Source organism: Pseudomonas sp. G.S.17, assembly GCF_038096165.1.
Lineage (GTDB): Bacteria > Pseudomonadota > Gammaproteobacteria > Pseudomonadales > Pseudomonadaceae > Aquipseudomonas.
In genome coordinates this window covers 1602850-1658672 of the sequence record NZ_CP151076.1, presented here as the reverse complement: position 1 = coordinate 1658672, position 55823 = coordinate 1602850, and the positions used below count along the sequence as shown (strand labels likewise).

56 protein-coding genes, 4 tRNA genes and 3 pseudogenes (2 of these 63 only partly in view) are annotated in these 55823 nt (G+C 57.6%); 24 read left to right on the top strand and 39 right to left on the bottom strand.

Going from position 1 to position 55823, the window contains the following annotated elements:
• Positions 1–105 carry the 3' end of a cyclic nucleotide-binding domain-containing protein gene (locus tag AABC73_RS07670; protein ID WP_341523079.1) on the top strand. 363 nt of this gene lie to the left of the window's left edge, so 105 of the gene's 468 nt are visible here — the last part of the coding sequence; the start codon falls outside the window, past its left edge; its stop codon occupies positions 103–105.
• Positions 106–119: 14 nt separating this feature from the next.
• Here the strand turns inward: AABC73_RS07670 and AABC73_RS07665 are convergent, their stop codons facing one another.
• A complete protein-coding gene (locus AABC73_RS07665) occupies positions 120–404 on the bottom strand; it encodes a hypothetical protein (protein WP_080482226.1) in 285 nt (94 codons plus the stop codon).
• Positions 405–508: 104 nt separating this feature from the next.
• Between AABC73_RS07665 and AABC73_RS07660 the strand changes: the two genes are divergently transcribed.
• The 4 genes from AABC73_RS07660 to AABC73_RS07645 all read left to right on the top strand — a co-directional run bounded on the left by AABC73_RS07660 (position 509) and on the right by AABC73_RS07645 (position 2645).
• Positions 509–1195 (top strand): MnmC family methyltransferase, encoded by a 687-nt coding sequence (locus AABC73_RS07660; protein ID WP_341523078.1) that lies wholly within the window; start codon positions 509–511, stop codon positions 1193–1195.
• 68 nt (positions 1196–1263) lie between these two features.
• Positions 1264–1638, top strand: coding sequence for a YajD family HNH nuclease (locus AABC73_RS07655; RefSeq protein WP_065834886.1), 375 nt, complete (start codon positions 1264–1266; stop codon positions 1636–1638).
• A gap of 53 nt (positions 1639–1691) precedes the next feature.
• On the top strand, positions 1692–2177 hold the full coding sequence (locus AABC73_RS07650) for an RNA methyltransferase (RefSeq protein WP_341523077.1): 486 nt from the start codon (positions 1692–1694) through the stop codon (positions 2175–2177).
• A gap of 90 nt (positions 2178–2267) precedes the next feature.
• A complete protein-coding gene (locus AABC73_RS07645; protein WP_065834884.1) occupies positions 2268–2645 on the top strand; it encodes a DUF2892 domain-containing protein in 378 nt (125 codons plus the stop codon).
• A 203-nt stretch (positions 2646–2848) separates the two neighbouring features.
• Here AABC73_RS07645 and AABC73_RS07640 read toward each other — a convergent pair whose 3' ends face one another.
• Positions 2849–3298 carry a YcgN family cysteine cluster protein gene (locus AABC73_RS07640; protein ID WP_065834883.1) on the bottom strand — a complete coding sequence of 150 codons (450 nt, stop codon included), beginning with the start codon at positions 3296–3298 and terminating at the stop codon, positions 2849–2851.
• Positions 3299–3509: 211 nt separating this feature from the next.
• Here AABC73_RS07640 and AABC73_RS07635 point away from each other — a divergent pair, with 211 nt between their 5' ends.
• Entirely contained in the window at positions 3510–4103 is a 594-nt protein-coding gene (locus tag AABC73_RS07635; RefSeq protein ID WP_341523076.1) for a nitroreductase family protein, read from the top strand.
• Positions 4104–4181: 78 nt separating this feature from the next.
• Here AABC73_RS07635 and AABC73_RS07630 read toward each other — a convergent pair whose 3' ends face one another.
• The 7 genes and pseudogenes from AABC73_RS07630 to AABC73_RS07600 form a co-directional block, all read right to left on the bottom strand.
• A complete protein-coding gene (locus AABC73_RS07630) occupies positions 4182–5114 on the bottom strand; it encodes a D-2-hydroxyacid dehydrogenase (protein WP_341523075.1) in 933 nt (310 codons plus the stop codon).
• Positions 5115–5236: 122 nt separating this feature from the next.
• On the bottom strand, positions 5237–5530 hold the full coding sequence (locus AABC73_RS07625) for a YcgL domain-containing protein (protein WP_020289385.1): 294 nt from the start codon (positions 5528–5530) through the stop codon (positions 5237–5239).
• The gene (gene rnd / locus AABC73_RS07620) at positions 5527–6660 is read right to left on the bottom strand and encodes a ribonuclease D (RefSeq protein WP_341523074.1); all 1134 of its coding nucleotides are present in this window, start codon (positions 6658–6660) and stop codon (positions 5527–5529) included. The genes AABC73_RS07625 and rnd overlap by 4 nt, the downstream gene beginning before the upstream one ends.
• A gap of 133 nt (positions 6661–6793) precedes the next feature.
• Positions 6794–7429: a class I SAM-dependent methyltransferase gene (locus tag AABC73_RS07615; protein ID WP_341523073.1), complete on the bottom strand. Its 636-nt coding sequence runs from the start codon at positions 7427–7429 to the stop codon at positions 6794–6796.
• Positions 7422–9071: a phosphoethanolamine--lipid A transferase gene (locus AABC73_RS07610; RefSeq protein WP_341523072.1), complete on the bottom strand. Its 1650-nt coding sequence runs from the start codon at positions 9069–9071 to the stop codon at positions 7422–7424. The genes AABC73_RS07615 and AABC73_RS07610 overlap by 8 nt, the downstream gene beginning before the upstream one ends.
• 188 nt (positions 9072–9259) lie before the next feature.
• Positions 9260–9796 (bottom strand): annotated as a pseudogene (locus tag AABC73_RS07605) (methylated-DNA--[protein]-cysteine S-methyltransferase); the annotation flags it as partial.
• Between the two features lie 261 nt (positions 9797–10057).
• Positions 10058–11746 carry an NAD-dependent malic enzyme gene (locus AABC73_RS07600; RefSeq protein WP_341523071.1) on the bottom strand — a complete coding sequence of 563 codons (1689 nt, stop codon included), beginning with the start codon at positions 11744–11746 and terminating at the stop codon, positions 10058–10060.
• Positions 11747–12077: 331 nt separating this feature from the next.
• On the opposite strand from AABC73_RS07600, the pseudogene AABC73_RS07595 reads away from it, so the two are divergent.
• From AABC73_RS07595 to AABC73_RS07585, 3 genes and pseudogenes are all read left to right on the top strand, one after another.
• Positions 12078–12415: pseudogene (locus AABC73_RS07595) on the top strand (type II toxin-antitoxin system RelE/ParE family toxin).
• Positions 12412–12693, top strand: a complete 282-nt coding sequence (locus AABC73_RS07590; protein ID WP_341523070.1) for an addiction module antidote protein — start codon at positions 12412–12414, stop codon at positions 12691–12693. Before AABC73_RS07595 ends, AABC73_RS07590 begins: the two are co-directional and overlap by 4 nt.
• 37 nt (positions 12694–12730) lie before the next feature.
• Positions 12731–13381 (top strand): HAD-IA family hydrolase, encoded by a 651-nt coding sequence (locus AABC73_RS07585; protein ID WP_341523069.1) that lies wholly within the window; start codon positions 12731–12733, stop codon positions 13379–13381.
• A 29-nt stretch (positions 13382–13410) separates the two neighbouring features.
• Here the strand turns inward: AABC73_RS07585 and AABC73_RS07580 are convergent, their stop codons facing one another.
• Positions 13411–13638: a hypothetical protein gene (locus tag AABC73_RS07580; protein ID WP_341524188.1), complete on the bottom strand. Its 228-nt coding sequence runs from the start codon at positions 13636–13638 to the stop codon at positions 13411–13413.
• Between the two features lie 301 nt (positions 13639–13939).
• Between AABC73_RS07580 and AABC73_RS07575 the strand changes: the two are divergent.
• A pseudogene (locus tag AABC73_RS07575) lies at positions 13940–14240 on the top strand (type II toxin-antitoxin system RelE/ParE family toxin).
• A 2-nt stretch (positions 14241–14242) separates the two neighbouring features.
• Complete coding sequence (locus AABC73_RS07570) at positions 14243–14536, top strand: addiction module antidote protein (RefSeq protein ID WP_341523068.1); 294 nt, start codon at positions 14243–14245, stop codon at positions 14534–14536.
• 111 nt (positions 14537–14647) lie between these two features.
• On the opposite strand, the gene AABC73_RS07565 is transcribed toward AABC73_RS07570, so the two are convergent.
• The 5 genes from AABC73_RS07565 to dapA form a co-directional block, all read right to left on the bottom strand.
• A tRNA-Ser gene (locus tag AABC73_RS07565) sits at positions 14648–14737 on the bottom strand.
• A gap of 91 nt (positions 14738–14828) precedes the next feature.
• Entirely contained in the window at positions 14829–15539 is a 711-nt protein-coding gene (gene purC, locus AABC73_RS07560; RefSeq protein WP_341523067.1) for a phosphoribosylaminoimidazolesuccinocarboxamide synthase, read from the bottom strand.
• A 28-nt stretch (positions 15540–15567) separates the two neighbouring features.
• Entirely contained in the window at positions 15568–16326 is a 759-nt protein-coding gene (locus AABC73_RS07555; protein WP_341523066.1) for an MBL fold metallo-hydrolase, read from the bottom strand.
• Positions 16327–17442, bottom strand: coding sequence for an outer membrane protein assembly factor BamC (gene bamC, locus AABC73_RS07550; protein WP_341523065.1), 1116 nt, complete (start codon positions 17440–17442; stop codon positions 16327–16329).
• A 17-nt stretch (positions 17443–17459) separates the two neighbouring features.
• Positions 17460–18338 carry a 4-hydroxy-tetrahydrodipicolinate synthase gene (dapA, locus tag AABC73_RS07545; RefSeq protein ID WP_020289401.1) on the bottom strand — a complete coding sequence of 293 codons (879 nt, stop codon included), beginning with the start codon at positions 18336–18338 and terminating at the stop codon, positions 17460–17462.
• A 324-nt stretch (positions 18339–18662) separates the two neighbouring features.
• On the opposite strand from dapA, the gene AABC73_RS07540 reads away from it, so the two are divergent.
• Positions 18663–19226 (top strand): glycine cleavage system protein R, encoded by a 564-nt coding sequence (locus AABC73_RS07540; RefSeq protein ID WP_020289402.1) that lies wholly within the window; start codon positions 18663–18665, stop codon positions 19224–19226.
• A gap of 9 nt (positions 19227–19235) precedes the next feature.
• Positions 19236–19709 carry a peroxiredoxin gene (locus AABC73_RS07535; protein ID WP_341523064.1) on the top strand — a complete coding sequence of 158 codons (474 nt, stop codon included), beginning with the start codon at positions 19236–19238 and terminating at the stop codon, positions 19707–19709.
• Between the two features lie 60 nt (positions 19710–19769).
• Here the strand turns inward: AABC73_RS07535 and AABC73_RS07530 are convergent, their stop codons facing one another.
• Positions 19770–20840: an AI-2E family transporter gene (locus tag AABC73_RS07530; protein WP_331150462.1), complete on the bottom strand. Its 1071-nt coding sequence runs from the start codon at positions 20838–20840 to the stop codon at positions 19770–19772.
• Positions 20841–20875: 35 nt separating this feature from the next.
• On the bottom strand, positions 20876–21127 hold the full coding sequence (locus tag AABC73_RS07525) for a sulfurtransferase TusA family protein (protein WP_341523063.1): 252 nt from the start codon (positions 21125–21127) through the stop codon (positions 20876–20878).
• A 148-nt stretch (positions 21128–21275) separates the two neighbouring features.
• Between AABC73_RS07525 and AABC73_RS07520 the strand changes: the two genes are divergently transcribed.
• Positions 21276–22709 carry a M48 family metalloprotease gene (locus tag AABC73_RS07520; RefSeq protein ID WP_341523062.1) on the top strand — a complete coding sequence of 478 codons (1434 nt, stop codon included), beginning with the start codon at positions 21276–21278 and terminating at the stop codon, positions 22707–22709.
• Between the two features lie 121 nt (positions 22710–22830).
• On the opposite strand, the gene nadA is transcribed toward AABC73_RS07520, so the two are convergent.
• Positions 22831–23889 (bottom strand): quinolinate synthase NadA, encoded by a 1059-nt coding sequence (gene nadA / locus AABC73_RS07515; RefSeq protein WP_341523061.1) that lies wholly within the window; start codon positions 23887–23889, stop codon positions 22831–22833.
• Between the two features lie 718 nt (positions 23890–24607).
• Here nadA and mqo point away from each other — a divergent pair.
• Complete coding sequence (gene mqo, locus AABC73_RS07510) at positions 24608–26257, top strand: malate dehydrogenase (quinone) (RefSeq protein ID WP_341523060.1); 1650 nt, start codon at positions 24608–24610, stop codon at positions 26255–26257.
• Positions 26258–26671: 414 nt separating this feature from the next.
• Here the strand turns inward: mqo and AABC73_RS07505 are convergent.
• The 17 genes from AABC73_RS07505 to AABC73_RS07425 all read right to left on the bottom strand — a co-directional run bounded on the left by AABC73_RS07505 (position 26672) and on the right by AABC73_RS07425 (position 40434).
• Positions 26672–26747: transfer RNA gene (locus AABC73_RS07505), tRNA-Lys, on the bottom strand.
• Positions 26748–26810: 63 nt separating this feature from the next.
• Entirely contained in the window at positions 26811–27485 is a 675-nt protein-coding gene (queC, locus tag AABC73_RS07500; RefSeq protein WP_341523059.1) for a 7-cyano-7-deazaguanine synthase QueC, read from the bottom strand.
• A 16-nt stretch (positions 27486–27501) separates the two neighbouring features.
• A complete protein-coding gene (queE, locus tag AABC73_RS07495; RefSeq protein WP_341523058.1) occupies positions 27502–28149 on the bottom strand; it encodes a 7-carboxy-7-deazaguanine synthase QueE in 648 nt (215 codons plus the stop codon).
• Positions 28150–28320: 171 nt separating this feature from the next.
• Positions 28321–29142, bottom strand: a complete 822-nt coding sequence (ybgF, locus tag AABC73_RS07490; RefSeq protein ID WP_341523057.1) for a tol-pal system protein YbgF — start codon at positions 29140–29142, stop codon at positions 28321–28323.
• Positions 29143–29148: 6 nt separating this feature from the next.
• Positions 29149–29649, bottom strand: coding sequence for a peptidoglycan-associated lipoprotein Pal (gene pal, locus AABC73_RS07485; protein WP_020289412.1), 501 nt, complete (start codon positions 29647–29649; stop codon positions 29149–29151).
• 52 nt (positions 29650–29701) lie between these two features.
• Positions 29702–31006 carry a Tol-Pal system beta propeller repeat protein TolB gene (gene tolB, locus AABC73_RS07480; protein WP_044901143.1) on the bottom strand — a complete coding sequence of 435 codons (1305 nt, stop codon included), beginning with the start codon at positions 31004–31006 and terminating at the stop codon, positions 29702–29704.
• Positions 31003–32115: a cell envelope integrity protein TolA gene (tolA, locus tag AABC73_RS07475; protein WP_331151776.1), complete on the bottom strand. Its 1113-nt coding sequence runs from the start codon at positions 32113–32115 to the stop codon at positions 31003–31005. Before tolA ends, tolB begins: the two co-directional genes overlap by 4 nt.
• Positions 32115–32570 (bottom strand): protein TolR, encoded by a 456-nt coding sequence (gene tolR, locus AABC73_RS07470; protein WP_177325393.1) that lies wholly within the window; start codon positions 32568–32570, stop codon positions 32115–32117. Before tolR ends, tolA begins: the two co-directional genes overlap by 1 nt.
• Before the next feature lie 23 nt (positions 32571–32593).
• Positions 32594–33289 (bottom strand): protein TolQ, encoded by a 696-nt coding sequence (gene tolQ, locus AABC73_RS07465; protein WP_020289416.1) that lies wholly within the window; start codon positions 33287–33289, stop codon positions 32594–32596.
• Positions 33279–33746 (bottom strand): tol-pal system-associated acyl-CoA thioesterase, encoded by a 468-nt coding sequence (gene ybgC / locus AABC73_RS07460; protein ID WP_020289417.1) that lies wholly within the window; start codon positions 33744–33746, stop codon positions 33279–33281. The genes tolQ and ybgC overlap by 11 nt, the downstream gene beginning before the upstream one ends.
• A gap of 137 nt (positions 33747–33883) precedes the next feature.
• Entirely contained in the window at positions 33884–34942 is a 1059-nt protein-coding gene (gene ruvB, locus AABC73_RS07455; RefSeq protein ID WP_341523056.1) for a Holliday junction branch migration DNA helicase RuvB, read from the bottom strand.
• The gene (gene ruvA, locus AABC73_RS07450; RefSeq protein ID WP_341523055.1) at positions 34943–35551 is read right to left on the bottom strand and encodes a Holliday junction branch migration protein RuvA; all 609 of its coding nucleotides are present in this window, start codon (positions 35549–35551) and stop codon (positions 34943–34945) included. It abuts the gene before it with no gap.
• A 119-nt stretch (positions 35552–35670) separates the two neighbouring features.
• Positions 35671–36195 carry a crossover junction endodeoxyribonuclease RuvC gene (gene ruvC, locus AABC73_RS07445; RefSeq protein WP_020289420.1) on the bottom strand — a complete coding sequence of 175 codons (525 nt, stop codon included), beginning with the start codon at positions 36193–36195 and terminating at the stop codon, positions 35671–35673.
• Between the two features lie 128 nt (positions 36196–36323).
• Positions 36324–37070 carry a YebC/PmpR family DNA-binding transcriptional regulator gene (locus tag AABC73_RS07440; protein ID WP_341523054.1) on the bottom strand — a complete coding sequence of 249 codons (747 nt, stop codon included), beginning with the start codon at positions 37068–37070 and terminating at the stop codon, positions 36324–36326.
• Positions 37071–37195: 125 nt separating this feature from the next.
• Positions 37196–38971 (bottom strand): aspartate--tRNA ligase, encoded by a 1776-nt coding sequence (gene aspS / locus AABC73_RS07435; RefSeq protein WP_341523053.1) that lies wholly within the window; start codon positions 38969–38971, stop codon positions 37196–37198.
• Positions 38972–39285: 314 nt separating this feature from the next.
• Positions 39286–39633 carry a ribbon-helix-helix domain-containing protein gene (locus tag AABC73_RS07430; protein ID WP_044901144.1) on the bottom strand — a complete coding sequence of 116 codons (348 nt, stop codon included), beginning with the start codon at positions 39631–39633 and terminating at the stop codon, positions 39286–39288.
• 327 nt (positions 39634–39960) lie between these two features.
• The gene (locus tag AABC73_RS07425; RefSeq protein ID WP_065834853.1) at positions 39961–40434 is read right to left on the bottom strand and encodes a Dps family protein; all 474 of its coding nucleotides are present in this window, start codon (positions 40432–40434) and stop codon (positions 39961–39963) included.
• Between the two features lie 366 nt (positions 40435–40800).
• Here AABC73_RS07425 and AABC73_RS07420 point away from each other — a divergent pair, with 366 nt between their 5' ends.
• The gene (locus AABC73_RS07420; RefSeq protein ID WP_020289425.1) at positions 40801–41406 is read left to right on the top strand and encodes a cold-shock protein; all 606 of its coding nucleotides are present in this window, start codon (positions 40801–40803) and stop codon (positions 41404–41406) included.
• Positions 41407–41474: 68 nt separating this feature from the next.
• Here AABC73_RS07420 and AABC73_RS07415 read toward each other — a convergent pair whose 3' ends face one another.
• On the bottom strand, positions 41475–41681 hold the full coding sequence (locus AABC73_RS07415; protein WP_065834851.1) for a SlyX family protein: 207 nt from the start codon (positions 41679–41681) through the stop codon (positions 41475–41477).
• Positions 41678–42109, bottom strand: a complete 432-nt coding sequence (locus tag AABC73_RS07410) for an HIT domain-containing protein (protein ID WP_341523052.1) — start codon at positions 42107–42109, stop codon at positions 41678–41680. Before AABC73_RS07410 ends, AABC73_RS07415 begins: the two co-directional genes overlap by 4 nt.
• 1015 nt (positions 42110–43124) lie before the next feature.
• Between AABC73_RS07410 and AABC73_RS07405 the strand changes: the two genes are divergently transcribed.
• The 3 genes from AABC73_RS07405 (at position 43125) to AABC73_RS07395 (ending at position 47362) form a co-directional block, all read left to right on the top strand.
• Positions 43125–44447 carry an OprD family porin gene (locus AABC73_RS07405; RefSeq protein WP_341523051.1) on the top strand — a complete coding sequence of 441 codons (1323 nt, stop codon included), beginning with the start codon at positions 43125–43127 and terminating at the stop codon, positions 44445–44447.
• A gap of 171 nt (positions 44448–44618) precedes the next feature.
• Positions 44619–46334, top strand: a complete 1716-nt coding sequence (locus AABC73_RS07400; protein WP_341523050.1) for a proline--tRNA ligase — start codon at positions 44619–44621, stop codon at positions 46332–46334.
• A gap of 71 nt (positions 46335–46405) precedes the next feature.
• Positions 46406–47362 carry a hypothetical protein gene (locus AABC73_RS07395; RefSeq protein ID WP_341523049.1) on the top strand — a complete coding sequence of 319 codons (957 nt, stop codon included), beginning with the start codon at positions 46406–46408 and terminating at the stop codon, positions 47360–47362.
• Positions 47363–47379: 17 nt separating this feature from the next.
• On the opposite strand, the gene dinB is transcribed toward AABC73_RS07395, so the two are convergent.
• Positions 47380–48441, bottom strand: a complete 1062-nt coding sequence (gene dinB, locus AABC73_RS07390; RefSeq protein WP_341523048.1) for a DNA polymerase IV — start codon at positions 48439–48441, stop codon at positions 47380–47382.
• Positions 48442–48689: 248 nt separating this feature from the next.
• Here dinB and AABC73_RS07385 point away from each other — a divergent pair.
• The 4 genes from AABC73_RS07385 (at position 48690) to AABC73_RS07370 (ending at position 53383) form a co-directional block, all read left to right on the top strand.
• Positions 48690–48766, top strand: a tRNA-Met gene (locus AABC73_RS07385).
• 229 nt (positions 48767–48995) lie between these two features.
• Positions 48996–49072 (top strand) — tRNA-Met (locus AABC73_RS07380).
• 337 nt (positions 49073–49409) lie between these two features.
• Positions 49410–52052, top strand: coding sequence for a bifunctional lysylphosphatidylglycerol flippase/synthetase MprF (mprF, locus tag AABC73_RS07375; protein ID WP_341523047.1), 2643 nt, complete (start codon positions 49410–49412; stop codon positions 52050–52052).
• Positions 52052–53383: an AcvB/VirJ family lysyl-phosphatidylglycerol hydrolase gene (locus tag AABC73_RS07370; protein WP_341523046.1), complete on the top strand. Its 1332-nt coding sequence runs from the start codon at positions 52052–52054 to the stop codon at positions 53381–53383. The genes mprF and AABC73_RS07370 overlap by 1 nt, the downstream gene beginning before the upstream one ends.
• A gap of 166 nt (positions 53384–53549) precedes the next feature.
• On the opposite strand, the gene AABC73_RS07365 is transcribed toward AABC73_RS07370, so the two are convergent.
• The gene (locus tag AABC73_RS07365) at positions 53550–55448 is read right to left on the bottom strand and encodes a potassium transporter Kup (RefSeq protein WP_341523045.1); all 1899 of its coding nucleotides are present in this window, start codon (positions 55446–55448) and stop codon (positions 53550–53552) included.
• 274 nt (positions 55449–55722) lie between these two features.
• Between AABC73_RS07365 and rimO the strand changes: the two genes are divergently transcribed.
• Positions 55723–55823, top strand: partial view of a 30S ribosomal protein S12 methylthiotransferase RimO gene (rimO, locus tag AABC73_RS07360; RefSeq protein WP_341523044.1) — the 5' end (the start) only. 1243 nt of this gene lie beyond the right edge of the window; 101 of the gene's 1344 nt are visible here — the first part of the coding sequence; its start codon is at positions 55723–55725; the stop codon falls past the right edge of the window.

Genomic DNA, 55823 nt, shown 5'->3' with positions numbered 1-55823 from the left:
AAGATGCTCGACGAAACGCCAAAGATCGCCGCAAAGATCATTCGCGCCCTGGCCACCTCGCTGTCCAAACGCTTGCGCATGGTCGATGGCCAGTTGCTGAGCTGACAGACGCAGCGCCTTTATTTAGGGACGTTGTCCTTGTCCGCCGGGCCGCTTTCGACCGTCGGCAATGGCTGATCCTTGGGCGGTCGGGGCATTTCAATCTTGGGTAGCAAAGGCGAGTTGCCTTGCGTTCCGCCAGCCTTGGGGATGCTCGGCGGCACGACCTGCGGGTACGGCGTGGGTGTCGCGGTGCCCGGTGAACCGGGTTCTGGCGCCGGCGAAATCGGTTGCAGATTGTCCGCCTGCACGACACTTAACGAGAGCGTCGTCAGGACAATCGCCGTTAGAATAGAACCTTTCATCAATGGCCTCACATGCCAGCCCGTCACATTGTGCGGCTCAGGCTACTCCTTGCCTTGAGACCGTGTTCAACTTTTTGCCACCGCCTTCTTCCGATGAGTGCTCAATGAAACGTTTCGTCCTGCTCGACACCACCGCCATTCCCGATAACGGCGGTGCCCTGTGCCTGTTCGAATACGGCGAAGATTTCGTGATCAAGATCCAGGGCGGCGATGGCGGCCAACTGATGAACACCCGTATGCACGGCTCCGAAGACGCGCTGGCGGAAATCCCTTGCAAGAAGGTCGCACCGCGCCTGCAACCGAGGGTCTTGATCGGCGGTCTGGGCATGGGATTCACCCTCGCCTCGGCCTTGAAGCATCTGGGCAAGAACGCCGAAGTGTTGGTCGCCGAACTGGTGCCGGGCGTTGTGGAATGGAATCGCGGCCCGCTGGGCGAGAAGTCCGGCAATCCGCTGCTCGACCCACGCGCCAAGGTGGTGATCGGTGACGTCGCCCAAGTGTTGAAGAGCGAACCCCACGGTTTCGACGCGATCATGCTCGACGTCGATAACGGCCCCGAAGGCCTGACCCAGAAGTCCAACAGCTGGCTGTATTCGTCTGGCGGCCTCGCCGCTTGCGCCCAGGCCTTGCGTCCGAAAGGGATTCTGGCGGTGTGGTCCGCCAGCGCGGATCAGAAGTTTTCCGACAAGCTGCGCAAGGCCGGCTTCAAGGCCGAAGAGGTGCAAGTCTTCGCCCACGGCAACAAGGGCACGCGCCACACCATCTGGATTGCGGAAAAACTCAAGGGCTGAACGCTTCGCGAAGCGCTAGACTTGGGCCATTACCGTTTTCAACGAATGAACATGACACAGGTGACCCCATGAGCACGGCCAACCCTCCATCCCACACCGCCAAGCTGGATCGCATCCTGGCCGACGCCCAGCGCGACCGCGAAATGGGTTATCGCGACAAGGCGTTGCGCATGTATCCGCACGTGTGCGGTCGCTGCGCCCGTGAGTTCGCCGGTAAACGCCTGAGCGAGCTGACCGTCCACCACCGCGACCACAATCACGACAACAACCCGCAGGACGGCTCCAACTGGGAGCTGCTGTGCCTGTACTGTCACGATAACGAGCACTCGCGCTACACCGACCAGCAGTATTTCTCGGAAAGCTCCACCAGCAGCCCGAAAATCGCCAAGGCGACCCACAACCCGTTCGCGGCGTTGGCGGGGCTGATGAAGAAAGACGAATAACGCGCGGTTGGTCGCCGTATAATCGCCCGCTTTTCCCAGCGAGCATTTCCCCCGTGGCCAACAAACGTTACGCCTGCATCGGCTTGTACAACCCCAAGTCTCCGGAAAACGTCGGCTCCGTGATGCGTGCTGCGGGTTGTTATGGCGTGGCGTCGGTGTTCTACACCGGCAAACGCTACGAGCGCGCCCGGGATTTCGTCACCGATACCAAGAAGATCCATCAGGACATTCCCCTGATCGGCATTGATGACCTGAAAAACATCCTGCCGCTGGGCTGTATTCCGGTGGCCGTGGAACTGGTCGAAGGCGCACGGCCGTTGCCCGAATATACCCATCCTGATCGCGCCCTTTATATCTTCGGCCCGGAAGATGGCTCGCTGGACCAGGAAATCCGCGATTGGTGTGAAGACGTCGTCTACATCCCCACCACCGGCTGCATGAACCTCGCCGCGACCGTCAATGTCGTGCTTTACGATCGCATGGCCAAAGGCATCAATACGCGCTCCGGGCCGCAGTTCGGTAGAGAAAAAGCCGACTAGTGGCACGATTGCTGACAAATGCATTGAACAGTTCCGAACGGCGGCAGTCAGTTTTACTGAACCGAATTCATCTCTTCATGGAGAACGATCATGAGCGACACCCCGATCATTGAACGCATCGACAGCACCCCATTCCAAAGCCATACCCCACAGAACGTTCATGGCTGGGAGCGAGTCGGCTCTCTGGCAGGCGGCGTATTGATGATGGGCAAAGGCCTGCGTCGTGGCGGAATCTTCGGTTTGATCCAGCTGGCCATTGGTGGCGCTGTATTGGCACGTGGCATTACCGGACATTGCTCGGCCAAGAGCCTGATCGAGAAAAGCCGCAGCGATCTGGACACAGCCAAAGCGCGCATCAAGCGCGCGGGTGATGAACTGAGCTTGCTGAAAACCAAGGCGGAAGTGACTGCTGAAAACGTCGTTGCCGATGGCGTTGATGCACTGACCAAGCCTAAAGCTGAGGTTTGATGCTCGCGTAGGAGCCAACTTGTTGGCGAACGGGTGCGTCAGTTACCAAGCAAATCCGTAGGACCGGCTTTAGCCGGGAGCGCGCAAGGTCTGACGCAGCAACTGCTACGAATGTACCGGCCGCCTCCCGGCTAAAGCCGGTCCTACGAGATTGACGTCAACGGTGTGATGAAGACCCAGACGGTACCTACAGACTACCAATCCTACCCCGCGCGAAAGATCAGATAGTCTTCCCAATCATCCTCGGCCACGCTGTTTTCACTGAGCATGCGGCCGGACTGAGAGATGCGCTCCCGATGCACGGCATCGCGATCGCCGCACACCAGGTGATGCCACAGCGGCAAGTCCTTGCCTTCGCTGACCAGCCGATAACCACAGGTTGGCGGCAACCATTTGAACTCGTCCGCCTGACCCGGCGTGAGCTGAATGCAATCGGGCACCGACGCCCGGCGATTGCTGTAATCGGTGCATTGACAGGTTTTCAGATCGAGCAACTTGCAGGCGATACGCGTGTAATAAACGCTGTTGTCGTCCTCGTCCTCAAGCTTTTGCAGACAGCACAGGCCGCAGCCGTCGCACAGCGATTCCCACTCGGTTGAATCGAGCTGATCGAGGGTCTTGCGTATCCAGAAGGGTTCGACTTTAGCGGCCATGGTTCGGGCAATCAGCATCAACAATGAAAAGGTCGCCAGTCTAGTGGCACAAAGGGCGCGGGCCAAGCGCTTACGACTGCCGGTAGCCAGGACTTGTCAGATTGCCAGCAGCGCAGTAGTTTTAGGCCGCTACCTCCCGGACTTCCGCGATGCCTGCCGTCCACGGCCCATCTGCTTGAGCGTCTGCAATTCCCTTCTATTCAGGATTCTCATGAGCACAAATCCACGCATCGCCGATCACCCTATCGATCCACAATTCACTGAACGCTGGTCGCCCCGCGCCTTTACCGGCGAAAGCATCCCCCAGGAAACCCTGTTGAGCTTCTTCGAAGCGGCTCGCTGGGCGCCGTCGGCCTACAACTCGCAACCCTGGCGTTTTCTGTACGCCCGTCGCGATACGCCAAACTGGGCGCGTTACCTGAGCCTGCTGGTCGAATTCAACCAGTCCTGGGCACAACATGCTTCGGCGCTGGTCATCGTGATCTCGAAAACCACGTTCATTGCACCCGGCGCAACTGAAGAGTCGCCAGCGCTGTGGCATACCTTCGACACCGGCTCCGCCTGGGGCCATCTGGCGTTGCAAGCGAGCCTGAGCGGTTGGTACACCCACGGCATGGCCGGCTTCGACAAGGAGCGCACGCGTCAGGAGTTGAATATTCCGGAAGGCTACGAAATCCACGCAGCAGTGGCAATCGGCAAGCTGGGCGATAAATCAACCCTGCCTGAATTCCTGCAAGGTCGAGAAGTCCCAAGCCCACGCCTACCAGTGGCCCAGCTGGCGGCTGAGGGTGATTTCACCCTCTGAACCCTTAGCGAACTTGTTCGCGAGGCTTCGGTATTGGTCCACCGCCTATACCGCCTCGCCAACAAGTTGGCTCCTACATTAATACCCCCGCGAGAAATCCACTTCCCCACGCAACGCTTCACCCGCTTCGAAAGCCTTCAGGTTGGCGACGAACAACTCGACCATGGCCGTCGGCGAGGTCGGCGCGGCGCTGTGTCCGGTCAGCAGCAAACCCCAGGCAGTCCAGAACGGATGGCGCTGGGGCAGTGGCTCCTGACGGCAGACGTCGATGACCGCGCCAGCCAGATGCCCTTCCTTCAATGCCTCGACCAGATCAGCGTCAACCACGGCAACGCCGCGTCCGACATTGATGAACAAACCGGTCGGCTTGAATTTGGCGAACAGCTTGGCATCGAACAGGTCGTGGGTCTCTGGCGTGTTCGGCAGCAGATTGATCACGTAATCCACCTCGCCCACCAGACGGTCCAGATCCGCCATGGCTGCCACTTCGACGAATGGCGCCTGGGTGCGGGCCTGGGACGCAATGCCATAGACCTGCACGCCAAAGGGTGTAAGGAATTGCGCAACGCTCAGGCCGATGTCGCCAGCGCCAACGATCAACACCTTGCGACCTGCCAGGCTCTGACTGGCGCGGTTGTCCCACTTGCGTTCGACCTGACTCATCAGGCGCGCCAACACTTCGCGTTCATGGCCGAGCATGTAGGTCAGGACGAATTCAGCCATCACCTGACCGAAAATGCCCACGGCACGGGTCAGACGATAATCGCGGCTCAGGCTGTCGACCAGCAGCGGCGTGACGCCCGCCCAGGTCGATTGCAGCCATTGCGGGGTATGGCCTTGACGGAGCAGGTTGGCCAGCAGATCAGGCTGACCCAGCCAGACCGGACAATCGGCCGCCAATCGCGACAATTCAGCCGAGTCGCCGGTACTCATGACTTCAAGTTCCGGAGCAGCCTGGCGCAGCAATTGGGTGTAAATAGGGTAATCGTGTTCAGCAATCAGAACGCGCATGGCTCAAAACCTTTAGAAACAAAACAGGCGACTGAAGGCAGATCGGGCCTGATCAAATCCTGGTCGCGTATGCAAAAAGCAGATTTAACACCCTGGCCCGCAGGCGCAGGGGACTTGAGTGCTCACATCGGATCGTTGCGACGCAGCAGCTCTTCCGGCAAGTGCTCGATGTATTCGTCTTCAGCCGGCGGCATCTGCAGGTGATAACCCTGCTTGTCGAGGTTCTCCAGAACCTTGTGGATGTCTTCCCGGGAGAGTTGCCGCTCCGGGCTGAGCACCAGATCGAACGCGTGATGCGGCGTACCGAAGGCGACCATCAGCTCAACCGGAACACGCTTGAGTACGTCGCTTTTCAGCACGTACAGGTACATTTCGTTTTTCTTGGTGCTGCGATAGATCGAACAAATACGCTTCAAGACTGTTCTCCGGTACCGGCCAGGTGGTCGAGCAGCGCCTGGCCCATCAGGTCGCGACGCCAGCCGCGCAACGACTCTGGCAATTGATAAGGCCCGTCGGGATAACCGCTCTTGAGCAGTGCTTCTAGGGTTTTCTTGCGCAGCATCAGTTCTGGCGCCATGTCCAGTTGCTCGGCGTAGCGTTGACCCAACGCACGAAGGCTTTTGAGCAGGGTCGCGGCGTCGATCGGCAAAGGTTCGGGCAACGCCTGAGGCCATTGCTCAGGCGGCACGCTGCCGGACCGTTTGATCAGATCTAGCAGAAACTCGCCGTCCTGGCGCACGGTTTTCGGGTGCATGTCGTCGATCTTTGCCAGCGCGCCGAGATTGTCCGGCTGCGTCTTGGCCAGCGGCCACAGCGAGTGTTCACGCACGATGCGGTTGCGCGGCAGGTTACGGGCGCGGGCCTCGTGTTCACGCCAGGCACAGAGTTCACGCAACACAGCCAATTGAGCGCGGGACAGCTTCCAGGCCAGTTTGGCCTCGCGGTACACCTCGTAAGGGTCGACTTCACGGCGCAGGTTGGCGACCAGCTCGGCGCCATCGTCCAGCACCCAGGCGTACTTGTCGTCCGAAAGGCGCGGCCGCAGGATGTTGTAGACCTCAGCCAGATGCACGGCGTCTTCTGCGGCATAGCTGATCTGGGTTTCCGACAGCGGACGCTGCAACCAGTCAGAACGGGTTTCGCCCTTGGGCAGGTCGATGTTCAACACCTCCTGCACCAGTCGCGAATAACCCATGGAAAAACCCAGGTTCAGATAGGCCGCCGCCAGCTGGGTGTCAAACAATGGCGCTGGCAGACTGCCAGTCAGCCGCAGCAGGACTTCCAGATCCTCGCTGCACGCGTGGACCACTTTGATGACATCCGGGTTTTCCAGTAACGCAGACAGCGGGCGCCAATCATTGATCAACAGCGGATCAATCAGCCAGGCGCAGGAACCGTCACCGATCTGCAGCAGCGCAGCGATGGGATAAAAGGTGTCGACCCGCATGAATTCAGTGTCGAGGGCAACAAAAGGCAATGCCTGCCATTGAGCGCAATGTCGGGCGAGGCTGGCGTCGTCGCGAATCCAGTGAATATCGATGGCCACACGGCTCTCCCATGAAGAATGGCGCGCAGTATATATCGCCATGGGTGCTTACCGCGCATCTGTCCTACAAGTGTTGAACATCTTCATCTTGGGTTTTTGGCCGAAATCCGTACCAAACCGACCACTGACCGGATTACTGGTTGATCTTGCGCAGCACGTACACCCGCCACATGGCGTACCCGGGAAGAAAGTCGTAATAGCGGAGGATCCTGAAGCCGGACGCCTCGAATTCGCCCTTGATTGCGGTCCTGCCTACGACGAACCGGCTGCGTCTCGCGGCTGGCAGTCCGCAACTATCGCGTTGGGTCTGCATGCGCTTGCGACGCCACGACCTGATGTTGCCATCGACCCACAACGCAACAATCACGGTGTCGCGGCTGACGCGGTAGAACTCGCGCAAGATCTCCGAACGTTCTTCGCTGTCGGCAATATGGTGGAACAGCCGCATGCAGAAAATGCAATCCACCGCGTTGTCATTGAGGTCGATGGAGAACGCTGAGGTCTGAAATGTCTTGATGCGCTTTAGCACAGCTGTTGGGCAGTGATTCTCGGCCAGGGCCAGCTTGTCCGCGGATTGATCCCCGGCGAGGATCACGCGATTGGAGTGTTCGGCCAGCACCGACCAGAACTTTCCCGTGCCGCTTGGCAGATCGAGGACCAGGCCCGGCTCCCCCGCCGCCTTCAATGCATGGCGCGCCAGTTGCTCGTCACGCCACAGGCTGAATCGCCGAACGAACCCCGGTCGGGGTTTCTCGCCCATGTTATTCATTTGCCAGGACGCCATTGCTGGGTAACCCACGGCAGCCGGCAAACATATCCAGGCTCGGGTTGTAGACCTTGGTATTGACCTCCAGTAAACCGAGCATGGAGTGAAACAGATTGTCCTGACTCAGCGGTGCATTACGCTCTTTTTGCAGGCAACCGGTGTCAACCGAAAAAGACGCTTTATAGGCATCGGAAAACCAGGCAAACATTGGAACATGCTTCTGCTGATCCGGCGCCAACATATAAGGCGTGCCATGCAGGAACAGATTGTACTCACCCAGCGACTCACCATGGTCCGACAGATACAGCATCGCTGTATCGACCTTGGCCTGATTACTACGCAAGATATCAATAAGGCTCGACAGCACGTGATCGGTATACAGCAAGGTATTGTCATAGCCATTGACGATACTTTCGCGAGTGCAATTATTCAGCGCGTTACTTTCACACACCGGGGTAAACTTCTCGAATTCCTTGGGATAGCGCTTGAAGTATTCCGGGCCATGACTGCCCATCTGGTGCAATACCAGAACGGTGTCCTTATCCAGGTTATCGATGAAGCTTTGCAGGCCCTGAAGCAGGATTTCGTCCCGGCATTCGTTACTCGCGCACAACACCGGGTCCTTGAGGTTGCTGACATCCTGCAAGGTCACCCGATCACAGGTACCCTTGCAGCCGGACTGGTTATCACGCCAGACCACATTCAGACCCGCACGCTTGATGACGTCCAGCAGCCCCTCCTCGTTTTTCGCCTTGACCGCGCTGTAATCCTTGCGGCCCATGTTGGAAAACATGCACGGGACGGAAACCGCAGTCTCGGTGCCGCAAGAATGCACGTCGGTAAAAGCGATCAGGCCTTGTTCCTTGCTCAGGTTGGGCGTGGTGTCACGGCCATAGCCAAGGATGCCGAAGTTCTCGGCACGCGCGCTTTCACCCACAACTAACACGGTCAATGATTTGCGTTTGCGCTCCGCCCACTGCGGCGCGAGCCTGGCATCTTCGCCAACGGCCAGGAATGGTCGCTGGGCCGAAACCGCCTGTTCTTTAAGATAGCCGAACGATGCGCCGATATAATTACTCGGCACTACCATCAAGCGCAGCTCATGGTGGTTACGAAACAATGACGACAACCCTTGGTAATTGGCCAGAGCGACACCGCCAATCACCGCCACACACGCCACACTCACCAATACCTTGCTGATCAGTTCCCGGTACCAGCGGCGATAATTAACTGGGGTCTTGAGCAATAACAACGATGGCAGCAAGCCGAGAAATACAATATAGAGGCCTAACTTTACAGATAACAGGCCTTGTACTTCAGTGGCATTCGTTTCCGCAAAATTACGAAACATCCCGGCGTCAATCATGACGCCGTACTCACCCATAAAGTAAGCAACGCCAGCACTGATAAAGAACAACAGGATCAGAACAGGCTTCAATATTCGCTTGAATGCAAAAAGGGTCAGAAAAATATTGAACACACAGAAAATCATCACACCGAAGGCGGCGCGCATGGCGATTCCCGTCCAGTCGGAAGCGGTGATCGCAAACAAGTGTTTCCATAGCGTCACGTTAAACGCTAACAATAAAAAACTGCTGGCGAGCAAGGTGACTAGCTCGGGGCGCATGGCTTTAACTTTCAACATAACAGTCTGCTTTTATGAGTTTAAATACGTCGGAGCGGCACACATCCGGCAACTCCTCCGACGTAGCAAACTTTAGTCAGGCAGCCATCAATTTTTTGTGAAAAGGATGAGAACAAATAGTCTTGTTCAGCTTCTTTTCAGGTAGGAAAATTCCACGAGAACTCAAAACCTTAGCGCGAGAAACCGGCTTAGAACGCCCACTGCTGTTGATCCGCCATCTGGATCGCCACTCGCTCCAGGCGCAGGAGGAACTCCTTGCGTGGCTTGCCGCCGCCATAGCCGGTCAGCGATCCATCGGCGCCGATCACCCGGTGACAAGGCAAGACAATGGACATGCGATTACTCCCATTCGCCAGCCCTACCGCACGACTGGCACCCGGTTTACCCAATAAAACGGCGATCTGCCCATAGGTACAGGTCGTGCCATACGGCACCTGGCGCAACGCACTCCAGACCTGATTCTGGAAAACACTGCCGGGCGTATGCAGCGCGACGTCGAAACGGGTCAAGGTGCCAGCGAAATAACGCGCCAGCTCGTCGTCGATCTGCTCCAGATGCGGGTTGTCCCCTTGCGTCATCGCGTAGCCGAATCGAGCGCGCAGCTCTTCGAGTTCACGCATCAGGATCGGCCGATCAAGAAACTCAAGCATCACCAGCCCGCGTTGTTCTGCCATGGCAAGCATGGGCCCCAGCGGCGTGGACAGGCGCATGAAGTGCAACGGTTCGCGGGGCTTGGTCTGGGCGGATATCTTGCGGCCAGTGGCTGGCGCCGAACTGAAAAGCTCGCCGTCGTAGCGACTGTCGCCATCCAGCATGGCTTTGAGCTTATCGGCGTAGGACAACGGCGCAGGTTCGATGGGTAGATTCATGGACCGAGTTTATGCCGCTTGCCGACGGCGCTCTAGTGCAGAATCGTCAGCCCGTTTCTGGCCAAAAAAAGGCCGCCGCAAGTTTCCTTGCGGCGGCCTCAGGTCCTGCGTCGAGCTTTAAACAGCGCTGCGACGATACGACCGATAGTTCGGCATCCAGAAGTTACGCTGGATCGCCTCGACCAACATCTCTTCGGTAGTATCCAGCGCCACGCCATCGGCCTGAGCCTGCTTGGCAACCGCCAGAGCGATCTTGCGGCTGACTTCCTGGATCTCTTTGAGCGGCGGCAATACCGCATCACCCTTGCCAGTGACCATTGGCGAGCATTCAGCCAGCGCGTTGGACGCAGCCATCAGCATCTTGTCGGTGATACGCGTGGCTTTGCACGCAATCACACCCAGGCCAATGCCGGGGAAGATGTAGGAGTTGTTGCACTGCGCGATATGGAACGTGCGATCGCCTACAGTCACCGGAGCAAACGGACTACCGGTTGCCACCAATGCATCGCCATTGGTCCAGGTCAGGACTTCCTGCGGGGTCACTTCCACTTTTGACGTCGGGTTGGACAGCGGCATGACCAAAGGCTTGGCGCAGTGCTTGTGCATTTCACGAATGATTTGCTCGGTGAACAGGCCACGCTGGCCGGATACACCGATCAGCACAGTCGGCTTGCCATTGCTGACCACGTCCAGCAATTCCGGATAGCCATCGCCACTTGACCAGCCAGCGATGTCGCCGGCCTTTTGGGCCAGGTTCTTCTGGAAGTCCAGCAGGTTATCCATGCTGTCGGTCAACAAGCCGAAACGGTCGACCATCATCACGCGTTTGCGGGCCTCGGCCTCGCTCAAGCCTTCGATCACCATCGCGGCAATGATGTGTTCGGCGATCCCGCAACCGGCAGAACCCGCACCGAGGAACACCACGCGTTGCTGGCCCAGGGTTTCATTCTTGGCCTTGCTGGCGGCGAGCAGCGTGCCCACGGCAACCGAAGCGGTGCCCTGGATGTCGTCGTTGAAGCAGCACAGCTCGTCGCGATACTTTTCCAGCAACGGCATGGCGTTGGTCTGGGCGAAGTCTTCGAACTGCAGCAAGACGTCCGGCCAGCGACGCTGCACAGCTTCGATGAACAGCGCGACGAAGTCTTCGTATTCCTTGCCCGTCACCCGCTTGTGGCGCCAACCCATGTACATCGGGTCGTCGAGCAGTTCCTGATTATTGGTGCCGACATCCAGCACGATAGGCAAGGTGTACGCCGGGCTGATCCCGCCGCATGCGGTGTACAGCGACAATTTACCGATTGGAATGCCCATGCCGCCGATGCCCTGGTCGCCCAGACCCAGAATGCGCTCGCTGTCGGTGACCACGATGATCTTGATGCGGTCTTTGGTGGCGCTGCGCAGGATGTCGTCGATACGGTCGCGTTCCGGGTAGGAAATGAACAGGCCCCGGTGCGTGCGGTAAATCTTCGAGAATTCCTGACACGCCTGGCCAACCGTCGGCGTGTAGATGATCGGCAGCATTTCATCCAGGTGCGAATCCAGCAGGCGGAAGAACAACGTCTCGTTGTTGTCCTGGATCGAACGCAGGTAGATGTGCTTGTCCAGATCGCTCGCGCACTGGTTGTACTGGCTGAATACCCGTGCGACTTGCTCTTCGATGGTCTCGACGTTCTGCGGCAGCAGCCCGATCAGATTGAACTCGACCCGCTCTTGCGGGGTAAAAGCACTGCCCTTATTCAGCAGGGGCATTTCCAGCAGCGAAGGGCCAGCATAGGAAATATATAAAGGTCGCGAAGTCTTGGTCATTTTCAGTTATCGCCTTTTCTCGTCTACTCGTGTTCGGTTCGTACCACCGTGGCTGGCCGCTGGAATCTCTTCAGGAGCGCATCAGGGCCAGCCGCGAAAAATCGGGGCAGTGAAATCAAGGTGCATATCTTACTCGCGCCAAATCGTGTTGCGACATTTCGCCGCTACTACATGGCTAAAGGGTGGCAAAGAAATGCGAAGTATCTTCGCCGAGCAGCACGCGACCGCCAGCCGCAGCCCTGAATTATTTTGCAAATACGCAAAATTGGCGAAGCCCGCCGTTTGAAGCTGGAATGATCAGGACCTTTCAGACCAGAAGACATTGTCGATTATGTATCCGAAGGAATACACTTCTCAGCCCCAATATTTTCTCCTTGTGACGGCAGAATTCAACTCATGGATGAGCAATCTGAAGGACCCTAAAGCAAAGCGTGAATTGCGGCGCGACTGGTAGCTGCCAAAATGGGGAATTTCGGTGACACGCAGATGGTGGGTGATCGCGTCAATGAAATGAGGATCCATACCGGACCAGGTTATCGAGTGTACTACTCACGCCGGGACGCAACGGTTTATCTGCTGCTGTGCGGCGGGGACAAATCCTCACAATGGCGCGACATAAAACACGCCAGACAGATTTTGAACACAATCGAGGGAGAGCTAGAGCAATGAGCCAACTAACCCCATTCCAAGCGTCTGCCTACCTGAGTGATGAAGAAACCATTCACGAGTTTCTGACTGCGGCACTTGAGGACGAAAACCCCGATGTATTCCTGCAGGCCTTGACCGAAGCGGCTAAAGCACATGGAATGAGCCGCTTGGCGCGCGAAACCGGCCTGGGTCGGGAGAGCTTGTACAAAGCCCTGGCCCCCGGTGCCAAACCCCGCTATGACACAGTGCTAAAGGTGCTCAACGCGCTGGGGATCAAGTTGATCGCTCAACGGCCTTAGACGCCCTCGCACAACCACTATCAACCTGAGGTAGTACATGCTCGATCAAAAACGCTTTTCAGCTTTCCTGTTCGACATGGACGGCACCCTCCTCAACTCGATCATCGCAGCCGAGCGGGTCTGGACGATTTGGGCGCAGCGGCACGATCTGGACGTTGCGGCGTTCTTGCCGACCATTCATGGCGTGCGCAGCGTCGACACCATTCGCCGCCTGAACCTGCCGGGACTCGATCCGATCGCTGAGGCCGAGGGCATTTCCCAAGCCGAAATCGAGGACGTGGACGGTGTCGTCTCCGTTGCTGGCGCGGCTTGCTTCCTCGCTTCGCTGCCTGCGCAACGCTGGGCCATCGTCACCTCTGCTCCACGCGCCCTGGCCCAAGCACGCCTGAAAGCCGCAGGCCTGGAATTACCCGTCAACCTGATCACCGCCGAAGACGTCAGCCAAGGCAAACCCGCACCGGATTGCTTCCTGCTCGCCGCCAAACGGCTGGGCGTAGATATCAAGGATTGTCTGGTCTTCGAAGACGCGCCAGCCGGGATTGCGGCAGCAGAAGCGGCAGGCGCAAGTGTGGTGGTGATTACCGCGACGCATGAACATGGGATCACGACGGCACATGCGACGCTGGCGAGTTATGAAGGGCTCAAGGCAGTGGTTAACGCGCAGGGTCTAGGATTGTTGCGGGGCTGAAACGGGAAAACTGCGGGGTTAACGGGTGTTTAGTTAAGCAATTTGATGACCAGTGTGGTCACGGCGACCACTGCGCCAATCATGCCGCTGGCGATTGCCACGGGATACCAGAATGTTTCGAGAGTCATCTTTCCGGCCTCTGCATAGAGCTTGCCTGACTCGGCGCCAAGCTTGCCAGCCTCGGCAACCAGCTTGCGGGTTTCGGCTGCCAGTTTGGTGATCTCGATTTGAATTTTTTCGAGCTCGGCGTTTGTCATTGTGAATCCTGCCTTGGTTCCTGGATGGGCGGCGGCCTTTGTGCCATTACCCCAAATGCGAGCCCCGCAATCGATAGCGGGGTCGAAATCATTCTCAGCCAATTCCATTTGGCGTCTGCGGTAGATATTCACCTCATACGCTGTCAGGCGTCAATTAAGCTATCCCGAAGCCTCTCGTCATTCACGGCGCAATTTGTCGCGTAAACGGCGGTTGTGACTGAATGATCATGATTCAACTTTCTTGGGCAATCAGACAAACCGCCGCACACAAACTGTCTTCATTTGGATACACTACCCTTATATGTACACGATTCGGCAAACAAGCATTTTTGCTCAATGGCTTGCGACATTGCGAGACATTGCGAGACATCCAGGCAAAAATCGCCATTGCACGCCGAATCGAACGCGCGTCTGCAGGCAATCTAGGCGATGTGAAGTCTGTAGGTGAAGGAGTATCCGAGATGCGGGTAGCTGTTGGCGCTGGCTACAGGATCTATTTCACCACCAGGGACAGGACTATTATCGTTCTACTGGTCGGCGGCGATAAATCAACTCAGCCTGCTGACATCAAGCAGGCGAAAACAGTGGCGAAGGAGGTTTGATCATGACCACCACTCTGGTGCCGTTTGATATGACGGCAATCCTCGATAGCGACGAGGCAATCAACGAGTACCTTACCCAAGTCCTTGCTGACGGCGACACCGACGAACTGATCCGAGCTGTTGGGCATGTAGCCAAAGCCCGTGGGATGGCACAAATTGCCAAGGACTCGGGCTTGGGTCGAGCTAGCCTGTACAAGGCACTGGCTCCGGGTGCGAAGCCACGCTTTGACACCATAATCAAAGTGATGCGTGCGATGGGCGTAGAGTTGCACGCCAGGACAACCCGTCATTCGTAACCGGAGCCCGGTTGCGAATACTGCAGGAAGGTTGAGAAGCCAATCACCATCCCCAAATTTTCCCAAATGCAAAAAGCCCCAGAAGCAAAACTTCTGGGGCTTTCATTTGTATGGCGGAGAGATAGGGATTTGAACCCTAGGTACTGTCGCCAGTACAACGGATTTCGAATCCGTCCCATTCGGCCACTCTGGCATCTCTCCAACGGCGCGCATCATAACAGCTCAAACGCAGAAGGCGAATCTTTTTGCTAATTTATTTTGTGCTATCAAGCGCTTGCACGTTTTTTCCGGGTTAAAGCGGAACGCCCAGACGGTTGGCGACTTCTTCATAGGCTTCGATAACGTCACCGAGGCCCTGGCGGAAGCGGTCCTTGTCCATCTTTTTGCGGGTTTCCTTGTCCCACAGGCGGCAGCCGTCAGGGCTGAATTCGTCGCCCAGGACGATTTCGCCGTGGAATACACCGAATTCGAGCTTGAAGTCCACCAGCAACAGGCCAGCGTCGTCGAACAGCTTGTTGAGCACTTCGTTGACCTTGAGCGACAGTTCTTTCATGCGAACCAGTTGCTCGGCGGTGCCCCAGCCGAACGCCACAACGTGGGATTCGTTGATGAACGGGTCGCCCATGGCGTCGTTCTTCAGGAACAGTTCGAAGGTGTGGGGATTGAGCTTGGTGCCCTCTTCGATACCCAGACGCTTGACCAGGCTGCCGGCGGCGTAGTTACGCACGACGCATTCGACCGGGATCATGTCGAGTTTCTTGACCAGGCATTCATTGTCGCCCAGCAGCTTGTCGAACTGGGTCGGAACGCCCGCTTCTTCGAGCTTCTGCATGATGAAGGCGTTGAACTTGTTGTTCACCATGCCTTTACGGTCCAGCTGTTCGATGCGCTTGCCGTCGAACGCCGAAGTGTCGTTGCGAAACAGCAGGATCAAGCGGTCAGCGTCGTCGGTGGTGTACACCGATTTGGCTTTGCCGCGGTAGAGTTCTTCACGTTTTTCCATGATGGGCTCCGCTTGCTAAGTAGATGGGCTAGGCGATATGTCGCCAGTCGAGCCCTGAATCTTGATCGGCCAATTGTAACCAGTCCGGATCGCACCCGAGGGTGTCGACGAAACATTGCCGGGCCAGATGCGGCAGATTGTTCTTGCTGCTCAGATGGGCCAGGACCAGATGCTGCAGGTCCTGCCATCCCAGTTCATTCACCAGGTTTGCGGCCTGATGGTTGTTCAAATGTCCTTCGTCGCCACCGACCCGCTGCTTCAGGAAGTACGGGTAGTGACCACGGGCAAGCATGTCCCGGCAGTGGTTGGCCTCGATCATCAACGCGTCCAGGCCCTGGTAGCTTTGCAGCACCGAAGGGCAGTACGAGCCAAGATCGGTCAGCAAGCCGAATCGACGCTGGCCGTCATTGAAGACAAACTGCGTCGGTTCCAGCGCATCGTGGGCCACGGACACCACATCGATGTTCAAGCTCCCCAACTGCAAAGCCTGACCACCCACGAGGAACCCGGCAGCCTCGATCGGTTTGCGCATCCCGCGCGACGTGCCACTGCTCAGGTAGACCGGCAGATTGTAGCGCCGAGACAGCAAACCTACTCCATGCACATGATCGGCATGTTCGTGGGTCACTAGAATCGCGCTCAACTGATGGGCACTGATCCCGAGTCGCGCCAGGCGCCGCTCGGTTTCTCGCAACGAGAAACCGCAATCGACCAGCACATACGTGTCATTGCTTGCTACCAGCGTGCCGTTCCCTTGGCTGCCGCTGCCTAATACTGCGAAACGCACTTAACCCAGGTTGTCTTGAATGACACCCAGTACACGACGGGCAATGTCTGCCGGCGCGACGGTGTTGATGTTCTTCTCGACGGTTACCTGCACGCTGTCACCCACTTTGCTCAGGCGAACCTGATAGCGCTCGGCGCGAGCATCGATCTCTTCCTTGCTTTCCTTGCTACCGAAAACACGACCGAAGAAGCCGGGCTCGTTTTCAGGTGTCTTGGCTTTCTCGGCAAGGTTGATGTAGTACAGACCCAGGCTGCGGTTGATGTCTTCAACGCGCCACTCACCTTGATTCAAGGCACGACCGACGCTGGACCACGCGCGATTCAGATCCGATCCTACGTTCAGAACCGGGTTGCCGCTGCCGTCTTCGGTCAGTGCGACACGGCTTGGGGTGTCGTAGTCGCGTGCTGCGACCAGTGATACCGAACCGCCTTGTTCTGCGCTACGGCTCAGCGTGGCCAGCAAGTCATCGGTCAGCGCCGAATCGAGGCCCAGATTGGTGGTGCGCGCCGGGAAATCGACTTCTGCGGTGCTGCCAGCTGGACGCTGGATGCTCACGACGTAGATTTCACTGGTGTTGCGCTGCACGCCCGGCTCGATACGAACCCGCACGCGGGTTTCGGCATCAGCGGCAGTGCCGGTGGTGCTCAGACGCTTGGCGACGGAGGCGGAAAGCTCGTCCAGACGCTGCCAGGTCGTGCTGAATTCGCCGGTCTGCGGACGGTCTTCGGCAATACGGAAGCCGTTATCTTCGAAATACTGATGCGCCACTGGCCAGACTTCGGCAGGCGCACGCTGGGCAAGCACCCAGCGAGCGTCACCGCTTTTTTGCAGGCTGAAGTCGCTGGCATCGGCAGTAACCGAAAGCGGCTGCGGACGAGGAACCACGTATTCGCCGGTTTTCTGCGCGTCATCAGTGACGTTGCGCGGAATCGGCAGCAGCGGGTCCAGACGTTTTTCCGTGACGCCAGCAGGCAGCGTCATCGGTGCTGTCTGGGTGGCTTGCAGGTAATCACTGCCGCGATCGCGGAAGTAACCATCTTCACCCCATATCCAACCGCAGCCACTGGTGCTGGAGATAATCAAGGCTAGTGCGGACAGTCCGGCCAATCGCTTCATTGCGTAGTGCTTCCTCATTAAACCAGGACGCCGGACTGGCGCAGGGCCTGACGCAGCGGTTCGTGACAGGCTTGGCTGAGCCAGGTGAGCGGCAGACGGATACCGTCCGGCATCAAACCCATTTCATGCAAGGCCCATTTCACGGGGATAGGGTTGGATTCGATAAACAGCGTCTTGTTGAGCGGCATGAGTTTTTCATGAATCGCACGAGCTGTGACGGCATCGCCACGCATCGCTGCGGCACACAGATCGCTCATGGCCCGTGGCGCCACGTTGGCCGTCACGGAAATATTGCCCTTGCCGCCCAGCAGCATCAGTTCGACCGCCGTCGCGTCATCGCCGGAATACACCAGGAAGTCGCTGCTCACGCCGGCCAGGATGTCCTTGGCGCGTTGCAGGTCGCCCGTGGCTTCCTTGATGGCGATGATGTTCGGCACGGTGGACAGACGAATCACCGTCTCGGCCAGCATGTCGCAAGCCGTTCGGCCAGGCACGTTGTACAGGATCTGCGGAATATCGACGGCTTCGGCGATAGTCCGGAAATGCTGGTACAGGCCTTCCTGAGTCGGCTTGTTGTAGTAAGGGGTCACCAGAAGGCAGGCGTCAGCGCCGGCGTTCTTGGCATTGGTCGTCAGTTCGATCGCTTCGCGCGTCGAATTGGCGCCTGTGCCAGCAATGACGGGAATACGCCCTGCAACCTGGGCAACCACGCGACGGATCACTTCGATGTGTTCATTCACATCGAGCGTGGCCGATTCACCTGTGGTGCCAACGGCAACAATGGCGTTGGTGCCCTCTTGCAGGTGGAAGTCCACCAGTTTGCTCAGGCTGTCCCAGTCCAGACGTCCCTGTGCATCCATGGGTGTGACCAGTGCCACCATACTGCCCGCAATCATGCAACCGCTCCTGCCGGAAAAAGAGAGCGGTAATGGTACTGGCGCTATCAGCCTTGCACAAGCGAAGTACCGTACTGTGAGCATTCCCCTGAGCGATGGTTTTCGCTACCCTTCGTTCTTTGATCGGTACTGGTCACCTGCTCGCCTCACTCTTTTGATCGATTTTATCGTCAGAACCCCTGCTCCAGCGCTGTTGCGGCCTGCTACGTCTTCATTATGCAGACGCACCCCGCCGGGGTTATGGTTGATGTCCGGCGCTGTCGATCAACGAAAGGGGCCAGCAAGCCAAAAATGTACCGACCGCTCATCGTCTAGGAATGCTGCATGTCGTCCACCCCCACAGTTCGCGAACAATTCCTTGTCATCAGTGCCCTTGGCGCAAACCCCATGGAGCTGACCAACGTTCTGTGCCGCGCCAGTCATGAAAACCGTTGCTCGGTGGTCAGCTCACGCCTGACCCGGCATGGCGAATACAGTGCGCTGGTGCTGCAGATTTCCGGTAGCTGGGATGCCTTGGCCCGTATGGAGACCGGCCTGCCCGGCCTGTCGAAGAAGCACGCCTTCACCACCAGCGTCGTGCGCAGCGCCACGCTCGAAAGCCGTCCTGAGGCGCTGCCTTACGTGGCTTACGTCAGTTCTGCGTATCGTCCGGACATCATCAATGAGCTGTGCCAGTTTTTCATGGACCACAACGTCGAGCTGGAAAACCTGATCTGCGATACCTATCTGGCGCCGCAAACTGGCGGCACCATGCTCAATGCGACGTTTACCGTGACTTTGCCCGCCGGCATTCAGATCAGCTGGCTGCGCGATCAATTCCTTGATTTCGCCGATGCGTTGAACCTCGATGCGCTGATCGAACCGTGGCGCCCACAAGCCCCAATGTAAGGAAGTTTCATGGCCGTAGCAGTAGATCAACCCGTCGCCGACTTTCAGGCCCAGGCCACCAGTGGGCAAGCGGTCAGCTTGTCCGCGCTCAAGGGCCGGCAGGTCGTTGTTTATTTCTACCCCAAGGACAACACGCCGGGTTGCACCACCGAAGGCCAGGACTTCCGCGACCATGTCGCGCCCTTCGAGGCAGCCAATACGGTCATCTTCGGCGTCTCCCGCGACAGCCTGAAGACTCACGAGAACTTCAAGGCCAAGCAATCGTTCCCGTTCGAACTGATTTCGGACAAGGACGAAGCCCTTTGCCAGCTGTTCGACGTGATCAAGCTGAAGAAGCTGTACGGCAAGGAATACCTTGGCGTCGATCGCAGCACTTTTCTCATCGACAAGGATGGCGTGCTGCGTCACGAATGGCGCGGTGTGAAGGTGCCAGGCCATGTGGCGGCGGTGCTTGAGAAGGCGCAGGCGCTGAATAACGCTTGATACGTGAGATGTTTCGCTGCGCGCCTGCAACAGGCCCGCAGCGAATACTGTTGAGTCTGACTACAGCAAGGGCGCCACAGTGGGCTCATTGCGCGGCCAGGCGTCGAGCACGGCCTTGAACAGGGTAGCGAGGGGAATTGCGAAGAACACGCCCCAGAAGCCCAGCAGCCCGCCAAACAGCAGCACGGCGCAGATGATTGCCACCGGATGCAGATTCACAGCCTCCGAGAACAGCAGCGGCACCAGAACGTTGCCGTCCAGTGCCTGAATCACCCCGTAGACCGCCATCAGATAGATGAACTGGTCGCTCCAGCCCCACTGGAACAAGGCGATCAACGCCACTGGCACAGTAACCACCACCGCGCCGATGTAAGGCACCACCACCGAAACCCCCACCAGCATCGCCAGCAAGGCTGCGTAGTTGAGCCCCAGCGCCACGAACGCGATGTAAGTCACCCCGCCGCAGACGAAGATCTCGATGACCTTGCCGCGAATGTAATTGGCGATCTGCCGATTCATTTCCTCGGCAACCCGGGTGATCAGCGCGCGCTCGCGAGGCAGATAGCCACGCGCCCAGCGACCGATGACTTCCCGGTCCTTGAGGAAAAAGAACACCAGGATCGGCACCAGCACCAGATAAATCATGATGTTGACCAGCAAGGGCAGGCTCGACAGCGAGAACGTCAGCGCCCATTGGCCAAACTTGCCGATTTCGCCTCGTGCAGCCTCGATGGCGCGCAGCACCTGCTCGTCCGAGACCAGATGCGGATAGCGCTCAGGCAACAACAGCAGCAACGATTGCCACTTGGCGAGCATGCCCGGCAACTCGTTGAACAGGGTGATCAGTTGATGCCAGAGCAACGGCACCAACACCAGCAGAAACACCAATAGCGCGCCCATGAACAAGGTGAACACCAGCGCCACCGCGCCACCCTCGGGCACGCGCAGCCGCTCCAGCAGATTCACCAGGCCTTGCATGAGAAACGCCAGCACCATCCCGGCCAGCACTGGAGCCAACATGCCGCCCAGCGTCAGAACGATCGTGAACGCCAGAAACAGCAATACTGCGAGCACCACCGCCTCTTCATCAGAGAAGTAGCGTTGCACCCAGTCGCGAAGCACCTTGAACATCAAAAATCCTTTTGGAAAATAAAAAGCCGCTACCGCTAAGCCTTGCGCAGCCAATACTGATAAACGCCGTCTTCGGCTTCTTCATGCACCAGCGTATGCCCCGCCAGCTTGGCAAAGGTACGGAAGTCACGCTGGGAACCGGCATCTGTGGCAATCACCTTAAGCACGGCGCCACTGGCCAGGCGGTTGAGTTCAAGCTTGGCCTTGAGCAGCGGCAACGGACAGTTGAGCCCGGTTGCATCGACTTGGGCGTCACACGTTTGCGGGCGCGTTAAAGCGTCAGACATCGTTTCTCTCCAGGCAGGCACATCAAATCGCAAAGCAGCGATAAAAAACAGGTCAGACATTTCAGGCAGGACACAAAGAATACCGCACTCTGGTCAGCAAGCCATTGAGCCAGCTACAGTACGGGGTCTTCAACCTAGAGTTCCATGGATGAATTTTCTGCGATCCACACTCCTGACGCTGGCCTGCCTGCTCGCTGTTCCGAGCCATGCCTACGACCTTCCCTCCCTGGGCGACGCCAGTTCTTCCATCGTTTCTCCGGAACAGGAACACCAACTGGGACGCGCCTGGCTCGGCCTGTTGCGCAGTCAGGTAGCTCAACTGTCGGACCCGCAGCTCAAGGACTTCGTCGAGACGTCAGTCTATAAACTGGCCGAAACCAGCCAGGTTCAGGACCGACGCCTTGAGTTCATCCTGATCAATAGCCCGGAACTCAACGCCTTCGCCGCTCCGGGCGGGATCGTCGGGGTCAACGGCGGGCTGTTCCTCAATGCCCAGACCGAAGGCGAATATGCCTCGGTACTTGCCCACGAACTGGCTCACTTGTCGCAACGCCACTTCGCGCGTGGCGTCGAAGCCCAGCAACGCATGCAGGTGCCAGTAATGGCCGCCATGCTCGCCGGTATCGTCATGGCCGCCGCTGGCGCCGGAGACGCGGGCATTGCCGCCATTGCCGGCTCCCAGGCCGCCGCCATTCAAGAGCAGCGGCGCTTTTCCCGGCAGAACGAGCAGGAAGCTGACCGCATCGGCATTCTCAACCTGGAAAAGGCCGGGTACGACCCACGCAACATGCCGACCATGTTCGAGCGGTTGGCGCGTCAATACCGCTTTGACGCCAAGCCGCCGGAATTCCTGCTGACTCACCCGGTTACCGAATCGCGCATCGCCGACACCCGTAACCGCGCCGAGCAATCGAAACCCGGCGGCAAGGAAGACAGCCTGCGTTATCAGCTGATGCGTGCACGCGTTGCGCTCATCTATGAAGGCACGCCGGGCATTGCCGCGAAACGCTTCCGTGCCCAGCTCACTGAAAATCCAAAATCCGAGCCGGCCCGTTATGGCCTGACGCTGGCGCAAATCAAGGCCGGACAGCTCAACGAAGCTCGCGAAAGCCTGAAGCCGCTGCTCGACAAGTCGCCGAACGACATCACTTACAACCTCACGCAGATCGATCTGGACATCACCAACAATCGCCTGCCGGATGCGCAGCAGCGGGTTGATCGGATGCTGAACATGTTTCCGGACAACTATCCACTGAATCAGGTGCGGGTTGACGTTTTGCTGAAGCAGAATCGCAATGCCGAAGCCGAAAAGTCGCTCAATGGCCTGCTGAAAAATCGTCCTGACGATCCGGACATCTGGTATCTGGTCGCCGAAACCCGTGGCCTGAACGGCAATACCGTCGGCTTGCATCAAGCCCGCGCCGAATACTTCGCACTGGTGGGAGATTTCCGCCAGGCGATCCAGCAACTGGACTTCGCCAAGCGCCGCTCCAACAACAACTTCCAGCTGGCATCACGCATCGATGCCCGACAGAAAGAGCTGTTGGATCAGGAGCGGATGGTCAAGGATTTGATGAATTAAGGCCGGTCCGTTGGAGTGAGGCTTGTCCGCGAATCGGTCTTCCAGACAACATCTTTATCGTCTGGATCGACGCCTTCGCGGGCAAGCTTCACTCCAACAGGACTTATTTGCCGCAGGACTATCAAGCATTCCCCGCCAGTTTCATCCGCGCTGCGCGGGTGAAGTCCAGCATGCGCTGCAACGGGCGTACGGCATTGGGGATCACCGCCGGGTCGACGAATATTTCGTTAGTGCCTTCACGCAAGCATTGCAGCGTGCGCTCCAGGGTATTCATCGCCATCCATGGGCAATGCGCGCAACTGCGGCAGGCTGCGCCGTTGCCGGCGGTAGGCGCTTCAATGAAGATCTTGTCCGGGCACAGCTGCTGCATCTTGTAGAAAATGCCCCGGTCGGTCGCCACGATGAACATCGTGTTCGGCAGCGTCTGTGCGGCGGCAATCAACTGGCTGGTGGAGCCCACGGCGTCTGCCAGATCGATGACCGATTCCGGCGACTCGGGGTGCACCAGAATCGCCGCGTCCGGATACAGCGCCTTCATGTCTTCCAGCTGCTTGGATTTGAATTCTTCGTGGACGATGCAGGCACCGTCCCACAGCAGCATGTCGGCGCCAGTTTCCCTTTGGATGTAACGACCCAGATGCTTGTCCGGCGCCCAGAGGATTTTCTCGCCGTTGTCCATCAGGCTTTCGACGATTTCCAGGGCGCAACTGGAGGTCACGACCCAGTCTGCCCGGGCTTTAACCGCCGCCGAGGTATTGGCGTAAACCACCACGGTGCGTTCAGGATGCTGATCGCAGAAGGTGGAGAACTCATCAACCGGGCAACCCAGATCCAGTGAGCAAGTGGCCTCAAGGGTCGGCATCAATATGCGTTTTTCGGGATTGAGGATCTTCGCCGTTTCGCCCATGAACCGCACACCAGCCACCAGCACGGTCTTGGCCGAGTGACTGTTGCTGAAACGGGCCATCTCCAGAGAATCGGACACGCAGCCACCCGTTTCCTCGGCCAGGGCCTGGATAACCGGGTCGCAATAATAGTGGGCCACCAACACGGCGTCCTGCGCCTTGAGTTCGGCAGCAATCGCAGCGCGGTAATGGGCCTGTTCGTCGAGGCTCAGCTCTTTAGGCTGCTTGGCATCGAGATGGGCCTGGACCAGAAGGCGTTCGGAAATCTGCGTCATGTTCGCGGGACCTGAAGGCGCTCTATAGCGCGTAAGGCGAGTTTACACCCGAAAGGCAGACACAAAAAAAGCCGGAATTCCTCGTTTCTCACGGGCCTTCCAGCTTTTATCAGTATGTCGACCTTGGGTCGTAGGTTCGGTTTTGATCTGGACGGGGGCAAACCGGTCGATCAAGCCGCTGAAGGCGGAGCGGATTCTAGCCAGCCCACTATGGATTTACCAATGATTTGCGCGGCATTGACCACCGTCATTAGCGGCATTGCGCCACTTACTCGCACTTTCAAGCGACAGACTCGCGCACTGATATTGTTTCGACGCTACGACATTGACGCTGCGATCCGATATCATGCCGCCCCAACAAACCGTGCTCGCGACAAATCAGCGAATTATGCCCCAGCGTCGTTTCGGCACCATGGGGCACAACGTCGCAGCGCTAGCGCTTGCCGGAACTGACGAGCAAGGGTTTGCAGATGGGCCGGATATCTCCGGGCCTGTCAGCCAATGAGTTACCAAAATCAGTGTCGCCCCAAGTAGCTGAAGCCAATGACTAATAAAAAGTCAGCACAGGCGGGACATAAAAGTGAGGCTAAGCTTTATTAAGCCTTGTGTGCCCATCACCTTCCGAAACTGGTGACGGAAATCTTCCGGCTTACCGTGAGCCGCAAGAATCCGGATCAGCAAGGCAGGCGCATGGCGTCCTACCATATGGATTTACAGCATGTTGAAGAAAGTGAACACGGCCCTGCTGGGCCTGGCCATGTCGATGGGCATCATGCCTACTCATGCAGCCGAGACCAAGAAAGTCGATGTGGTACTGATCGGCGGCGGCATCATGAGTTCGACCCTCGCGGTCTGGCTCAACGAGCTGGAGCCGGGCTGGTCGATGGAAATGGTCGAGCGCCTTGACGGTGTCGCCGAGGAAAGCTCCAACGGCTGGAACAACGCCGGTACCGGTCACTCTGCCCTGGCTGAGCTGAACTACACGCCAGAAGACAAGAACGGCAAGGTCGACATCTCCAAGGCGATCGAAATCAACGAAGCCTTCCAGATCTCGCGTCAGTTCTGGTCCTGGCAGGTCAAGAACGATGTTCTGAAGAACCCTCGTTCGTTCATCAACTCCACGCCGCACATGAGCTTCGTGTGGGGCGACAACAACATCAAGTTCCTGAAGAAGCGTTACGACGCTCTGCAGGCGAGCCCGCTGTTCAGCGGCATGCAGTTCTCCGAGGACCCAGAACAGATCAGGAAGTGGGTTCCGCTGATGATGGAAGGTCGTGATCCGGCGCAGAAACTCGCGGTCACCTGGAGCCCGATCGGTACGGACGTCAACTTCGGCGAGATCACTCGTCAGTTCGTCGGCCACCTGAAAGCCCAGCCTAACTTCACACTGAAGCTGTCCAGCGAAGTGCAGGACATCACTCGCAATAAAGACGGTTCGTGGCGCGTCGAGTACAAGAACCTGAAAGACGGCACCGAAACCACGACTGACGCCAAGTTCGTGTTCATCGGCGCTGGCGGCGGTGCTTTGCACTTGCTGCAGAAGTCGGGCATCCCGGAAGCCAAGGATTACGCCGCCTTCCCGGTTGGTGGTTCGTTCCTGGTCACCGAGAACCAGGACATCGCCATGCAGCACATGGCCAAGGCCTACGGCATCGCATCGACCGGCGCACCGCCCATGTCGGTTCCGCACCTGGACACCCGCGTGCTGGATGGCAAGCGCGTCGTCCTGTTTGGCCCGTTCGCGACCTTCTCCACCAAGTTCCTGAAAGAAGGCTCGTACCTGGACCTGCTGACCAGCACTACTCTGCATAACGTGTGGCCGATGGCTCGCGTTGGTGTCGAGCAGTACCCGCTGGTTGAATACCTGGCAGGTCAACTGATGCTGTCGGATGACGACCGCTACAACGCCCTGAAAGAATACTTCCCGCACGCCAAGAAAGAAGACTGGCGTCTGTGGCAAGCCGGTCAGCGCGTGCAGATCATCAAGCGTGATGAAGAGAAAGGCGGAGTACTGAAGCTGGGCACCGAGATCGTTGCTTCTCAGGACGGCAGCATTGCCGGCCTGCTCGGCGCGTCACCTGGTGCGTCGACTGCTGCGCCAATCATGCTGAGCGTGCTTGAGAAGGTCTTCAAGGACAAGGTCGCAACACCGGCCTGGCAGGAAAAACTGCACCAGATCGTTCCGAGCTACGGCACCAAGCTGAACACCAGCCCGGAAGCCGTTGCCAAGGAATGGGCCTACACCGCCGAAGTCCTGCACCTGACGCCGCCGCCACCTGTGAACAATCAGGTTGTGGCCCCAGCTCCGACCTCTGACAAGCCCGCAGCACCGAAGAAAAGCAATCCAGCGGCCGACATGGCGCTGTAAGACAAAAGCCCCGTAAGACAGCGTCTGACGGGGCTTTTTGCTGCCCGCTTGTTGGAGCGATACCAATCCTGTGGGAGCGAGCTTGCTCGCGAAGAACGATAACGCGGTATGCCTGACCCACCGATGCGCCTGATTCGCGGGCAAGCCTCGCTCCAACGGGAATGGACTTTTGCTGCCTGCTTGTTTTCCCCCTGACCCGCTCAAAACGTCGCTCTATCTCGTTGGAGCGAGGCTTGCCCGCGAAGAACGATAACGCGGTATGCCTGGCCCACCGAGGCGCCTGATTCGCGGGCAAGCTTCGCTGCAACTGGATGGATCCGATCCGAACCTGCGAGGTAAAAACCGGACGCAAAAAAAAGCTGTAAGGCCACATTTTCACGGGCCTTACAGCTTTACAACTACTACATCTAAAAATGGTGGGTCGTGTGGGATTCGAACCTACGACCAATTGGTTAAAAGCCAACTGCTCTACCAACTGAGCTAACGACCCTCTGTTGCGTGGCGCGTATATTACTGATTTCTATGAGTAATTCAACACCTAACTGTAATTAATTTAAAAATAACGGGTTGGGTCAGTAATTCCGGCGTTTGCGAAGCCCTCTGCGCGCAGGCGGCAGCTGTCGCATTTGCCGCAAGCGCGGCCCTGATCGTCCGCCTGATAGCAGGAAACCGTAAGGCCGTAATCGACGCCCAGACGCACTCCAGCCTGGACGATTTCGGCTTTGCTCAGATTCTGCAGCGGCGCCTGAATCGTGAAGCCGTTACCTTCGACGCCGGCCTTGGTGGCCAGATTGGCCGTGCGCTGGAACGATTCGATGAATTCCGGCCGGCAATCCGGGTAACCCGAATAATCCACCGCATTGACGCCGATGAAGATATCCCGTGCGCCGAGCACTTCTGCCCAGCCCAGGGCCAGCGACAGGAAGACCGTATTGCGTGCCGGAACGTAGGTCACCGGAATCCCTTCGCCAGGGGTTTCCGGGACAGCGATGGAGCTGTCGGTCAGCGCCGAGCCGCCCATGCCATTCAGATTCAGGCCGATCACCTTGTGCTCGACAGCACCAAGGTCGCGGGCGACGCGCGCCGCCGCATCGAGCTCCGAGCGATGGCGCTGGCCATAATCGAAGCTCATGGTGTAACAGGCGTAACCCTCAGCCCGGGCCATGGCCACGACGGTTGCCGAATCCAGGCCGCCAGACAACAGAATTACCGCACGTTTTTCAGTCATGGTTGATTCACTCATCTCAGCGCCCCGGCTCATCGTTCCAGAGAAATTTATGCAGCTGCATTTGCAGGCGTACAGGCAGGTTGTCGGCCACGATCCAGTCGGCCAGATCCCGAGCGTTCAGTTGATGGTGGCTCGGTGAAAACAGCACCTCGCCCGCACGACGCTCCAGACCGTACTGAATCAGCTTGGAAACCGCCCAGTCGTAGTCTTCGCGCGAACACAGCACGAATTTGACCTGATCGCTCTGGGTCAGCAGATCGATATTTTCATAACGATTGCGTGCGACTTCCAAAGAGCCAGGTGTCTTGAGATCGAGGATGCGACTGACGCGGGTGTCCACTGCCGAGATATCAAGGGCACCGCTGGTTTCCAGCGAAACCTCGTAACCGGCATCACAGAGCCGCTTGAGCAATGGAATGGCGTTGGGCTGGGCCAACGGCTCGCCGCCAGTCACGCAGATGTAGCGAGGGCGGTAGCTCGCCACTTGCTCGACAATGGCGTCCAGCGTTTGAATCGTACCGCCACTGAAGGCGTAGGCGCTGTCGCAATACTGGCAACGCAACGGGCAGCCAGTGAGACGAACAAATACAGTGGGCAGGCCAGCTGTACGCGTTTCACCCTGCAACGAGTAAAAGATTTCGGTGATACGTAATGTGTCTTGCATAGGGGCCACGGGCGTAACAGCTAAACAGGCCGTCCGCCTCCGTCAGGCACTTCAAAGCACCCTGCACACGCAGAATCCAGAGAAGCGTATTAAATACCGGAATTTCGGGTGCCGAATTCTAACGAAAAAAGCCGCGACAAGCGCGGCTTTCTTGAGTTTCGGGTCAGAACGTCAGAGACGCTGCAGATCTCGTTGCGCCAGCTGCGCAGCCGATGTGCCCGGATACTGGGCGACAACCTGCTGCAAAATGCCTTTTACCTTGTCGGTATGACCGAGACGGCGCTCGACATCAGCGAGCTTGTACAGCGAGTCCGGCACCTTGGCGTGCTTGGGATAAAGCTGGCTGACCTTGGCAAATGCCTGACCGGCGCCTTGCAGGTCGCCTTTGGCCAGATTCACTTCACCCAGCCAATACTGGGCATTGCCCGCGTATGAACTGTTTGGATACTTGCGCAGGAAAGCAGTGAAAGCCTGGCTGGCCTTATCGAAATCCTTGGCCTTGATCAGGTCAAAGGCAGCTTCGTAATAAAGCTTTTCCTTGGCCGGATCGGGCGTTTCAGTACCTGCGGCGGGCGCTTGAGACGCCGGCGCTACAGGTGCTCCGCTGGCGTTGATTTCACCGCCACCGGGTTGAGAATTATTGGTAGCCGCTGCGGCTGGGCCGCCTGCTCCTATGCGTGAATCCAGATCCTGATACCGCTCGAGCGCTTCTTGTTTCATGCGCTGGATATCGTTTTGCTGGACCTCGACCATACCGCGCAAACGCGCGATTTCGTCCTGCATTTGTTGCAACTGCATGAACAGCTGACCTTGTGCCGAGGGAGGAGCCGAAACCCCTCCCCCGGCATAGGCGCCGGACGTGCCATAACCCGCTGGCGGATAACTGTTGCTGCTGGCAGAGCCAGAATTGTTATCGACCACAGGAGCCGCACCCCACGCAACAAGTGGAAGGGTGAGGGCCAAAACGGTTAGAGCACGTCGGCACGTTCGCATGTCAAATTACTTACGCAGTTCGACGCGACGGTTTTGAGCCCAGGACTGCTCGTCGTTGCCGGTAGCAACTGGACGCTCTTCGCCGTAGGAAACCAGTTCCAGCTGAGCTGGGGAAACACCTTGCAGTACCAGGTAGCGTTGAACGGCTTTCGCACGACGCTCGCCCAGTGCCATGTTGTACTCACGAGTACCACGTTCGTCGGTGTTGCCTTCCAGAACGACGCGAGCGCCATTGCCTTTCAGGTCTTTGGCGTGAACATCCAGAGCGCGCATGGCTTCTGGTTTCAGGTCCGAGCTGTCGTATTCGAAGTAGAAGGTGGTGATGGCGCGCAGAGCAGCTTCTTCGCTCAGGGAACCGTCAACAGCACCAGTGTTTGCGCCGTAACCAGCGTTTGGATCAACAGCAGCGCCTGCACCGGCATTGTCGCCGCCTTTGGACGAGCAACCTACAGCTACAGCCATGGCCAGAGCCAGCGCAGCAAACTTACCAAACTTCAGCATTTCCATCTTGAAACTCCTAATGAACCCCAGTGTGTTAAGCAAAACGTGTAGCGCCGCGTCAGTTCAGGTAAGGGGACCAGGAAGGTTCTCTGACTTCGCCTTGAGCGGTAGGAAGCGGGAGCCTTACGCGTCCATTAATGGACACGAGCATCAAGACTCCCCGGCCCTGCTGGCGGGTGGCGTAGATTACCATGGTGCCGTTGGGTGCGACAGTAGGCGACTCATCTAGGTTGCTATCTGTGAGGATTTTTACACTTCCCCGGGCCAGATCTTGCACTGCAACCTTGAAATTCGTGAAGCCGTCCTGCCTGTGAATCATTACCAGCGTCTTTTCATCGGCCGATAATTTCGGGTTAGCGTTGTAGTTACCAATAAAGGTAACTCGCTCGGCACCGCCACCACTGATGTTGGTTTTATAGATCTGTGGCTTGCCGCCACGATCCGATGTGAAGTAAATCGTCGAGCCATCCTTGCCGAAGAACGGTTCGGTATCGATCGAAGAATCATTGGTCACGCGATTCAAGGCACGGGAAGCCAGGTTCATCACGTAGATTTCCGGGTTGCCATCCTTGGACAGCACGAACGCCAGCTTGCTGCCATCCGGCGACCATGCAGGCGCGCCATTGAGGCCTTCGAAGTTGGTGATCTGCTCACGGCGACCGGTATCGATATGTTGAACGAAGATACGTGGACGCTTCTGTTCAAACGATACATACGCGATGCGCTTGCCATCCGGTGCAAAACGCGGCGACAGGATCGGCTCACGGGACTGCAACAGCGTCACTGCACGGGCACCGTCGTAATCCGAACGTTGCAGAGTGAAGCGGGTGTTGTTTTCCGAGAAACGCTCAGCCGTCACGTACAGCATACGGGTAGAGAACGCGCCTTTGATGCCGGTCAGCTTTTCGAAGGACTGGTCAGCGATGTAGTGCGCCATGTCGCGCAGTTGATCGTTGGTCCCCGAAACATTACCGGTCAACACTTGCTGTTCGGTCGCGACGTTGAACAAGGCGTATTGAATCTGCAGACGACCGCCAGCAGGAACAATATTGCCTACCATCACGTATTGCGCATTCAGCGCTTTCCAGTCACGGAAAATGACTTCGCTGGCCTGGGTCGGCAAGCTGATCATGTTCTGCTTTGGAATAGGCGAGTAATAACCCGAGTTACGCAGGTCATTGCTGACGATTTCCGCCATATCTTCAGGCAACACCGCCCCGCCCTGCCAGCCAAACGGCACGACAGCAATCGGGGTGGCACGGTCACTGCCGCTGGTGACCAGAATGTTCTTTTCATCTGCGGCGACCAATGTGGCTGCACAACAGAGAACGACTACTAGCAATCCTCGAAAAAGCTTGATCACAAGGCTAGATCTCCAGGTGTGAATGTCATCTTGAATGAACGATAGGGAGCGAAGTCAGCCGGCTTCAGGCCCTGCATTTCTGTTAAACGCCCAATATTCTTGACCGCTGCTACCGCAGAACTGTCAAACGGACCGTCGCCGCTGGATTTGGCTACCGACACAGACGATATCGTACCGTCCGGCAGCATCCCGATCTGCAGTATTACCGACATATTGTTGCGCGCTGACGGTGGTCGACTCCAACCTTCTGAAGCGCGAACACGAATCAAATCATCGAAACTACCTGCCGTTTCATCGCCTTGCTCGTCCGCCAACGCCTGTTGCCGCTCCGGTTTGTCAGAGAGCAAATCAGCCAAGGCCTGAGCCTTTTTCTCTTCGGCCGATTTACGCGCAGCTTCCTGCGCCTTCTTGGCCGCATCGGCTGTGGATTTCTTCTTGGCGTCTTCGGTCGCTTTTTTCTTGGCGTCTTCTGCGGCTTTCTTCTTCGCGTCTTCTGCCGCTTTTTTCTTCGCGTCATCGGCAGCCTGTTTCTTGGCTTCCTCTGCGGCGGCTTTCTTAGCGTCTTCTTCAGCCTTTTTCTTGGCGTCTTCTTCGGCTTTTTTCTTGGCTATGTCAGCCAGTTGTTTCTCTTCGACCTTTTTAGCGTCATTCACTTTCTTGGCTTCGTCAGCTTTTTTCGCATCGTCGGCTTTCTTGGCGTCATCGGCCTTCTTGGCTTCCTCTGCTTTCTGCTCAGCTTTCTGTGCAGCTTCGTCAGCCTTTTGTTCCTCGGCTTTTTGAGCTGCCTCTTCTTTCTTTTGTTCCGCAGCTTTTACAGCTTCCTGCTTTTTCTGCTCGACTAATTTCTGTTCCAGCTGCTCGGCTTCAGTCTGGCGCGCAGCGGACTTCTTCGCCTCGCCGGCAATCTTCTGATTGGTCTGGGTCGTCGCCTGGCTCTTGGATTTGAGCTGGTAAAGCGTTGCCTGAACGATAGGCTTGGATTCCGGCAGATCCGGAGTCATGGCGAAGCTGACGAAGAGCAGGCCAAAAATCAGGATGTGCAGGGCCACGGCCCAGATACCAGGCCAGAAGTAGCTTTCCGAGGCGGAAGGCTCTCGAATTGGCTGCATCAGGGTGCCTCAGTAATCAAACCAACATTGCCGACCCCGGCTTTCTGCAACCCGCCCATCGTGCCCATCACCGAGCCGTAATCAACGGTTTTGTCACCACGAATGAAGACCTGCGTCTGCTTGCCCGCTTCACGACCGGAGGCGACGATCTTGGTCACCGCCGAGGTCAGCTGCGGCAGGGTCATTGCCTTGTCCATCTGCTTGTCGGTATCGACTTCGCTGCCAAGGTTCCAGTAGTAGGTCTTGTCAGCCTTGATCGAAATGGTCAGGACCTGATTGTTGTTGTCTTGCGGCAAAGCCTCACTGGAGACCTTGGGCAAATCAACTTTCACGCCCTGATTGATCATGGGTGCAGTGACCATGAAGATGACCAGCAGCACCAACATCACGTCGATGTACGGCACCACGTTCATTTCAGCGGTCGGCTTGCGTTTTTTGCGTCGATCTCGAGCGATTAAAGCCATTGGGAATTACCTGCTCACTCTTCGCTGGTGTGCACTTTACGGTGCAGGATGGCCTGGAATTCGTCGGCGAAGGTGTAGTAACGGCTGATCAAGGTCTCGCTGCGAGCGGCGAAACGGTTATAAGCGATTACTGCAGGAATCGCCGCGAACAGGCCAATGGCTGTTGCGATCAAGGCTTCGGCAATACCCGGCGCAACAGTGGCGAGTGTCGCCTGTTGTGCGGTAGCCAGGCCACGGAAGGAGTTCATGATGCCCCAGACGGTACCGAACAGGCCGATGTAGGGGCTGGTGGAGCCGACAGTGGCAAGAAACGACAGGCCGGCTTCAAGTTTTTCTTCTTCACGGGAAATAGCCACGCGCATGGCACGCGCCACACCTTCCATGACCGCATCAGGATCGACGCCGGCCTGTTGACGCAGGCGGGAGAATTCCTTGAAACCAGCGCGGAAGATCTGCTCGACACCGGAATCAGGGTCCGGGTTGCTGCCGGCCTGACGATACAGCTTGGACAAATCGATACCGGACCAGAAACGCTCCTCGAAGCTTTCCAGCGCACGCCGTCCAGCGCGCAGCATATTGCTGCGCTGAAAAATCATGACCCACGAAGTGACTGAAGCAGCCACCAGGATCAGCATCACCAACTGAACCACGACGCTGGCATTACTGACCAAACTCCACATGGAGGAATGGTCGACGACGTTAGCTTCCACGCTTTATCTCCTGCTCTGAATGTGTACCCGCGCCGCTCTGGTCGGCAAAGGCCGCACGCAAAGCTTCGGGAATGGCCCGGGGTTTCAAACTATCGGCGCGTACGCACGCCACCAAAAACTGCCCTTCACAGAGCAGCGTTGCATCCGCAGCCCGCCTGACCTGTTGCTTGAAGCGCAGGCTGGCACGGTTCAATTCGATTACTTCGGCGCTGACCAGCAGTTCGTCATCCAATCGCGCCGGCTTGTGATAACGCGCCTCGCTGGAATGCACGACGAACAACAGGTTCTCCCCCGCCAGCGCGGATTGGGCGAACCCCAATTCCCGCAGCCGCTCGGTACGAGCCCGCTCCATGAATTTCAGATAATTGACGTAATAGACGATGCCGCCAGCATCGGTGTCTTCGTAATAAACCCGACAACGATGTGCGAACGACTGAACCCCGTTTTGCGCGCGCATACTCTAGTGCTTACTCCTCAGCTTGCCAATCCGCCAGGCAACTGTTTTTCAAGGTTTTGCAGGATATTCCCGGTCAGATTCACGCAACTGCCAGTCTGACCACGCAAACCCCGAATAAATCGGTGGTCGGCAGCTTTTTAATTGTCATTATTCTCGACAAAATCTTCCGCGACCGGCATTTCCCCCATCCGTGAAGGCAGATTCAAACCAAAGTGCAGGTAAGCATGCCGCGTGACCACACGGCCGCGAGGTGTGCGCATGATATAGCCTTGCTGGATCAAATAGGGTTCGAGTACATCTTCGATGGTGTGACGTTCTTCACTGATTGCCGCCGCCAGGCTGTCGACACCCACCGGACCGCCGTCGAATTTCTCGATCATGGTCAACAGCAGACGCCGGTCCTGGTGATCGAAACCGTGTTCATCGACGTCCAGCAGGTTCAACGCCAGGTCGGCGATGGATTTGGTGATTTGCCCGTTGCCGCGCACTTCGGCGAAATCCCGAACGCGACGCAGCAACCGGTTGGCTATACGTGGCGTGCCCCGCGCGCGACGGGCGATTTCGAAAGCGCCCTCCGGCTCGATGGGCAGGCCGAGAATCCCTGCCGAACGGGTCACGATCGTCGTCAGGTCGGGGATGCTGTAGAACTCCAGACGCTGGACGATACCAAAGCGGTCGCGCAACGGATTGGTCAGCATCCCGGCCCTGGTCGTCGCGCCGACCAGGGTGAACGGTGGCAGGTCGAGCTTGATTGAGCGCGCGGCCGGACCTTCGCCGATCATGATGTCCAGCTGGAAGTCTTCCATGGCCGGGTACAGCACTTCCTCGACAATCGGCGACAACCGGTGGATTTCATCAATGAACAGCACGTCATTGGGCTCCAGATTGGTCAGGATCGCTGCCAGGTCACCCGGTCGCTCCAGCACCGGACCGGAAGTGCTTTTGATCGATACCGACATTTCCTGGGCAATGATATTGGCCAGTGTCGTTTTGCCCAGGCCCGGCGGGCCGAAGATCAGCGTGTGATCCAGGGCCTCGTTGCGACCGCGGGCGGCCTGGATGAACAACTCCATCTGCTCGCGCACGGTTGGCTGGCCAATGTAGTCGGCAAGGCTGAGGGGGCGAATCGCGCGATCCAGTTGTTCGTCACGTTCACGGCCGCCAGTGGCGGTTATCAGGCGGTCAGCATCAATCACTTAAGCCATTCCCTTCAGGGCACGTCGAATCAAATCAGCACTGCTCAAGTCTTTTTCCTTGATCGCGGAGACGGCTTTACTCGCCTCCTGAGGTTTGTAGCCCAGGGAAATCAGCGCGCTGACCGCGTCGGACTCTGCTGACGCTACCGGTTCCAGCACGTTCGGGCCATTGGAAACCAGGGTAAAAGTGCCAGGTAATGTTTCCCAGGCCTTGAATCGGTCCTTGAGCTCGACCAGCAGGCGCTCGGCGGTTTTCTTGCCCACTCCCGGAATTCGGGTCAAGGCCGAGGTGTCCTGAGCTTGCACGCAACGCACCAACTCGTCGACTTCCAGACCCGACATCAAGGCCAGCGCCAGTTTCGGGCCGACGCCATTGAGCCTGATCAGCTCGCGAAACAGTTCGCGCTCACGTTTTTCGTAAAAACCGTAGAGCAGATGCGCGTCTTCGCGGACCACCAAATGGGTGTGCAGCGTCACCGGTTCGCCAACATGCGGCAGTCGATAGAGTGTAGTCATGGGGACTTCCAGCTCATAACCGACGCCGTTGACATCCAGCACCAGATGCGGCGGCTGTTTCTCGGCCAAAAAGCCGCGTAAGCGTCCAATCACGTATCGGATCCTTTCATAGCGCCGACCCCAGGCAGGGCCAACGGTAAATCAATGGTCGCAATCATTGCAGGAGTGACACGCCCTGCAAGCAAAAAATAATTCACAGCCAGACCCTTGCGCTATAACCGCAACCGGCCACCGCGACTTCGCGCAGTCCCCAGGCCGTGGGGAATCAGGCTGGATCGGGTATGCGCGTGGCACAAGGCGATTGCCAGAGCATCCGACGCATCGATCTGCGGTTTTTGGGTCAGCTTGAGCAAATGCATGACCATCATCATGACCTGCTCTTTATTCGCACCGCCGGTCCCCGCTACCGCCTGCTTGACCTGGGTCGCGGTGTACTCGGCGATTTCCAGGCTTTCCTCGGCGCCGGCAACGATGGCCGCACCCCGCGCCTGCCCCAGCTTGAGGGCCGAGTCAGCGTTGCGCGCCATGAAGACCTTTTCGATGCCCATGGTTACCGGGCCGTAGGTTTGAATGACCTCGCGCACGCCGCGATAGACAATCTGCAAGCGCTCGTGCAGCTCGCCGCTTCCGGTTCTGATGCAACCCGACGCCACGTAGACACAACCGCGACCGGTGTCACGCACCACGCCATAGCCGGTAATTCGCGAACCGGGGTCGATACCAAGAATAAGAGTCATAACGCCTGCAGCTTGAGAAGTGACGCATAGCAAAGAGCGCAGCATAAAGGCAGAAGCCGGAGGCCGATAGCGATGTGAGCAACACCGCGTCGGATCTCCGGCTTCTGTATAGCGCTGACAGCACGCTGTCAGCCAAGCTGCTCCATGACATCGTCCGGAATTTCCGCGTTGGAATACACGTTCTGCACGTCATCCAGGTCTTCGAGCATGTCGATCAGCTTGAGGACTTTTTCAGCGGTTTCCAGATCCAGCACGGCACTGGTGGTCGGCAGCATGACGATTTCGGCGTCCGTAGCCTTGAAACCGGCGGCCTCAAGGGCGTTGCGCACGGCATAAAAACCGGCGAAGGACGTGAATACGTCGATGGAGCCATCTTCGTTGGTCACCACGTCGTCGGCATCGGCTTCCATGGCGGCTTCGATCAGTGCGTCTTCATCAACGCCTGCGGCAAAGGAAATCTGCCCCTTGCGATCAAACAGATAGGCAACCGAACCGTCGGTCCCCAGATTGCCACCGCATTTGACGAATGCATGACGAACCGCTGCCGCCGTGCGATTGCGATTGTCCGTCATGCATTCGACCATGACCGCCACGCCACCTGGCCCGTAACCTTCGTAACCCAGCTCTTCAACATCGTCACCTTCCGCAGCACCGGCGCCACGCGCAACCGCGCGGTCGATGGTGTCGCGAGTCATGTTGGCACCCAGAGCCTTGTCCAGCGCCAGACGCAAACGCGGGTTGGTGCCCGGATCACCACCGCCCTGACGGGCAGCGACGGTCAGCTCACGAATCCACTTGGTGAAGATCTTGCCTTTCTTGGCATCCTGACGCTCTTTGCGGTGCTTGATGTTCGCCCACTTAGAATGACCTGCCATATCTCGCTCCAGATTCTTTTCAACACGTTCATGTGTGTCGCAGCACAACCGACACAAGCTTGCCCGGCCAAAACGCAAACGGGGCGCATCGACGTCAGTGGTGACGCGATACGCCCCGCCCGGTATTACTCGGCTTTCGGCTGTTCGCGCAAACGGATGTGCAATTCACGCAACGCCTTGGCGTCAACCACGCCAGGCGCCTGGGTCATCACGTCCGCTGCACTCTGGGTTTTCGGGAAGGCAATGACTTCACGAATCGACTGGGCGCCGGTCATCAGCATGACCAGACGATCCAGACCGAATGCCAGACCACCATGGGGTGGCGCGCCATATTTCAGGGCGTCGAGCAGGAAGCCAAACTTCTCCTGCTGCTCGTCTTCGGCAATACCCAGCAAGCGGAAGACCGCCTGTTGCATTTCCTTGCGATGGATACGGATCGAACCGCCGCCCAGCTCGGTGCCGTTGAGCACCATGTCGTAGGCGCGGGACAGAGCGGTTGCCGGATTGGCTTCCAGCTCTTCCGGGCTGCACTTGGGTGCAGTGAACGGGTGGTGCAGCGCAGTGAAGCTGCCGTCGTCGTTCTCTTCGAACATCGGGAAGTCCACGACCCACATCGGTGCCCACTCGCAGGTGTGCAGCTTGAAGTCGTTACCGACTTTGATCCGCAGCGCGCCCAGGGCCTCGCTGACAATCTTGGCTTTGTCCGCACCGAAGAACACGATATCGCCATCCACCGCGCCAACACGATCAAGGATCACGTTGAGGTTGGCTTCCGGGATGTTCTTGACGATTGGCGACTGCAGACCATCAACGCCGTTGGCGCGCTCATTGACCTTGATGTACGCCAGGCCCTTGGCACCGTAGATGCCGACGAATTTGGTGTAATCGTCGATCTGCTTGCGCGGGATGCTTGCCCCGCCTGGAACACGCAGAGCGGCAATACGACATTTCGGGTCGTTGGCCGGGCCGCTGAACACCTTGAAGTCGACGTCCTTGAGCTGATCGGCAACGTCGACCAGTTCCAGCGGGTTACGCAGGTCCGGCTTGTCCGAACCATAACGACGCATGGCTTCTGCGAAGGTCATGTGCGGGAAATCGCCAAATTCCAGGTCGAGCACTTCCTTGAACAGCTGACGAATCATCTTCTCGGTCAGGCCGATGATGTCTTCTTCATTAAGGAAGCTGGTTTCGATGTCGATCTGGGTGAATTCGGGCTGACGGTCGGCACGCAGGTCTTCGTCGCGGAAGCACTTGGCGATCTGGTAGTAGCGATCGAAGCCGGCAACCATCAACAGCTGCTTGAACAGCTGCGGCGATTGCGGCAAGGCAAAGAAACTGCCCGGATGTGTGCGGCTTGGCACCAGATAGTCGCGGGCGCCTTCCGGCGTCGCGCGAGTCAGGATCGGCGTCTCGACGTCCAGGAAGCCGTTTTCATCAAGGTAACGACGGATGCTGGTGGTGATGCGCGAACGCAGACGCAGCTTCTCGGCCATTTCCGGACGACGCAGGTCGATAAAGCGATAACGCAGGCGGGTTTCTTCGCCGACGTCCGAGTACTCGTTCAGCGGGAACGGCGGGGTTTCCGACTCGTTCAGTACTTCGAGCTCGTAGCCCAGCACTTCGATGGCGCCCGAGGCCATATTGGCATTCACTGCGCCTGCTGGACGAGCACGCACCTTGCCGGTGATCTTGACGACATACTCGCTGCGCACGCGGTCGGCGGCAGCGAAGGTATCGGCGCGATCCGGGTCGAAGACCACTTGGGCCAGGCCTTCGCGATCACGTATGTCGAGGAAAATTACCCCTCCATGGTCACGACGACGGTGGACCCATCCGCAAAGGGTAATTTCCTGACCTTCCAGGCTCTCGTTCAGTTGGCCGCAATAATGGCTGCGCATCATGATGGTGGTTTCACTTCCGTAATTCGAAATTCGTGGAGCTTTCGCTCTTGGCTTGCGCTCAATAGTGCAAGAGCCCAGGCATGCAGTTCAAGCTGTCAGCTCATCGCTGGGCGCTCTGTTTGCGCAGAAGCATGCCCGTTTTGGCAAGGCGGGGGATTATATAGGGTTAATCGAAGCCGTGCAGCCGCACGAACCCATCCCGGCAGGATAAGTTCGTCGCAGCCGCTCACGCATCACGAAACGCAAGCATCAGGACGCATACAGAGCGGGCCCGCCACGCTGGCGAGCCCGCAGAAAATGGGAGCGTATCCAACCTACGCCTGGACCAGATCCAGGTTATCGCCTTTCAGGACATGAGCCACACAGACCACCCTGATAAGGCCGCTGAAGTTCTTCACGCCGCCGTAGCGCAAATGAACTTCCCTGTCGATGTAGGACAGCACCGCATTGACCGAACAGTTGTTTGACCGGGCAATGGTTCCAAGAATGTTCCAGTAAACGTTTTCCAGCCGCAGGCAAGTTGCCAACCCATTGAGGCGCACCGACTTGGAATGCGGTTGCGCCAGATTCATGTTGAAATCCTCGACAAAAGGATCATTACGTATTTTTCCGTGACGGTTTAAGTCTTGTACGTCGCGCTCAACCCCTCGAACCATGGTGATATTTCCTCTACACAGATCAATTCAGACTTCATGAAGAAACATTTAAAAATAAATAAATGTGCCTGCTTATAAAGCCCGAATCCCGACGTTATAGCCAGTAGAGCCAATACTCATACTGTGTAGGAGATCACTACAATTGATAGGCGAAACAGACTTTCCGCCTGGTGATAACCGACCTGAATGTTAAGCAGGTGTTTAATATTTATGTAGTCGCAAAAAAAAATCGACAAACGCCAGTCCAAGCCGGGAAGGCAGGTACAGGGGCCAAGGGAGGAGTCGGAGATTCGTCAGATGAGCGACGCAGCGCGTGCGTCGCTCGTCGCGACCTTAGTTGGTCTCAAGCATCGAACGCAGCATCCAGGCTGTTTTCTCGTGCACTTGCATCCGCTGGGTCAACAAGTCAGCAGTCGGCTCATCACTGACTTTATCCAACAAAGGAAAAATACTACGAGCTGTGCGGACAACAGCTTCTTGACCCTGAACCAGACTTTTGATCATGGCTTCAGCACTCGGCACGCCTTCTTCTTCCTTGATAGACGACAGGCGAGCGTAAGTTGTGTAGGTACCCGGTGCCGGGAAGCCCAGTGCGCGAATACGTTCGGCAATCGAATCCACCGCCAGGGCGAGTTCGTTGTATTGCTCTTCGAACATCAAATGCAGCGTACGAAACATCGGGCCGCTGACATTCCAGTGAAAGTTGTGGGTTTTGAGATACAACACGTAAGTATCTGCGAGCAAGTGAGAAAGACCGTCAACGATCGACTTACGATCTTCTTCGCTGATACCAATATCGATTGCCATGTTTTGCCCCTTAGAGATGGATTATTCAGCAGGTACAGCGGGCACTCTACCAAGAGAATGACCATGACGCAGCAGCTTCAGCCATCGAAATCCCTGGCACGTCGAGAAAAAAATCCGCACCAGGACACTGCATAAACCCACCGCTGGTCGCTTTGCATAACCCATTTTCAACAATGCCGACGGACCTGCAGGCTCCTGATTTGAGTAGCCCCATGCTTTGCTGTTAAATACACCGCGTGTCGTTGCTGACTTTTCCTGCAACGCATAGGCTGACCCTCGCTCGTGCAGCACGCCTCCACTTTTCCAGAAGCGTACCGGGTGTCATCAGCTATTTCCTCGTGATCCATCTTAATGTGAGTTATCAACATGTTGAAAATCGTTCACCTGCTAACGGGAGCCGCAGCCCTGCTGCTTTCCTTCATCCCCAGCCTGCGCAGTGAAGCCTTGTCTTCATATCTCCTGCAGCCCGATGCGCTCTATCTGGCGTTCTTTGGCCTGCTCAATCTGTTGCTTGCACCAGTGATCCCCTATTGGAACCGGGGCCCACGTCATCAATTGCAAAACCTTGTAAGTGCGTTGCTCATTCTTGCCGTCGTTCTTCAAATCCTGACCCTGCTCGTCCCGCTGGAGATCGTCGCCGGTCAACCAGCAATCATGCTGGGCCTGATCGCCGCCACACTTGCGGTCGCCTTGCACATCGGGATCAGCTTCTATAGATCTTCGCCATCCCCCGCCGCGCAAAGTCATGACATGACCAATCGCGATACAGGTACCGTGAAGTGGTTCAATACCTCCAAGGGTTTTGGTTTTATTTCCCGGGATTCGGGCGATGACATCTTCGTTCACTTCCGCGCCATTCGCGGTGAAGGCCATCGTGTCCTCGTAGAAGGCCAGCGTGTCGAGTTCTCGGTCATGAACCGCGACAAAGGCCTGCAAGCAGAAGACGTCATCGCGGCACTTCCCCGCCGCTGATTGTCTCGCCTGATAAAAAAACCGCGACCTCCTCCTGGAGATCGCGGTTTTTTTTGCGCCAGTACCTATTAATAGTGGGGCGGCGGCGCATCTTCCTCGAAGGTGTCGAACTGACTGCCCAGCTCTTCCTGGCGTTTGAGCATCGCCGCCATCTGCTGTTGCAGACGGTCAAGTGCGCGCTGCTGAGTCACCAGCACGTCATTCAACGCCTGAATGGTATCGTCCTGGAAAGCCAGCCGGCTTTCGAGTTCGGTCACTCGTGCTTCAACAGTCATGACAATTCCTCTGCAAAGGTGAAGCCAACGGTCAGCTCGCTGCGCAGCTGCTGCACGATGGTCGATACCTGCTGCGCTGTATAAGGTTGCGCGGGATGCTTGCCCCACACCGGAGCAGGCCAGGCCGGATCGCTGTGTCGACGGGCGATAACATGCATGTGTAGCTGACTAACTACATTACCCAGCGCTGCAACATTGATTTTGTCAGCCGCGAATACCTTATTGAGAATCACTGACAACACAGTTGTTTCCTGCCACAACTGCAACTGATCTTCAAGCGCCAACTCAAATATTTCACTAATATCCGCCCGCTTGGGCACCAGGACAAACCAGGGATAGTTTGAATCATTGGATAACAGCAGCCGGCATAACGAAAAATCGCCAATGGGCACTGTGTCTGCCTGTAAACGTGAGTCGAGAACGAACACGGTATAACTCCTGATCGTCAGGTTAGGTTTTTTTGCGCACCCTCATTTAAGTGTATGGCGCATTACCGAGCAGGATACTCGGGAATAAGTTCGAGTTCACTGCCGGGCTCGGTTACATGACGTTTGGCGCGGCCTGCCGCAGGGGATAGCGAGCCCCGGATACTGCAGTGGAGAAGCCCCTTCTGCACCAGGAATGACCGCCGACTGACAAAATGCACTCATTTAGAACAGTGATCGGGTGTTTTCAGCAGTGCTACGGTTGTTACAAATCGCTACCCAAAAAACGCGACTGGCAGGCATCAAATCCCCTCAAGCGGTTTTGCTGAGCGCCTGATGAAACACCCGACCGGTCCGAAAAGCTTACAGATCACAGCCATGAGCCACCTTCTAGCATCGGGAGCCGGACGCGCACCAAAACAACCCACTCCGATCGGCCAAAATGCCTGCCTACCCAGAATTTACCCAGGCTGATGGGCAGAAAGTAACGTTCCGCGCAGCCTCCCGAACTCAAAAGCGCTTCAACCGCAGGGATTTGAAATAAAATAGAAAGCTTTAAAATCTATATATATCAGTCAGTTACCTCATAAAAGCGAGGTAAATACTGCATTTTTCACAAAATTTTCTCATCAGCGTGAGCTTTGTGCACGGTTGTTGCTATATCACTCACAAGGTTGGCACGGACCCTGGCGGAAAACAGGATCCGGCTATCGTGAGAATGCGAAGGCTTGCCCAGGCATTACTTGGAAACCGGGCTTAGACTGTTTCACCCTATGCTTAGGTCGTAAAAAGGTAATGCGGTAGTTGTAAAGTCGATATGGAAACAGTGCATTTTTGCGACATGGACAGAGCAGTTTGCGACACCGCCGTAAAGATTTCGAAAGGATAGGTCTGTAACTATCGCCACCATTGTCAGCGTGATATAAGTTTCGCCGACACAAAAAAGAAAGAGCCGTCCCAGATAAAAAAACAGGTGGGTCGGCAGCAACTCTTCTTAAAACCAAAGGAGCAAGTCACGATGAGAGTGATGAAGTGGAGCGCAATCGCACTGGCAGTTACTGCAGCCAGCACCCAACTGGCAACGGCAGCAGCGTTCGTCAGCGATCAGTCAGAAGCAAAAGGTTTCGTTGACGGCAGCACGCTTGATGTGAAAGCTCGCAACTACTATTTCAATCGCGACAAGAAAAACGGCGCCGTTGATGACAAAGACTGGACCCAGGGTTTCTGGGGAACCTTCAGCTCTGGCTACACTCAAGGCACCATCGGGGTGGGCGTTGAAGCTTTCGGCTATTTCGGCCTGAAGCTTGACGGTCAGGACAAATATTCCGGTTCGGGCAACCTGGTCACCAGCAGCCAGGGCAAGAACGAAGACAGCTTCGGCAAAGCCGGTGGCGCTGTTAAGTTCCGTCTCTCGAAAACCGAGCTGAAAATCGGTGACATGCAGCCTACCAGCCCAGTGTTCGCAGTAGGCGGCTCCCGTCTGTTGCCACAAACTGCCAGCGGTATCAGCCTGCAGAGCAGCGAGATCAAAGGTCTGGATCTGGAAGGCGGTCACTTCTACTCCGGCACCAGCCAGGACGACACCAGCCACAACGGTAACATTTGGGCTACCTACGCCGGTGTTTCTGCGAAGACCGCTGACTTCGTTGGCGGCAAATACGCGATCACTGACAACCTTGGCGTTGCACTCTACGGTGCCAAGCTTGAAGACGTGTGGGACCAGTATTACGCGAACGTGAACTACGCACTGCCGCTGACTGACACCCAGTCCCTGGCATTTGACGCCAACCTGTATCGCACCGTCGATGAAGGCAGCGCCAAAGCAGGCGAGATCAGTAACACCGCATTCTCCGGTTCCGTTGCCTACTCGTTCCTGGCAGCACACACCCTGACCCTGGCATTCCAGAAGGTCAACGGTGATACGCCATTCGACTACATCGGTATTGGCGACAACAACAAGGGCGGCGACTCGATCTTCCTGAACAACTCCATCCAGTACTCTGACTTCAACGGTCCTGGTGAGAAATCCTGGCAAGCTCGCTACGACCTGAACATGGCTCCGTATGGCGTTCCTGGCCTGAGCTTCATGACCCGCTACATCAAAGGTTATGACATCGACGGCACCAACACACCTGCAAACAGCGCTTATGCTGGCCTGTATGGTGAAGACGGCAAGCACCACGAGACCAACCTTGAAGCCAAATATGTGCTTCAAACCGGTCCAGCCAAAGACCTGTCGTTCCGCATCCGTCAAGCATGGCACCGTGCCAATGCTGACCAGGGCGAAGGCGATATCAACGAGTTCCGTCTGATTGTCGACTACCCGATCTCGATCCTGTAATCGCACTTCAGCTACTCGTTTCGGAAAAAGCCCGGCTGATGCCGGGCTTTTTCATTCAGGCAATAAAGTAATCAGCATCGCCTCCCTCGGAGGCCTTGCGCTGTACGGGGGTAACTCGGCCCCGTACAATGCCCAGTCATTTCTAGTCTCAGCAACCGACAACGGCCTCCCATGCGCACCAGTCAATTTTTGCTCGCCACACAGAAAGAAACCCCTTCCGATGCGGTCGTCGTCAGCCACCAGCTGATGCTGCGTGCCGGCATGATTCGCAAACTTGCTTCCGGTCTCTATACCTGGCTCCCCATGGGCCTACGTGTGTTGCGCAAGGTCGAAGCCATCGTTCGTGAAGAAATGGACGCTGCTGGCGCACTCGAAGTATTGATGCCGGGTATTCAGCCCGCAGAGCTGTGGCAGGAATCCGGCCGCTGGGAACAGTACGGTCCTGAGTTGATGCGCCTGACCGATCGGCACAATCGCGAATTCTGCCTGGGCCCGACCCACGAAGAAGTGATCACCGATCTGGCCCGCAATGAGCTCAACAGCTATAAACAGCTGCCGATCAATCTGTACCAGATCCAGACCAAATTCCGCGACGAAATCCGCCCACGCTTCGGTTTGATGCGCGGCCGCGAGTTCGTCATGAAGGATGCGTACTCCTTCCATGCCGATCAGGCTTCCCTGCAGGAAACCTACGACCGCATGCATCAGGCGTATTGCAACGTGTTTACCCGCCTTGGCCTGAAATTCCGCCCGGTGGAAGCAGACAACGGTTCCATCGGCGGCGCGGGCTCTCATGAGTTTCACGTGCTGGCCGAGTCCGGCGAAGACGATATCGTGTTCAGCAATGGCTCCGATTACGCCGCCAACATCGAGAAAGCCGAAGCGATTCCCCGGGAAACCTCTCGCGCCGCACCAACCGAAGAGCTGCGTCTGATTGATACGCCGAACGCCAAGACCATTGCGCAACTGGTCGAAGGCTTCAACCTGCCTATCGAAAAGACCATCAAAACCTTGGTGGTGCATGCCGCTGAAGAAGGCAAGCTTATCGCACTGATCATCCGTGGCGATCATGAGCTGAACGAAATCAAGGCTGCCCAGCAAGAACGGGTCGCCAGCCCGCTGGTCATGGCATCGGAAGCCGAGTTGCGCGACGCCATCGGCGCCGGTGCCGGTTCGCTGGGCCCGCTGAACCTGCCGCTGCCTTGCATCATCGACCGTTCGGTAGAACTGATGAGCGACTTCGGCATCGGTGCCAACATCGACGACAAGCACTACTTTGGCGTCAACTGGGAACGCGATCTGCCTGTTCCGACCGTTGCCGACCTGCGCAACGTCGTGTCTGGCGATCCAAGCCCGGACGGCAAAGGCACGCTTGAAATCAAGCGCGGCATCGAAGTCGGTCACATTTTCCAGCTGGGCACCAAGTACAGCGAAGCCATGAAATGCCAGGTCCTTGGCGAAAACGGCAAGCCGGTCAACCTGTCCATGGGTTGCTACGGCATCGGCGTTTCCCGGGTCGTCGCCGCAGCCATCGAGCAGAACAGCGATGCCAACGGCATTATCTGGAATGACACCCTGGCGCCCTTCCAGATCGCCCTGGTACCGCTGCGCTATGAAACCGAAGCGGTTCGCGAAGCCACTGACAAGCTTTATGCCGAACTGAAGGCCGCTGGTTTCGAAGTGCTGCTGGATGACCGCGACAAGAAAACCAGCCCCGGCAACAAGTTTGCCGACATGGAGCTGATTGGTATCCCCCATCGCATCGTGGTCAGCGACCGCGGCCTGGCCGAAGGCAATCTTGAGTACAAGAGCCGCATCGAGCCTGAGGCCCAGGCCCTGCCGGTAGCTGACGTGTTGTCGTTTATCCAGGCCCGTATCCGCCGCTGAGTCATGGGCGCGCTCGCCACAACGAGCGCGCCCATTTCAGGCACCGCGCCTTATCCGCATCAAGAGATCCCATGTTCAAGCGAAGATCCTTAAGCCTCGGCTGTACAGCCTTGTGCGCCAGCCTGCTTGTCAGCGGTTGTGCCAACCACTTGTCACAGCGCAGCGAGCATGAAGAGCGTGTCGAACGCAAATTGCTCGAACATACCCTGCAAATTGATATGGGTGAGCCCAAGACCCTTGAGCTGCCTCAGCGCCGCGTGCGCATCCATGAACAAAAGACCTTTGAAGTCACCGAATTCGAAGTCACCCGCCGCTACGATCGTTACACCGCGTATCAGCCGTGGCGGGAAATCTATGAGATTCCGCTGGGTGCCGTCGCGGTGGTGGCCGGTGTCGGCGCCAACGTGGTCAACGTCTTGGCCTTCGGCCAGCTGCCGGACAGCGTGACCAAGGACTGGATCAACTATGGCGTGGCCGGGCTCAACCCGTTCATGAACGCGCCGTCTCATGGCCGGGCCCAGCAAAACCTGGCGGGGATCGACGAAGTCCAAAAGGACAAGCGTATCGAAAATTCGTCCCTGCCGTGGAACGAGCGCCCGGTGCTGGTCAAGTCAGGGACGCAAACCCACGAGTTGACCACTGATCGCAACGGCGTGTTGCGCCTGAGTCTGCTGGACAGTCCATTTGCCGAACAGGACCTGAGCCACGTCACGCGAATCTACTTCAGCGTCGAAGACGATCAGGACAAGGTTCACGCCAATGCGGACCTGCCCATCAGCAAGCTGTTGCGTGGCAAGTTACTTGAGGCGCACAGCCTGATTTACGATGACCTGGAAGATGATGAAGTCAGCCAGTGGGTCTATCGCGTCAAGCGTCTTTCGGAATTGGGGCTTGAAGATGAAGCCAGCGAACTGGAGCAGAGCCTGATCGAGCTGACGCGTAATGATCCCCAGTTGCAGCATGAGTTTGTGAAATCCCTGGCCAAGGATGCGGGTCGCCTGGTCGCTGACCCCGGCGCCAAGCACTGACATCCACTGCTGCGTGCTCAGGGCGCGAACAGTTCCAGCTGTTCGTGACCGCTGCGCAGATCGTGCAAACGCACACCGATCCCCAGTAACCGCACCGGCTTGTCGCCACGGGCAAACGCCTGGGTCAACAACTGCTGGAAACTGGTCAGATCCCGCCCCGCCCCGGACTGCTCAAGGGTCGTCTGCGTGAAATCGTGGAATTTGACTTTCACGAAGGGTTTGCCAGGCCGATAGTTGTCGGCGATGCGCGCCATACGCCCGGACAAGGTTTCCATCAGTTCTGGTAACTTTTCCAGGCAACTGGCCAGATCCGGCAAATCCGTATCGTAGGTATTTTCCACACTCACCGATTGCCGTCGGCTGTCGTTTTGCACCGGCCTTTCGTCGATGCCGTGCGCCAGCCCCCACAAGCGCTCGCCGAAAGAGCCGAATTCCCGAACCAGCGACAGCTTGCTCCAACCACGCAAATCCGTGCAGGTGACAATCCCCAGTCTGCCGAGCTTGTCGGCTGTCACCTTGCCAACGCCATGCAGCTTGTTGACTGGCAGTAGCGCGACGAAATCCTCGACCTGATCCGGCGTGATCACAAACAGCCCGTTGGGTTTTTTCCAGTCACTGGCGATCTTGGCGAGGAATTTGTTCGGCGCAACGCCCGCCGAGACGGTGATATGCAGCTGATTGGACACACGGCGGCGTATGTCCTGAGCGATGCGCGTGGCGCTGCCACCAAAATGGCTCGCATCGGACACGTCCAGAAACGCCTCATCCAGCGATAACGGCTCAATAAGATCGGTGTAATCGCGAAAGATCGTCTGGATTTCCTTCGATGCTTCTTTATAGGCGTCCATGCGCGGCTTGACGATGGTCAGGTCCGGACACAGCTTCAAGGCATGCCTAGATGACATCGCCGAGCGCACTCCGTAGGCGCGCGCTTCATAGTTGCAGGTCGCGATCACGCCGCGTCGATCTGCCGAACCACCCACCGCCAGCGGTTTGCTCGCCAGGCGCGGGTCATCGCGCATTTCGATGGCGGCATAGAAGCAGTCACAGTCGACATGAATGATTTTTCGCTGCGTCATGTAGGGTGATTTGCGAGAGATAAGGTCGCGCAGTATCTCATTGGCATCAGGATGTGGCACTCCGGGATGTGTGAATGGTCATGAAACCTTGACTGAAAAGCGCCCAAACCTGGCCCATAGCCCCGCATGGCAAGGCGTCACAGCCACATCAATCCCAATCGACGCTGCTAAGCGATTGAAGGAAAAGCAGTTTTTTCAAACTAACGGTTGACAGCACAGCGATCCGGCGTAGAATGCCGACACACAGACGCGGGATGGAGCAGTCTGGTAGCTCGTCGGGCTCATAACCCGAAGGTCGTCGGTTCAAATCCGGCTCCCGCAACCAAACATCAAACAAGGCTACTCGAAAGAGTGGCCTTTTTTGTGTCCGTCAGTTTTTCACCCTTGATTGCAATACGCCGGTCCGCAACATTTTGTAGGACCGGCTTTAGCCGGGAGACCGCCCTCCCGACTAAAGCCGGTCCTACGGTTCCTGCCTGGCCGCACTCATTTACCCTCATTTCGCATTAAAGGTTGACACCTCGTCGTTCGGCTGTAGAATGCCGCCACACAGACGCGGGATGGAGCAGTCTGGTAGCTCGTCGGGCTCATAACCCGAAGGTCGTCGGTTCAAATCCGGCTCCCGCAACCAAACATCAAACAAGGCTACTCGAAAGAGTGGCCTTTTTTGTGCCTGTAAGAAAAACACCGCTCCAATGAAGCTAAGCGCTTGTCAGAAAAGGCTATTTTGCATTGCAGGTTTCATCTCATTTTCACGCTTGTAACGTAATATTGCTGTGGGCGACAGTTTTTCCATGGTCGGCCGATAGCCTTTTGTGACCCAATAGTCGCTTAGGTGACACAGACAAAATCCGCTCCATTCGCTCGTTAGACGTTGACGCGCTAACATCTCGAAATATTTTTTGCGTAGGGATTGGTAACTTGGCTGCATACCTCCATCCTGTCGCGCACGATCCAAGGAGTGATTGATGCGCGCCAACCCGTCAGAACCCAATGAAGCAGTCACGGCGAATCAACCTATTCAACCTGCTCGCCTGCAATGGCTGGAGCTGCTGAGCAAGTATCGCCAACCTATCGGCCTGGCCGTTACGCTGCTGCTTTTCGCCATTGCGCTGATCGCTTGCCGCCACATGCTGAGCGAGCTGGATCTTTATGCGCTGCATGATTCGCTGCTAAGTGTGCCGGTGCCATCACTGGCAGGCGCCGTGCTGGCGATGATTGTCGGTTTTATCATCCTGCTGGGCTACGAATGGTCCGCCAGTCGATACGCCGGGGTTGATCTGCCCAACAAGACCCTGGCGATGGGCGGCTTTACCGCGTTCGCCATTGGCAACGCAGTCGGGCTTTCGATGCTGTCCGGCGGCTCGGTGCGTTATCGGCTGTATTCGCGCAAAGGCGTGGGTGCGATAGAAGTCGCACGCATGACGCTATTCGCCAGCCTGTCATTGGGCTGCGCCCTGCCGCCGCTGGCCGCACTCGCGACCCTGAGCAATTTGTCCGGTGCTTCCCTGGCCCTGCACTTGCCGGTCGGGATGCTCGCGGCGATTGCCATCGGCGTTCTGGTTTTGACTGCACTGCTGACCATGGCGGTGTATCGCCGTCGGCTGCCAGAACAAACGATCCCACACACTCTATTGGTGCGTGCTGGCAGAAGAACCCTGCGTTTGCCTGGCCTGCGCCTGACGCTGATGCAACTGGTGATCACCGCGCTGGACGTTGCCGCAGCGGCTACGGTTCTGTATTTGCTGCTGCCGCAATCCCCGCCGTTTGGCGCGTTCCTGCTGGTTTACCTGCTGGCATTGGCTGCGGGCGTGCTCAGTCATGTTCCTGGTGGCGTGGGTGTTTTCGAAGCCATTCTGCTCGCGGCGTTCGCCAATGAACTGGGCGCCGCACCGCTGGCTGCCGCCTTGCTGTTGTATCGACTGATCTACGTCGTGCTGCCGCTGCTGCTGGCCTGCCTGACCCTGCTGTTCACCGAAAGCCAGCGCCTGTTGCCAACCAAACAGGCAATGCGTGTAGCGTCGGGCCTTGCGGCACCGATTCTGGCATTGCTGGTGTTTCTTTCCGGGGTGGTGCTGCTGTTCTCCGGCGCGACTCCGGAAATCGATACCCGCCTGGAAAATCTCGGTTTTCTGATTCCCCATCGCCTGATCGATGCTTCGCACTTCGGCGCCAGCCTGATTGGCGTGCTGTGCCTGTTGCTGGCTCAAGGCCTGCGCCGGCGTCTTTCGGCGGCATGGATGCTGACCACCATTTTGCTGGTGACCGGCTCAGTGCTGTCGATGCTCAAGGGCTTCGACTGGGAAGAAGCGGTCCTGCTGATTCTCACTGCCTGCCTGCTGGGGGTTTTCCGTCGCTCGTTCTACCGACCGAGTCGCCTGCTGGAATTGCCTTTCTCGCCGCTGTATCTGGTGGCTAGCATCTGCGTGTTGGGCGCTTCGATCTGGCTGCTGCTGTTTGCCTATCAGGACGTCCCGTACAGCCATCAACTCTGGTGGCAGTTCACGCTGGATGCCGATGCCCCGCGCGCGCTGCGCTCGGCGCTGGGCAGCGCAGTGCTGCTGGTTGTGGTGTCGCTGACCTGGCTGCTGCGCACGGCACGACCGGTGATCAAACTCCCCGATGCGACAGAGCTGGCCAAGGCCGCCGAAATCGTCAACGCGTCATCACAACCGGATGGCGGGCTGGTGTTGACCGGCGACAAGGCGATCCTGCTGCACCCCAGTGGTGATGCCTTTTTGATGTACTCGCACCGTGGCCGCAGCCTCGTGGCCTTGTATGACCCGATTGGACCTACCCAGCAGCGTGCCGAACTCATCTGGCAGTTCCGCGACCTGTGCGATGTCCACCACGCGCGCCCGGTGTTTTATCAGGTCCGCGCCGAGAACCTGCCGTTCTATATGGACATCGGCCTGACCGCGATCAAGCTGGGCGAAGAAGCCCGGGTCGACTTGCGCCGCTTCGACATCGAAGCCAAGGGCAAGGAGATGAAAGACCTGCGCTACACCTGGAACCGGGGTGGACGCGATGGTTTGTCGCTGGAGATCTACGAAGCAGGTCAGGCACCGCTGGATGAGCTGAAGGTGATCTCCGACGCCTGGTTGACGGGCAAGAACGTCCGGGAAAAGGGCTTTTCCCTGGGTCGCTTCAGCCCGGAATACCTCAAGCACTTCCGCATCGCCATCATTCACTTTGAAGGCAAGCCGGTGGCGTTCGCCAACCTGCTGGAGACGTCGCGCCACGATCTGGCCAGCCTGGACTTGATGCGCGCGCATCCGGATGCACCGAAACTAACCATGGAATTCATGATGGTCGGGCTGATTTTGTATTACAAACAGCACGGCTACGAACGCTTCAGCCTGGGCATGGTGCCGTTGTCAGGCTTGCAACCGCGGCGTGGCGCACCTTTGACCCAGCGTTTGGGCTCGATGGTGTTCCGCCGTGGCGAGCAACTCTACAACTTCCAGGGCTTGCGGCGCTTCAAGGACAAATTCCAGCCTGACTGGGAACCTCGCTATATGGCCGTGCCCGCCGGACTCGATCCGCTGGTGGCGCTGGCTGATACTGCCGCCCTGATTGCAGGCGGTCTGACTGGATTGGTGAAACGCTGATGATTCAACGCTACTGGCGCTTTTTGCTCGCAGCCCTGGTTATTCTCGTGGTGGCGTTGGGGGTCTGGGTGTGGAACCGCCCTGCTCCGCCGGCCACCCTCGTCCATTCCACCCTGGCTGACGGCTCGGCGCTTACCGATGTAACGCCGGGCAGCCGGACCAAGGTGCGGGTTGCATTGGCGGTCACTGCTGACGACTTGCTCACCGACAAGCAATTGCAGGCCTTGAGCCAGGATGCCGCCGCGCGGATTATTCAGGTGGTGTTGCCCAAGGATAATTGCGTCCTGCAACAAAAGACCTTCAACGACGCCCTGCAACAGCTGGATGACGCGCCGACCATCGTCGGCGGTATCGGCCCGGGTGCGACATTGGCCTGGCGCTGGCTTGCAGGTCAGGACAACGACGATGCAGAGGCGATTTCGGTAGGTTTTTACCTGGAAGTCCCGTCCCAGCCGGCACCGGTGGTAGAGGCCGACGAGCCCGCGCCAGTGATCTGCGACGTGGCGCTGCCAAAAACCGCGCCCCACGGCCACTGGATGGTGGCATGGAACGATGCGCCCGAGGACGCGCCTGCAGCGTTTGTGCGTGATCAGGCCAACGCAGATACGAGCATCAGCGACTACGACATCAAGCTGCCACAGGTTTTGAACAGCGAACTTCGCCACAAATTGGTCGGCGAGGATGACAAGGGTGGCGGCGTCGGCGTGCCGGTGGTGGAAGTCCCGTCTGCACAGCCCTCCGACACGGTGACGCTGTTCATGTCCGGCGATGGCGGCTGGCGCGACCTGGACAAGGTAGTGGCCGGCGATATGGCCAACCTGGGTTATCCGGTGGTGGGCATTGATGTGCTGCGCTATTACTGGGAACACAAGACGCCGGAGCAGACTGCCGCCGACCTCACCGAACTGATGCAGCACTACCGACAGAAGTGGGGCACCAAGCGCTTCATTCTCGCTGGTTACTCCTTCGGTGCTGACGTGATGCCGGCGGTCTACAACCGCCTGGCCCCTGAGGATCAGAACCGCATCGACGGCATTATCCTGCTCGCCTTCGCACGCACCGGCAGCTTCGAGATCCATGTCGACGGCTGGCTCGGCACTGCTGGCAAGGAAGCCACTACCGGCGAAGAGATGGCCAAGCTGCCTGCCGAGAAGGTGCTGTGCGTCTACGGCATCGAAGAGAAGGATGAAAGCGGCTGCACCGCAACCACGGCAGTGGGCGAGAAGCTGCAGCTTCCAGGCGGTCACCACTTCGACGAGAACTACCCGGCTCTGGCCAAACGCCTGATCGCCGCCATCGACAAGCGCCAGGGCAAGGCCGAGAGCAAGTAGAAGCTTGCGCAAGGCATAAAAAAATCCCCGCAACCTTATCGAGGTGCGGGGATTTTTTTATATCTGCAGAAACCGATCACGCTCCGTAGGAGCCAACTTGTTGGCGAGACGTCGACCCTGTGTAACCAGGAAGATTGCCTCGCAAGCTCGCTCCCACACAGAAGGATTACATTTCCACCTGCGTACCCAACTCGATCACCCGGTTGAACGGCAGCTTGAAGAAGCGCAGGTTGCCGTTGGCGTTCTTGAGCATGAAAGCGAACAGCGCCTCGCGCCAGCGCGCCATGCCGACCATTTTCGACGGGATCACTGTCTCGCGACTGAGGAAGTACGTGGTGCGCATCGGGCTGAAGTCCAGTTCCTTCAAATGACACAGGCTCAGCGCGGCCGGTACGTCCGGCTCGTCGATGAAGCCGAAATGCAGGATCACCCGATAAAAGCCTTCGCCATAGGCCTCGACTTCAAATCGACGCTGCGCCGGTACTCGCGGCGTGTCTTCGTAAACCACGGTCAGCAACACCACTTGTTCATGCAGCACCTGGTTATGCAGCAGGTTATGCAGCAATGCATGTGGGACGGCATCGGCGCGGGCAGTGAGAAATACCGCTGTGCCCTGCACCCGATGCGGCGGCTGGACCTTGATGCTGCTGATGAAGATCGGCAATGGCAACCCGCCTTCGTCGATACGATCCACCAGCAACTGCTTGCCGCGCTTCCAGGTGGTCATCAGGATAAACAACACAACGCCGGCGATTACCGGGAATGCCCCGCCTTGAATCACCTTCGGCACGTTGGCGGCGAAGAACAGGCTGTCCACCAGCAGAAGACACAGCAACAGGGGCACGGCGAGGAATGCCGGCCATTTCCACAACAGCAGCATGACCGACGACACCAGAATCGTGGTGCAGAACATCGTGCCGGTAACCGCTACGCCGTAGGCCGAAGCCAGCGCGCCGGAAGACTCGAAACCCAGCACCAGCAGAATCACGCCAACCATCAACGACCAGTTGACCGCACCGATATAGATCTGGCCCTGGGCATCGCTGGAGGTGTGCTGAATATGCATGCGTGGGATGTAACCGAGCTGGATCGCCTGCAACGTCATGGAAAACGCGCCGGAAATCACCGCCTGAGACGCAATGACCGTCGCCAGCGTTGACAGCCCCACCAGCGGCAACAGCGCCCAGCTCGGCGCCAACAGGTAGAACGGGTTGCGCGCGGCTTCCGGGTCTTCGAGCACCAGGGCGCCCTGACCGAAATAGTTGAGCACCAGCGCTGGCAACACCAGGAGGAACCAGGCGCGAGCAATCGGCTTGCGGCCGAAGTGGCCCATGTCGGCATACAGCGCTTCGGCACCGGTCAGCGCCAGCACCACTGCACCAAGGATCGCCACGCCAATGCCCGGATGGACGATAAAGAAGCGCACGGCCCACAGTGGGTTCATGGCGTGCAGCACTTCCGGCTGGCGCAAAATGCCATGAATGCCCAGCAAGCCCAGCACCACGAACCAGGTCACCATGACCGGACCGAACAACACACCGATGCGCGCCGTGCCGTGCCGCTGAATCAGGAACAGCCCGACCAGCACCACCAGCGCCATGGGTACTACCCAGCGCTCGAGTCCATCGAAAGCCAGTTCCATACCTTCCATGGCCGACAGCACGGAAATCGCCGGGGTGATCATGCTGTCGCCGTAAAACAGCGCCGCACCGAACAAGCCGAATACCACCATGACCGCCTGCAGTTTCGGCTTGCTCGCCGAGGCCCGTCGCGCCAGGGCGGTGAGCGCCATGATGCCGCCCTCGCCCTGGTTGTCAGCGCGCAGGATGAACACCATGTACTTGAACGAGACCACCCAGATCAGCGACCAGAAGATCAATGACAGAATGCCCAGCACCGCGTCGTGTGTGACCTCTACGCCATAACCACCCTGAAACACTTCCTTGAGGGTATACAACGGGCTGGTGCCGATATCGCCATATACCACGCCCACCGCCGCCATCAGCAAACTCAAGGGTTTGGCTGCGCTTTGCCCGGTCTCAGCCTGACTGCTTGCTTGACTCATCTACCACTCCAGAAACCAAGGCTCGCGCCACTCGACACAAGATGATGCTTTGAGCCTGCCGACACTTATCAGGTGCCATCGAAGCCAGCGAATTCGACATATCCCGTAACGCCGCGAAGCATAGCGCAGCACTCGTCGTAATTCTCTGCATAAAGCTGGTCAATCGCAGGACTGACCGCTAAAATTGCGCACTTTTTGACCAGAGGCGCACGTATCCGCTATCGGATACCAACGCCCAGCCGGTGCCGACGCACCACTTACGCCGAGGTTCGCCATGTCCACCGTTATCACGCCTTCCGCCCCGAAGGTTGGCTTTGTTTCCCTGGGTTGCCCGAAGGCCCTTGTGGACTCCGAGCGCATCCTTACTCAACTGCG

Excerpts from the sequence above, each read along its gene's own strand:
- AABC73_RS07665 (WP_080482226.1), bottom strand. The coding sequence starts at position 404 with ATGAAAGGTTCTATTCTAACGGCGATTGTCCTGACGACGCTCTCGTTA.
- AABC73_RS07660 (WP_341523078.1), top strand. The coding sequence starts at position 509 with ATGAAACGTTTCGTCCTGCTCGACACCACCGCCATTCCCGATAACGGC.
- AABC73_RS07655 (WP_065834886.1), top strand. The coding sequence starts at position 1,264 with ATGAGCACGGCCAACCCTCCATCCCACACCGCCAAGCTGGATCGCATC.
- AABC73_RS07645 (WP_065834884.1), top strand. The coding sequence starts at position 2,268 with ATGAGCGACACCCCGATCATTGAACGCATCGACAGCACCCCATTCCAA.
- AABC73_RS07640 (WP_065834883.1), bottom strand. The coding sequence starts at position 3,298 with ATGGCCGCTAAAGTCGAACCCTTCTGGATACGCAAGACCCTCGATCAG.
- AABC73_RS07635 (WP_341523076.1), top strand. The coding sequence starts at position 3,510 with ATGAGCACAAATCCACGCATCGCCGATCACCCTATCGATCCACAATTC.
- AABC73_RS07630 (WP_341523075.1), bottom strand. The coding sequence starts at position 5,114 with ATGCGCGTTCTGATTGCTGAACACGATTACCCTATTTACACCCAATTG.
- AABC73_RS07615 (WP_341523073.1), bottom strand. The coding sequence starts at position 7,429 with ATGAATAACATGGGCGAGAAACCCCGACCGGGGTTCGTTCGGCGATTC.
- AABC73_RS07610 (WP_341523072.1), bottom strand. The coding sequence starts at position 9,071 with ATGTTGAAAGTTAAAGCCATGCGCCCCGAGCTAGTCACCTTGCTCGCC.
- AABC73_RS07600 (WP_341523071.1), bottom strand. The coding sequence starts at position 11,746 with ATGACCAAGACTTCGCGACCTTTATATATTTCCTATGCTGGCCCTTCG.
- AABC73_RS07590 (WP_341523070.1), top strand. The coding sequence starts at position 12,412 with ATGAGCCAACTAACCCCATTCCAAGCGTCTGCCTACCTGAGTGATGAA.
- AABC73_RS07585 (WP_341523069.1), top strand. The coding sequence starts at position 12,731 with ATGCTCGATCAAAAACGCTTTTCAGCTTTCCTGTTCGACATGGACGGC.
- AABC73_RS07580 (WP_341524188.1), bottom strand. The coding sequence starts at position 13,638 with ATGACAAACGCCGAGCTCGAAAAAATTCAAATCGAGATCACCAAACTG.
- AABC73_RS07570 (WP_341523068.1), top strand. The coding sequence starts at position 14,243 with ATGACCACCACTCTGGTGCCGTTTGATATGACGGCAATCCTCGATAGC.
- purC (WP_341523067.1), bottom strand. The coding sequence starts at position 15,539 with ATGGAAAAACGTGAAGAACTCTACCGCGGCAAAGCCAAATCGGTGTAC.
- bamC (WP_341523065.1), bottom strand. The coding sequence starts at position 17,442 with ATGAAGCGATTGGCCGGACTGTCCGCACTAGCCTTGATTATCTCCAGC.
- dapA (WP_020289401.1), bottom strand. The coding sequence starts at position 18,338 with ATGATTGCGGGCAGTATGGTGGCACTGGTCACACCCATGGATGCACAG.
- AABC73_RS07540 (WP_020289402.1), top strand. The coding sequence starts at position 18,663 with ATGTCGTCCACCCCCACAGTTCGCGAACAATTCCTTGTCATCAGTGCC.
- AABC73_RS07535 (WP_341523064.1), top strand. The coding sequence starts at position 19,236 with ATGGCCGTAGCAGTAGATCAACCCGTCGCCGACTTTCAGGCCCAGGCC.
- AABC73_RS07530 (WP_331150462.1), bottom strand. The coding sequence starts at position 20,840 with ATGTTCAAGGTGCTTCGCGACTGGGTGCAACGCTACTTCTCTGATGAA.
- AABC73_RS07525 (WP_341523063.1), bottom strand. The coding sequence starts at position 21,127 with ATGTCTGACGCTTTAACGCGCCCGCAAACGTGTGACGCCCAAGTCGAT.
- AABC73_RS07520 (WP_341523062.1), top strand. The coding sequence starts at position 21,276 with ATGAATTTTCTGCGATCCACACTCCTGACGCTGGCCTGCCTGCTCGCT.
- nadA (WP_341523061.1), bottom strand. The coding sequence starts at position 23,889 with ATGACGCAGATTTCCGAACGCCTTCTGGTCCAGGCCCATCTCGATGCC.
- mqo (WP_341523060.1), top strand. The coding sequence starts at position 24,608 with ATGTTGAAGAAAGTGAACACGGCCCTGCTGGGCCTGGCCATGTCGATG.
- queC (WP_341523059.1), bottom strand. The coding sequence starts at position 27,485 with ATGACTGAAAAACGTGCGGTAATTCTGTTGTCTGGCGGCCTGGATTCG.
- queE (WP_341523058.1), bottom strand. The coding sequence starts at position 28,149 with ATGCAAGACACATTACGTATCACCGAAATCTTTTACTCGTTGCAGGGT.
- ybgF (WP_341523057.1), bottom strand. The coding sequence starts at position 29,142 with ATGCGAACGTGCCGACGTGCTCTAACCGTTTTGGCCCTCACCCTTCCA.
- pal (WP_020289412.1), bottom strand. The coding sequence starts at position 29,649 with ATGGAAATGCTGAAGTTTGGTAAGTTTGCTGCGCTGGCTCTGGCCATG.
- tolA (WP_331151776.1), bottom strand. The coding sequence starts at position 32,115 with ATGCAGCCAATTCGAGAGCCTTCCGCCTCGGAAAGCTACTTCTGGCCT.
- ybgC (WP_020289417.1), bottom strand. The coding sequence starts at position 33,746 with ATGCGCGCGCAAAACGGGGTTCAGTCGTTCGCACATCGTTGTCGGGTT.
- ruvC (WP_020289420.1), bottom strand. The coding sequence starts at position 36,195 with ATGACTCTTATTCTTGGTATCGACCCCGGTTCGCGAATTACCGGCTAT.
- AABC73_RS07440 (WP_341523054.1), bottom strand. The coding sequence starts at position 37,070 with ATGGCAGGTCATTCTAAGTGGGCGAACATCAAGCACCGCAAAGAGCGT.
- aspS (WP_341523053.1), bottom strand. The coding sequence starts at position 38,971 with ATGATGCGCAGCCATTATTGCGGCCAACTGAACGAGAGCCTGGAAGGT.
- AABC73_RS07425 (WP_065834853.1), bottom strand. The coding sequence starts at position 40,434 with ATGGCAATCGATATTGGTATCAGCGAAGAAGATCGTAAGTCGATCGTT.
- AABC73_RS07420 (WP_020289425.1), top strand. The coding sequence starts at position 40,801 with ATGTTGAAAATCGTTCACCTGCTAACGGGAGCCGCAGCCCTGCTGCTT.
- AABC73_RS07415 (WP_065834851.1), bottom strand. The coding sequence starts at position 41,681 with ATGACTGTTGAAGCACGAGTGACCGAACTCGAAAGCCGGCTGGCTTTC.
- AABC73_RS07405 (WP_341523051.1), top strand. The coding sequence starts at position 43,125 with ATGAGAGTGATGAAGTGGAGCGCAATCGCACTGGCAGTTACTGCAGCC.
- AABC73_RS07400 (WP_341523050.1), top strand. The coding sequence starts at position 44,619 with ATGCGCACCAGTCAATTTTTGCTCGCCACACAGAAAGAAACCCCTTCC.
- AABC73_RS07395 (WP_341523049.1), top strand. The coding sequence starts at position 46,406 with ATGTTCAAGCGAAGATCCTTAAGCCTCGGCTGTACAGCCTTGTGCGCC.
- dinB (WP_341523048.1), bottom strand. The coding sequence starts at position 48,441 with ATGACGCAGCGAAAAATCATTCATGTCGACTGTGACTGCTTCTATGCC.
- mprF (WP_341523047.1), top strand. The coding sequence starts at position 49,410 with ATGCGCGCCAACCCGTCAGAACCCAATGAAGCAGTCACGGCGAATCAA.
- AABC73_RS07370 (WP_341523046.1), top strand. The coding sequence starts at position 52,052 with ATGATTCAACGCTACTGGCGCTTTTTGCTCGCAGCCCTGGTTATTCTC.
- AABC73_RS07365 (WP_341523045.1), bottom strand. The coding sequence starts at position 55,448 with ATGAGTCAAGCAAGCAGTCAGGCTGAGACCGGGCAAAGCGCAGCCAAA.